This window comes from Deltaproteobacteria bacterium (genome assembly GCA_040223695.1).
Taxonomy (GTDB): domain Bacteria; phylum Desulfobacterota_D; class UBA1144; order Nemesobacterales; family UBA2774; genus JAVKFU01.
Map to the genome: position 1 here is coordinate 1 of JAVKFU010000020.1, position 57,671 is coordinate 57,671.

At 47.8% G+C, this 57,671-nt stretch carries 58 protein-coding genes, 4 tRNA genes and 1 pseudogene (1 of these 63 running past the window's edge); 30 read left to right on the forward strand and 33 right to left on the reverse strand.

The annotated features are described in order from the left end of the window. The 13 genes from RIG61_13020 to RIG61_13080 all read right to left on the reverse strand — a co-directional run. Positions 1-121: GTP-binding protein (locus RIG61_13020; GenBank protein MEQ9620080.1), on the reverse strand; the 121-nt coding region annotated here is incomplete at its 3' end. Positions 122-173: 52 nt separating this feature from the next. Further along, a tRNA-Thr gene (locus RIG61_13025) sits at positions 174-249 on the reverse strand. 13 nt (positions 250-262) lie between these two features. Continuing rightward, positions 263-336, reverse strand: a tRNA-Gly gene (locus tag RIG61_13030). Positions 337-415: 79 nt separating this feature from the next. Further along, a tRNA-Tyr gene (locus RIG61_13035) sits at positions 416-498 on the reverse strand. Between the two features lie 47 nt (positions 499-545). After that, a tRNA-Thr gene (locus RIG61_13040) sits at positions 546-620 on the reverse strand. Between the two features lie 133 nt (positions 621-753). After that, positions 754-1,191, reverse strand: coding sequence for a 3-hydroxyacyl-ACP dehydratase FabZ (gene fabZ / locus RIG61_13045; protein ID MEQ9620081.1), 438 nt, complete (start codon positions 1,189-1,191; stop codon positions 754-756). Positions 1,192-1,232: 41 nt separating this feature from the next. Next, complete coding sequence (locus RIG61_13050; protein ID MEQ9620082.1) at positions 1,233-1,739, reverse strand: OmpH family outer membrane protein; 507 nt, start codon at positions 1,737-1,739, stop codon at positions 1,233-1,235. A gap of 16 nt (positions 1,740-1,755) precedes the next feature. Then, a complete protein-coding gene (gene bamA, locus RIG61_13055) occupies positions 1,756-4,152 on the reverse strand; it encodes an outer membrane protein assembly factor BamA (GenBank protein MEQ9620083.1) in 2,397 nt (798 codons plus the stop codon). Further along, entirely contained in the window at positions 4,142-4,816 is a 675-nt protein-coding gene (locus RIG61_13060) for an ABC transporter ATP-binding protein (protein MEQ9620084.1), read from the reverse strand. The genes bamA and RIG61_13060 overlap by 11 nt, the downstream gene beginning before the upstream one ends. Positions 4,817-4,819: 3 nt before the next feature. Beyond that, on the reverse strand, positions 4,820-6,127 hold the full coding sequence (locus RIG61_13065; GenBank protein MEQ9620085.1) for an ABC transporter permease: 1,308 nt from the start codon (positions 6,125-6,127) through the stop codon (positions 4,820-4,822). Beyond that, on the reverse strand, positions 6,124-7,587 hold the full coding sequence (gene lysS / locus RIG61_13070; GenBank protein MEQ9620086.1) for a lysine--tRNA ligase: 1,464 nt from the start codon (positions 7,585-7,587) through the stop codon (positions 6,124-6,126). Before lysS ends, RIG61_13065 begins: the two co-directional genes overlap by 4 nt. A gap of 91 nt (positions 7,588-7,678) precedes the next feature. Beyond that, entirely contained in the window at positions 7,679-8,071 is a 393-nt protein-coding gene (locus tag RIG61_13075; GenBank protein MEQ9620087.1) for a PaaI family thioesterase, read from the reverse strand. A 74-nt stretch (positions 8,072-8,145) separates the two neighbouring features. Further along, on the reverse strand, positions 8,146-9,357 hold the full coding sequence (locus tag RIG61_13080; GenBank protein ID MEQ9620088.1) for an MFS transporter: 1,212 nt from the start codon (positions 9,355-9,357) through the stop codon (positions 8,146-8,148). A gap of 124 nt (positions 9,358-9,481) precedes the next feature. Between RIG61_13080 and RIG61_13085 the strand changes: the two genes are divergently transcribed. Further along, positions 9,482-9,979 carry a hypothetical protein gene (locus RIG61_13085; protein ID MEQ9620089.1) on the forward strand — a complete coding sequence of 166 codons (498 nt, stop codon included), beginning with the start codon at positions 9,482-9,484 and terminating at the stop codon, positions 9,977-9,979. Positions 9,980-9,997: 18 nt separating this feature from the next. Here RIG61_13085 and RIG61_13090 read toward each other — a convergent pair whose 3' ends face one another. The 8 genes from RIG61_13090 to RIG61_13125 form a co-directional block, all read right to left on the reverse strand. Continuing rightward, the gene (locus RIG61_13090) at positions 9,998-11,281 is read right to left on the reverse strand and encodes a dihydroorotase (protein MEQ9620090.1); all 1,284 of its coding nucleotides are present in this window, start codon (positions 11,279-11,281) and stop codon (positions 9,998-10,000) included. Continuing rightward, entirely contained in the window at positions 11,278-12,207 is a 930-nt protein-coding gene (locus RIG61_13095; GenBank protein MEQ9620091.1) for an aspartate carbamoyltransferase catalytic subunit, read from the reverse strand. The genes RIG61_13090 and RIG61_13095 overlap by 4 nt, the downstream gene beginning before the upstream one ends. A gap of 2 nt (positions 12,208-12,209) precedes the next feature. Next, positions 12,210-12,743 carry a bifunctional pyr operon transcriptional regulator/uracil phosphoribosyltransferase PyrR gene (gene pyrR / locus RIG61_13100; GenBank protein MEQ9620092.1) on the reverse strand — a complete coding sequence of 178 codons (534 nt, stop codon included), beginning with the start codon at positions 12,741-12,743 and terminating at the stop codon, positions 12,210-12,212. Positions 12,744-12,752: 9 nt separating this feature from the next. After that, positions 12,753-13,106, reverse strand: a complete 354-nt coding sequence (locus tag RIG61_13105) for a hypothetical protein (GenBank protein MEQ9620093.1) — start codon at positions 13,104-13,106, stop codon at positions 12,753-12,755. 47 nt (positions 13,107-13,153) lie between these two features. Beyond that, positions 13,154-14,089, reverse strand: a complete 936-nt coding sequence (gene lepB, locus RIG61_13110; GenBank protein ID MEQ9620094.1) for a signal peptidase I — start codon at positions 14,087-14,089, stop codon at positions 13,154-13,156. 100 nt (positions 14,090-14,189) lie between these two features. Further along, positions 14,190-16,352: a bifunctional (p)ppGpp synthetase/guanosine-3',5'-bis(diphosphate) 3'-pyrophosphohydrolase gene (locus RIG61_13115; GenBank protein MEQ9620095.1), complete on the reverse strand. Its 2,163-nt coding sequence runs from the start codon at positions 16,350-16,352 to the stop codon at positions 14,190-14,192. Positions 16,353-16,358: 6 nt separating this feature from the next. Next, positions 16,359-16,964 (reverse strand): guanylate kinase, encoded by a 606-nt coding sequence (gene gmk, locus RIG61_13120; protein ID MEQ9620096.1) that lies wholly within the window; start codon positions 16,962-16,964, stop codon positions 16,359-16,361. A 78-nt stretch (positions 16,965-17,042) separates the two neighbouring features. Beyond that, positions 17,043-18,146 carry a mannose-1-phosphate guanylyltransferase gene (locus RIG61_13125; GenBank protein ID MEQ9620097.1) on the reverse strand — a complete coding sequence of 368 codons (1,104 nt, stop codon included), beginning with the start codon at positions 18,144-18,146 and terminating at the stop codon, positions 17,043-17,045. A 115-nt stretch (positions 18,147-18,261) separates the two neighbouring features. Here RIG61_13125 and RIG61_13130 point away from each other — a divergent pair, with 115 nt between their 5' ends. Then, positions 18,262-18,975: a restriction endonuclease gene (locus RIG61_13130; protein ID MEQ9620098.1), complete on the forward strand. Its 714-nt coding sequence runs from the start codon at positions 18,262-18,264 to the stop codon at positions 18,973-18,975. An 11-nt stretch (positions 18,976-18,986) separates the two neighbouring features. Here RIG61_13130 and RIG61_13135 read toward each other — a convergent pair whose 3' ends face one another. Beyond that, positions 18,987-19,667: an HAD family phosphatase gene (locus RIG61_13135; GenBank protein ID MEQ9620099.1), complete on the reverse strand. Its 681-nt coding sequence runs from the start codon at positions 19,665-19,667 to the stop codon at positions 18,987-18,989. 221 nt (positions 19,668-19,888) lie between these two features. Between RIG61_13135 and RIG61_13140 the strand changes: the two genes are divergently transcribed. The 17 genes and pseudogenes from RIG61_13140 (at position 19,889) to RIG61_13220 (ending at position 33,295) form a co-directional block, all read left to right on the forward strand. Next, positions 19,889-20,212: a metalloregulator ArsR/SmtB family transcription factor gene (locus RIG61_13140; protein ID MEQ9620100.1), complete on the forward strand. Its 324-nt coding sequence runs from the start codon at positions 19,889-19,891 to the stop codon at positions 20,210-20,212. Positions 20,213-20,329: 117 nt separating this feature from the next. Beyond that, on the forward strand, positions 20,330-21,292 hold the full coding sequence (locus RIG61_13145) for a methyltransferase domain-containing protein (GenBank protein MEQ9620101.1): 963 nt from the start codon (positions 20,330-20,332) through the stop codon (positions 21,290-21,292). A 33-nt stretch (positions 21,293-21,325) separates the two neighbouring features. Then, a complete protein-coding gene (locus RIG61_13150; protein ID MEQ9620102.1) occupies positions 21,326-21,661 on the forward strand; it encodes an arsenosugar biosynthesis-associated peroxidase-like protein in 336 nt (111 codons plus the stop codon). A gap of 44 nt (positions 21,662-21,705) precedes the next feature. Then, positions 21,706-22,743, forward strand: a complete 1,038-nt coding sequence (gene arsS / locus RIG61_13155; GenBank protein MEQ9620103.1) for an arsenosugar biosynthesis radical SAM protein ArsS — start codon at positions 21,706-21,708, stop codon at positions 22,741-22,743. A 23-nt stretch (positions 22,744-22,766) separates the two neighbouring features. Next, entirely contained in the window at positions 22,767-23,402 is a 636-nt protein-coding gene (locus RIG61_13160; GenBank protein ID MEQ9620104.1) for a TIGR04282 family arsenosugar biosynthesis glycosyltransferase, read from the forward strand. 86 nt (positions 23,403-23,488) lie between these two features. Continuing rightward, on the forward strand, positions 23,489-24,265 hold the full coding sequence (locus tag RIG61_13165) for a phosphate ABC transporter substrate-binding protein (protein MEQ9620105.1): 777 nt from the start codon (positions 23,489-23,491) through the stop codon (positions 24,263-24,265). Further along, on the forward strand, positions 24,246-25,106 hold the full coding sequence (pstC, locus tag RIG61_13170; protein MEQ9620106.1) for a phosphate ABC transporter permease subunit PstC: 861 nt from the start codon (positions 24,246-24,248) through the stop codon (positions 25,104-25,106). Before RIG61_13165 ends, pstC begins: the two co-directional genes overlap by 20 nt. Then, entirely contained in the window at positions 25,093-25,980 is an 888-nt protein-coding gene (pstA, locus tag RIG61_13175; GenBank protein MEQ9620107.1) for a phosphate ABC transporter permease PstA, read from the forward strand. Before pstC ends, pstA begins: the two co-directional genes overlap by 14 nt. Positions 25,981-25,985: 5 nt before the next feature. Next, the gene (locus tag RIG61_13180; protein ID MEQ9620108.1) at positions 25,986-26,825 is read left to right on the forward strand and encodes a phosphate ABC transporter ATP-binding protein; all 840 of its coding nucleotides are present in this window, start codon (positions 25,986-25,988) and stop codon (positions 26,823-26,825) included. A 170-nt stretch (positions 26,826-26,995) separates the two neighbouring features. Then, a complete protein-coding gene (locus RIG61_13185) occupies positions 26,996-27,517 on the forward strand; it encodes a TlpA disulfide reductase family protein (protein MEQ9620109.1) in 522 nt (173 codons plus the stop codon). Beyond that, positions 27,514-28,269 carry a cytochrome c biogenesis protein CcdA gene (locus RIG61_13190; protein ID MEQ9620110.1) on the forward strand — a complete coding sequence of 252 codons (756 nt, stop codon included), beginning with the start codon at positions 27,514-27,516 and terminating at the stop codon, positions 28,267-28,269. The genes RIG61_13185 and RIG61_13190 overlap by 4 nt, the downstream gene beginning before the upstream one ends. Positions 28,270-28,407: 138 nt before the next feature. Continuing rightward, positions 28,408-29,157 (forward strand): 4'-phosphopantetheinyl transferase superfamily protein, encoded by a 750-nt coding sequence (locus tag RIG61_13195; GenBank protein MEQ9620111.1) that lies wholly within the window; start codon positions 28,408-28,410, stop codon positions 29,155-29,157. Between the two features lie 179 nt (positions 29,158-29,336). After that, a complete protein-coding gene (locus RIG61_13200; protein MEQ9620112.1) occupies positions 29,337-29,561 on the forward strand; it encodes a zinc ribbon domain-containing protein in 225 nt (74 codons plus the stop codon). 100 nt (positions 29,562-29,661) lie between these two features. Next, positions 29,662-30,915, forward strand: a pseudogene (locus RIG61_13205) (malic enzyme-like NAD(P)-binding protein). 121 nt (positions 30,916-31,036) lie between these two features. Beyond that, positions 31,037-31,936, forward strand: coding sequence for a cation diffusion facilitator family transporter (locus RIG61_13210; protein ID MEQ9620113.1), 900 nt, complete (start codon positions 31,037-31,039; stop codon positions 31,934-31,936). Positions 31,937-32,167: 231 nt separating this feature from the next. Then, positions 32,168-32,431 carry a hypothetical protein gene (locus RIG61_13215; GenBank protein ID MEQ9620114.1) on the forward strand — a complete coding sequence of 88 codons (264 nt, stop codon included), beginning with the start codon at positions 32,168-32,170 and terminating at the stop codon, positions 32,429-32,431. A 213-nt stretch (positions 32,432-32,644) separates the two neighbouring features. Further along, positions 32,645-33,295: an HAD family phosphatase gene (locus RIG61_13220; protein MEQ9620115.1), complete on the forward strand. Its 651-nt coding sequence runs from the start codon at positions 32,645-32,647 to the stop codon at positions 33,293-33,295. A 13-nt stretch (positions 33,296-33,308) separates the two neighbouring features. Here the strand turns inward: RIG61_13220 and RIG61_13225 are convergent, their stop codons facing one another. From RIG61_13225 to RIG61_13235, 3 genes are all read right to left on the reverse strand, one after another. After that, entirely contained in the window at positions 33,309-33,635 is a 327-nt protein-coding gene (locus tag RIG61_13225) for a DUF5684 domain-containing protein (protein MEQ9620116.1), read from the reverse strand. Between the two features lie 84 nt (positions 33,636-33,719). Further along, positions 33,720-34,715, reverse strand: coding sequence for an aldo/keto reductase (locus RIG61_13230; protein ID MEQ9620117.1), 996 nt, complete (start codon positions 34,713-34,715; stop codon positions 33,720-33,722). A gap of 35 nt (positions 34,716-34,750) precedes the next feature. Then, complete coding sequence (locus RIG61_13235; protein ID MEQ9620118.1) at positions 34,751-36,937, reverse strand: bifunctional alpha,alpha-trehalose-phosphate synthase (UDP-forming)/trehalose-phosphatase; 2,187 nt, start codon at positions 36,935-36,937, stop codon at positions 34,751-34,753. Positions 36,938-37,058: 121 nt separating this feature from the next. Here RIG61_13235 and RIG61_13240 point away from each other — a divergent pair, with 121 nt between their 5' ends. The 9 genes from RIG61_13240 to RIG61_13280 all read left to right on the forward strand — a co-directional run bounded on the left by RIG61_13240 (position 37,059) and on the right by RIG61_13280 (position 48,836). Beyond that, positions 37,059-37,445, forward strand: coding sequence for a hypothetical protein (locus RIG61_13240; GenBank protein ID MEQ9620119.1), 387 nt, complete (start codon positions 37,059-37,061; stop codon positions 37,443-37,445). 130 nt (positions 37,446-37,575) lie between these two features. Next, positions 37,576-38,847 (forward strand): TolC family protein, encoded by a 1,272-nt coding sequence (locus RIG61_13245; protein MEQ9620120.1) that lies wholly within the window; start codon positions 37,576-37,578, stop codon positions 38,845-38,847. 2 nt (positions 38,848-38,849) lie between these two features. Next, complete coding sequence (locus RIG61_13250; GenBank protein MEQ9620121.1) at positions 38,850-40,346, forward strand: efflux RND transporter periplasmic adaptor subunit; 1,497 nt, start codon at positions 38,850-38,852, stop codon at positions 40,344-40,346. A gap of 68 nt (positions 40,347-40,414) precedes the next feature. After that, complete coding sequence (locus RIG61_13255) at positions 40,415-43,552, forward strand: efflux RND transporter permease subunit (protein ID MEQ9620122.1); 3,138 nt, start codon at positions 40,415-40,417, stop codon at positions 43,550-43,552. Between the two features lie 65 nt (positions 43,553-43,617). Beyond that, on the forward strand, positions 43,618-45,402 hold the full coding sequence (locus RIG61_13260; protein ID MEQ9620123.1) for a copper resistance system multicopper oxidase: 1,785 nt from the start codon (positions 43,618-43,620) through the stop codon (positions 45,400-45,402). Beyond that, positions 45,402-46,199, forward strand: coding sequence for a copper resistance protein B (locus tag RIG61_13265; protein MEQ9620124.1), 798 nt, complete (start codon positions 45,402-45,404; stop codon positions 46,197-46,199). Before RIG61_13260 ends, RIG61_13265 begins: the two co-directional genes overlap by 1 nt. A 79-nt stretch (positions 46,200-46,278) precedes the next feature. Next, entirely contained in the window at positions 46,279-47,571 is a 1,293-nt protein-coding gene (locus RIG61_13270; protein MEQ9620125.1) for an APC family permease, read from the forward strand. A gap of 131 nt (positions 47,572-47,702) precedes the next feature. Then, positions 47,703-48,341 carry a cytochrome c gene (locus RIG61_13275; protein ID MEQ9620126.1) on the forward strand — a complete coding sequence of 213 codons (639 nt, stop codon included), beginning with the start codon at positions 47,703-47,705 and terminating at the stop codon, positions 48,339-48,341. An 84-nt stretch (positions 48,342-48,425) separates the two neighbouring features. Further along, entirely contained in the window at positions 48,426-48,836 is a 411-nt protein-coding gene (locus RIG61_13280; GenBank protein MEQ9620127.1) for a hypothetical protein, read from the forward strand. Positions 48,837-48,879: 43 nt separating this feature from the next. Here RIG61_13280 and RIG61_13285 read toward each other — a convergent pair whose 3' ends face one another. Continuing rightward, positions 48,880-50,634, reverse strand: a complete 1,755-nt coding sequence (locus RIG61_13285) for a diguanylate cyclase (GenBank protein ID MEQ9620128.1) — start codon at positions 50,632-50,634, stop codon at positions 48,880-48,882. Positions 50,635-50,802: 168 nt separating this feature from the next. On the opposite strand from RIG61_13285, the gene RIG61_13290 reads away from it, so the two are divergent. Together RIG61_13290 and RIG61_13295 are read left to right on the forward strand one after the other, a co-directional pair. Continuing rightward, positions 50,803-51,351 (forward strand): TlpA disulfide reductase family protein, encoded by a 549-nt coding sequence (locus RIG61_13290; protein MEQ9620129.1) that lies wholly within the window; start codon positions 50,803-50,805, stop codon positions 51,349-51,351. Positions 51,352-51,380: 29 nt separating this feature from the next. Further along, the gene (locus tag RIG61_13295) at positions 51,381-51,875 is read left to right on the forward strand and encodes a cytochrome c-type biogenesis protein CcmH (protein MEQ9620130.1); all 495 of its coding nucleotides are present in this window, start codon (positions 51,381-51,383) and stop codon (positions 51,873-51,875) included. Positions 51,876-51,887: 12 nt separating this feature from the next. Here the strand turns inward: RIG61_13295 and miaA are convergent, their stop codons facing one another. The 7 genes from miaA to RIG61_13330 all read right to left on the reverse strand — a co-directional run. Further along, positions 51,888-52,835, reverse strand: a complete 948-nt coding sequence (gene miaA / locus RIG61_13300) for a tRNA (adenosine(37)-N6)-dimethylallyltransferase MiaA (GenBank protein ID MEQ9620131.1) — start codon at positions 52,833-52,835, stop codon at positions 51,888-51,890. 68 nt (positions 52,836-52,903) lie between these two features. Next, a complete protein-coding gene (pnp, locus tag RIG61_13305; protein ID MEQ9620132.1) occupies positions 52,904-55,018 on the reverse strand; it encodes a polyribonucleotide nucleotidyltransferase in 2,115 nt (704 codons plus the stop codon). Between the two features lie 24 nt (positions 55,019-55,042). Continuing rightward, positions 55,043-55,312, reverse strand: a complete 270-nt coding sequence (rpsO, locus tag RIG61_13310) for a 30S ribosomal protein S15 (protein ID MEQ9620133.1) — start codon at positions 55,310-55,312, stop codon at positions 55,043-55,045. A gap of 46 nt (positions 55,313-55,358) precedes the next feature. Beyond that, positions 55,359-56,270 carry a tRNA pseudouridine(55) synthase TruB gene (truB, locus tag RIG61_13315; protein MEQ9620134.1) on the reverse strand — a complete coding sequence of 304 codons (912 nt, stop codon included), beginning with the start codon at positions 56,268-56,270 and terminating at the stop codon, positions 55,359-55,361. Then, entirely contained in the window at positions 56,267-57,253 is a 987-nt protein-coding gene (locus tag RIG61_13320) for a bifunctional oligoribonuclease/PAP phosphatase NrnA (protein ID MEQ9620135.1), read from the reverse strand. Before RIG61_13320 ends, truB begins: the two co-directional genes overlap by 4 nt. Beyond that, complete coding sequence (gene rbfA, locus RIG61_13325; GenBank protein ID MEQ9620136.1) at positions 57,243-57,593, reverse strand: 30S ribosome-binding factor RbfA; 351 nt, start codon at positions 57,591-57,593, stop codon at positions 57,243-57,245. The genes RIG61_13320 and rbfA overlap by 11 nt, the downstream gene beginning before the upstream one ends. Before the next feature lie 17 nt (positions 57,594-57,610). Beyond that, a protein-coding gene (locus RIG61_13330; protein MEQ9620137.1) for a DUF503 domain-containing protein crosses the window boundary here: on the reverse strand, positions 57,611-57,671 show its 3' end. Its footprint extends 230 nt past the window's final position; only the last 61 of its 291 coding nucleotides appear in the window; its start codon lies off the right edge, out of view — the gene reads right to left on this strand; its stop codon occupies positions 57,611-57,613.

Consider the following 57,671-nt stretch of genomic DNA (forward strand, 5'->3'; position numbering starts at 1 on the left):
CTCCGGCCTTGTCCAATACCTTCGTTATCGCCGCCGTGAGCGTCGTCTTACCATGGTCTACGTGACCTATAGTCCCTATGTTTAAGTGCGGCTTCCCCCGCGCAAATCTCTCCTTAGACATCTTATCTCTCTACCTCCTTAGATGATTAAAGACCAGGCAAACAGACTGCCTGTGGAGCCCACGAGCGGACTTGAACCGCTGACCTCATCCTTACCAAGGATGTGCTCTGCCGACTGAGCTACGTGGGCAAAGCTATTAATGAGCGGGAGACGGGATTCGAACCCGCGACCCTCAGCTTGGAAGGCTGATGCTCTAGCCAACTGAGCTACTCCCGCCTTCACAGCATATAAGCTGCATAAAACTCTTATTCTGAAGTAATAAAGCAAAGTCATAATATTTCCTTTCGTAATGCTCTGGGGAGGGCAGGATTCGAACCTACGTAGGCTTGCACCGGCAGATTTACAGTCTGCTGCTTTTGACCACTCAGCCACCTCCCCCCGAAAACAATTCTCCGTAAGTCTTTGTAATTGCGACATTTTTCCGATGGAGCTGGCGAAGGGATTTGAACCCCCGGCCTGCTGATTACAAATCAGCTGCTCTACCACTGAGCTACGCCAGCCGCTTAATATTTCTTAGTTTTCTACGGATTCTCCATTAAAATGAAATTAGATAGAACTCGCCCGTGTATATAAAATCATGTATATTAACATGATTAAGGCGATATTGTCAAGATTCGGAATAGATTTGACCGATCAATAAAGAGACACCATTATCTCCGCTTCGGCGACTTTTGACTCACCGACACTGGCCTCACCCTCAAATATGAAAACCCTGGACCGCTTTTTCTTCATCCTTACTTCCATTCTCACAATGTCATCGGGAAGAACCGCTTTTCTGAACCTTACACGCTCCAGCCCCGCGAGGTAAGCTCCCGTATGCCCCTTCTCACTGAGCTCATCAGTGAACGAGGCGTATATTAAAACCCCCCCGGTCTGAGCGAGCGCTTCCACGATTATAACGCCCGGGACAATTGGGTTTCCGGGGAAATGCCCTCTAAAAAAGTCCTCTTCCGGGCCGAATCTCTTCTCCGCCAATATCCTTGATCCGGTCTCAACCTCGAGCACCCGGTCGACAAACAAAAAAGGGTCCCGGTGCGGTATATACCCCTTGATGGTTTCGGTATCAATCAATTTTTGTATCGGGCTCCCGTTTGTTTGCAATCCGACCTTTACTATCTTGCATCATAAGCCTTTATAACTTTCTGGGTTATATCGATGGTAGGATTCGCGAAAATCACACCGCCCTCGGTCTTTTCTATTATGAGAGTATAACCCTCCGATTTGCCGATAGACTGAAGTATGCCATCTAAATCCTTTAATATTTTTTCCAAAAGTTCAAAGTCCTTTTTCTGTAATTCGTCCCTGAAATCGGCTCTGGACCTCTGTAGCTCCTTATCGAGCTGCTCGATTTGATCCGCTTTCTGTTTACGCGTTGTCTCGTTCATAACGGGACCGTTCTGAATGAACTCATTTTTCATCCTTTCGAGCTGAGCCCTTTTACTTTCTATAATCTGTTGTTTCTGCTTGAACTCGCTCTCGAACTGAGTTTTAGCGGCTTTACCCGCCCTCGAAGTGGCTATGACCTGCTGTAAATCTATTACCCCTATCTTGTTTTCCTGGGAGTAAGAAAAAACAGGCATCAACAGCAATAAACCTAAAGCAATAATAAGTAATCTCATCTAATACCTCCTCATTCTAGAATAATGTACCTACGGTAAACTGTATTTCAAAACTGTCCTCATCCGGCAATCTGTCCCCTATCGGGAATCCCACTTCCAACCTCAGAGGCCCCAGCGGGGACACCCACCTAATCCCGAATCCCACGTCTTTCCTCAAATCGTTCGGATTTATCGTCAGGTCCTCACCGTCATTGAAGGCGTTGCCCATATCGAAGAATAAAACTCCTCTGAGCCCAACCTGAGGGATAACCGGAAACACAAAATCAGCCGAAAATAAAAGCTCCTGAACACCGCCTATTATTACGAAATCACCATCAGCAGTCGGAACCCTGGGCCCCACTCTTCTGAATCCGAAACCCCTCAACGAGTTCGGCCCGCCCAAAAAGAACCTCTCGCCAACTACCAGATCGTTGCCATTATTCATAAGATTTATGATGCCGTAGCGTCCTCTCACCGTAAAAACCGTTCCGAACCAGAGAGGAAACCACTGCCTGGTGGATATAGTATATTTGATAAAATCCGTATCTCCACCTATGCCCGCAAACTCAACGTTGGTGCTGCTCAAATTTCCCGCGCTCGGATCGAGGAGATTGTTTCTCGAGTCCCAAATAAATCCAAGACCCAAACTGCTAATGGTCCTGTTAGAGTTAGTTAGAATTAGTCTGGCATCGTTGTCGATATCGCCTATTTTGAGATTTTCGAGCCTGTAGGTGACGTTCCCGCTTAAATATCTCCATATACGTCTTCCCACTGTCAGGCTGCCCCCCCATGATTTTCTATCGAAGTCTCTGAATTGCCTGTCCGTTCTGAAGACAAGCGCATCCAGCGTCCAGTCGGAGTCCAGGAAATGGGGATCCTGATAGTTCACGAAAAACAGCTGTGTCACGCCGCCTATCTGCGCATTGAGTGAAATCCTCTTGCCGTAACCGAAAAGATTGGCTTCCTGAATCTGGCCGGCAAAAATAAACGTTTCGATTGAGCTGAACCCACCGGCCACGCTGAAGAATCCGGTAGGTTTTTCCTCCACCTTTACCTTCAGGTCAAGCTGGTCCTCGGTACCCGGCACACGCTCGGAGGCAACCTCTACATTCTCTTCAAAGAACCCGAGTCTCGTAACTCTGGACTTTATAGCCTGAACCTCGCTTGCGTTAAAGAGCTGATCCTCCTCAATGGGTATCTCCCTTCTGATCACCTTGTCTCTGGTTCGTGTGTTGCCGACTATGTCAATATACCTTACATATACTTCGGGTCCTTTTTCTATCTTGAACTGAACATCCACAGTTAAATTCTGCCGGTCGAGTTTGAACCCGGGCTCGACGTTGGCAAACGCGTAGCCCTTGTCTCCGTAGAAAGTCGTGAGTCCGGCAATGTCTTCGGCAAGCAAACTCCCCCTGAATATCTCGCCGGATTTAAGCTTTAACAAACTACCGAGCTCTTCTTCGGTAGTTATCAAATCCCCGGCAAACGTCAGCTCATCGACTTTGTACTGATTACCCTCATCGACTTTAAAAGTTACGATATAACCTTTCTCGTCTTCGCTGTACTGTACCTCGGGCTTACTCACCTTTACGTCCAGGAAACCGTTGTCAATATAGGTTGACCTCAGTCTCTCGGAATCGTTGTCAATTTCCTGCGGATTATACAACCCTTTCTTTGAAATAAAAGAGAACATCCCCTTGGGTTTTGAGTAGAGTCCCTTTTTAATCACCTTTGTCTTTAATTTTTCGTTCCCTATAAAAACAACCTTTTTTATATATGCCTTTTTACCCTCTTTAATATCGTAGGTTACGCTTACCGTGCCTTCCCCCTCGGGCTCAATGTTGTAATCAACCACCGTGCCTACCAGGCCGTTTTGTGCGTATAACTCTTTGATAGCCTCCTGGCTCTTCTTGACTTTATTCAGGTCAATAATACGGCCTTCCTTTACGTCGATTACCTCAAGAATCTTATCGCTTTTAATGTCTTTATTTCCCCTTATCCTGAGATCGGCAACGACGGGTTTTTCCTTTACCTTGAAAATCAATACGACTCCCGTAGGCGTCTTCTCCGTTTCTGCCCGGACATCCTCGAATGAGCCCAATTGATAAATCTTTTTTATATCCTCTCTGACGGTCTTTGAGGAAACGGGTTCACCGACCTTTGAGGAAACATTGAGACCTATAAGCTCCTTTTCAACCCTCTTATTGCCCTCTACCTTTATCTCAACTATCCTTCGGGGCTGTTGATCCTCTGCCTCCCGACCCTCCTCCACCGACTCCCCGCTTTCCGTATCGACCCCTTCAGCAGGTTTCTCGACCGCAGTATCATTTTCAGTCGTCTGCGCGGTAGCAGCCGGGACAATTGGAAGAGCCGAAACAAGCATCAACAGGATTGCCGCGCACAGCACTGTATCGAGTCCACGTTTAATTTGCATCCACAATTTTCCCATCAGAGAGTCTTATTCTCCTGTTCATCCGCCTTGCGATTTCCTGATTGTGCGTTACTAATACTGAAGTAATTCCATACTCCCCGTTCAGTTTTAAAAACAAATCCAGTATTGACACCCCTGTGTCCAGATCCAGATTCCCGGTCGGTTCATCCGCTAAAATAACCTTGGGCTTCAAAACTACGGCGCGGGCTATTGCAACCCTTTGCTGCTCACCCCCCGAAAGCTCGCCCGGGCGGTGTTCAAGCCTTTGCTCGAGGCCGACCTTTGTCAGAACATCGGCAGCCATTTCCTTAGCCTTCTCCCAATCCATTCCGTTAATCAAACACGGCATCATGACATTCTCAAGCGCGCTGAATTCCGGAAGCAGGTAATGAAACTGGAACACAAATCCTATTTCGCGATTTCTGAAAGAGTCAAGCCCTCCGTCGTTTTGCTCAAAAACGTTAGTGTCCCCGTAGTAGACATTTCCTTCGGTCGGACGTTCCAGTGTGCCTATAATATGCAGCAGGGTGCTTTTCCCCGATCCCGAAACACCGACAACAGCAACCGTTTCCCCGCTTAATATGTCAAGATCAATTCCCCGTAGAGCCTCTACTTTGCCTCCCCTGGTCTCAAACACCTTCCATAAATCTCGTACGCGAATCTCCATTTCTTACTCATACCTTAGTGCCTCAATCGGATCTTTTCGAGACGCCTGAAATGATGGATACAAAGTTGCCACAAAACAGATTAATATGCTGAAAAAAGCAACCGTTATAAAATAAATCGGTTCAATTTTAACTGGAAACTCGGAAATAGGATAGACATTATTATCAAATGGAATAAGTTTCCTTATTATTTCACTGGTTTTTAGCAAGTAACAGATACCGAAACCCGCCAAACTTCCGAGCAGAGTACCCACAACGCCGATAATCATTCCGTCGGTTATAAATATCTTTAAAATACCGCTCTTAGTAGCGCCCATAGCCCGGAGTATGGCTATGTCCCTCCCCTTTTCCATCACTACCATCGTAAGGGTGCTCACTATGTCGAGCGCCGCCACAAGCACTATAAAACCGAGGAATATTGCGATCGCAATTCTTTCCAGACGAAGAGCCTTAAAGAGACTCTTGTTCACCTCTTCCCAATTCCGGGTGTAATAAGGAAACCCCAGGGTTGCGGTGATTTCCTTACCTATTTTTTTTGCTGCGTAGATATCTTTTACCTTTATCTCTACGCCCGAGACTTCCCCTTCCATATCGAAAAAGTCCATCGCGTCCTTGAGATCCACATAGGAAATAGAGGAATCGTATTCAATCATGCCGTAATCAAATATGCCTATTATTTCAAATTTCTTGACCTTTGCGGTTGCCCCGAACGGACCCATCTTGCCGAAAGGAGAGACCAGACTTACAAGGTCGCCTTCGATGACGCCCAGCGTATTAGCAAGCTCCTTACCTATCAGAATCGGCGGTCTTCCCGATTCCGTCACAGTATCAAGCTTTCCAAGAACTTCTTTCCCTATTTCCCTGGCCTGCTCATCAGCTATTTTGTCCTTTCCGTCATTCTTCCCCAGCATCCCCCGCCCTATCGCCTGCTCGATATTCGTAACGGTCCCGGCGGTTTCAGGATCTATCCCCCTCACTACCGAGCCCGAAACGTTTCTTTCACTTGCTATCATTCCCTGCCCGTAAATAAACGGACTAGCGCCTACAACACTTGTGAAATCGAGTGCTTCATCCTTAATTTCGGTGTAATCCTTCATAGGGCCGTCGTAGCTCAGGACCACGAGGTGAGAGCTAACCCCCAGTATTCTCTCTCTGAGCTCCTCCTCAAAGCCGCCCATGACGCCAAGCACTACGTTCAGAGCCATGACCCCTATAATTACTCCAAGAATAGAAATAATTCCGATAATGGAAGTAAACTTCTGCTTCCGCCTCGAACTGAGGTATCTGAGTCCTATAAAAAATTCGTATTTCATTCGGGCCTTAGATGTGGAAAGAAAATTACCTCCCTGATTGAGGGAGAATTTGTAAAAAGCATAACGAGACGGTCAATACCGATACCGGCTCCGGCGGTGGGGGGCATACCGTGTTCAAGAGCGGTAACGAAATCAAGATCCATTTCATGCGCCTCTTCCTCGCCCCTTGTTTTTAAATCAAGCTGCTTTGTGAATCTTTCCTTCTGGTCTATAGGATCGTTGAGCTCGGAAAAAGCGTTTGCAATCTCGCGGCCGAAAATGTATAGCTCGAAGCGGTCCGTAATGTCCGGATTGGCTTCGTTTTTTCTTGCCAGCGGGGAGACTTCGAGAGGAAAACCGTAAACAAAGGTAGGGTCTACGAGCTCGTCCCCCGTAAGGGTTTCAAATATTTCGACTATGGCCTTACCCTTTATTCCCCTGTGATCTACTCCCAGGGAGTCGGCCTTTTCAAAAAGCTTCGATTCACTGGACAGAGTCTCCTTTCCCAGAGACCGCTCAAGGGACTCGATTATATTAATCCTCTTCCAGGGCCGGCTCATATCTATCTCGGCGTCCCCGTATTCAAACTTCAGCGATCCCTTAATTTCCTGAGATAACATGCAAACAAGCTCTTCTATCAAATCCATAAGATCCTCGTATGTCGCATAGGCCTGATAGAGCTCTATCATTGTAAACTCAGGATTGTGCTGTGTGGATACTCCTTCATTCCTGAAGGTCCTCCCTATTTCGTAAACCCTTTCAATCCCGCCTATAACGAGCCTTTTAAGGTAGAGCTCGGGGGCAATTCTGAGATATAATTCCATGTCCAGGGCATTGTGGTGAGTTTCAAAGGGCCTGGCAGCGGCTCCCCCCGGTATAGGATGAAGTATCGGTGTTTCAACCTCGGTAAAATCCCTCTCATCCAGGAACTTTCTCATTAATTTTATTATTCTGCTTCTGGTAAGGAATATTTCCTTTATGTCAGGATTCGAAATCAGGTCCAGATAACGCTGTCTGTATCTGGCTTCAACATCCTTGAGACCGTGCCATTTCTCGGGCAGGGGATGAAGCGTCTTGGTCAGCAGTTTGAACTCTTTCACGTTGACCGTGAGTTCACCCGTTCTGGTCTTAAACAAATTTCCCCGAATCCCTATGAAATCCCCCAGATCGACAAACTTTTTAAAGAACTTGAGGTCTTCCTCGCCTATAACATCCTTTTTCATATAGCCCTGGATTCTTCCCGCCCTGTCTGCGATATGAAAAAAGAGGCTTTTCCCGAAATCCCTCAGGGCAACGACCCTGCCGGCAAGGGAAAATTCATCCGTCAGCCTTTCAAGCTCATCTCCTGTCTTATCTCCGTACAAAGACAAGAGCCCGGAAGTAACATGATCAGGCTTGTATCCGTTGGCAAACGGATTTACACCTAACCTTCTTAATTCATTAAGCTTTTCTTTTCGCTGTTCAAACTGTTCGTTTTCCATGGTTAAAGCTAAAGGTTCTACCCCAAAAGGATGGCAACGTCAAGCAAATATCCTTATCGTATTTAAGTGGAGATTTTGGCAAAAGTTATAATTATTCCTTCTTTTCGTCCAGAATAATATACGTTGCGATTGCCTTGGCAACAAGTTTATTTTCATTGTAGATATCCACCTCGGCGGGGACCACCCTTCCCTCACGGAGAACTCTGGCTTCAGCTTCTATAATTCCGTCGGCTACGGGGGCCAGATAGTTGATCTTCATCTCGATAGTTACGAATCGTTTACCATCGGCATCCGTAATACCGGCAATCGCGACAGCCGCCGCGGAATCAGCCAGTGTCGATAACACGCCGCCGTGTGTATATCCGTAGGGATTAGTCAGCCTCTCTTCCGTACGCATGGTCAGTTTGCCGTAGCCGGGCCGCATTTCGGCGATTTCAATTCCGAGAAAATCCCAGAATGGAACTACGGGAAACTTCTTTTTCATGTCACTATCCGCCAAATTTGATTCCTCCTTATGAGTCTGAATTTAAACTGGATTAGAGAAAGGCTTTAAGCCTTTTACGGGCTTCCGCCGCTCTCGTTCCGTGTTTCTTTACCCGCCAGGGCAAATATGAGAAAACCTGTTAAACACACAATTCCCGCAACCTCAAACATTAACTGAAAACCCCGCAGTTCCGCCAGCACACCGTAAATAAAGACCCCGAGCATGCCGCCGAAGGTAAAACCCACGCTGCAAATGGATACCGCCTTCCCTCTATCGGCCTCAGACGACAGATCGATAACCAGGGCATAGATAGCCGGATAGAATAGCCCGTGTCCCAGACCGAAAAATATCCCCGCCACAATGAGTTCCCAAGAGTCGGACGCAAAACCCAGACCCATAATACCGAGCGAAAAAATCAAAAATGCCGGGATTGAAGACCTCTTTTTCCCGAATTTATCCGGAATCCAGCCACCAAAAACCCTGACAGTCAGTATTGAGACGGTGTACGTGATAAAAAAGAGTTCAAATGACTCAACGCCGATGCGTCTCGCGAATACAGGAATAAAAGTGATTACGGAAACAAAACCCGTCCCGGCTATCATTAACGCAAAGGCAGCAACAAAAACGCCTCTCCTGAAAAGGGCTTTCATGAAACTGTTTCCTTTCGATCCTCCGCTCGCGCTTCTCTCGGGTTCTTTTATAAAGAGCGCCGCTATAAATGAGAAAAAACCGAAGATGAAATTGATTATGAAGAAGTCACCAAAACCGTAGGCCTCAATTATTGTCTTTCCTATAAAAGGCGCAAGCGCAAAATTCATGACGCTGAACATACCGAATACTCCGATTGCCTGGCTTCTCCTGGAGGGGGAGGAAACATCCGCCACCAGGGTGCCCGCCGATACAAAACAGAGGGAAAGAGCCGCTCCGTGGAGCAATCTCAAAAGCGGAAACAGGAAATTTAACGTATCCAGATACGCAAAAGGGAGCGTAGTAAACGACATCAGTAGCCCGCCTGAGACCAGAAACCACTTTTTCCCCCACCGGTCTATTAATATTCCCACAGACGGGGTAGTAAGAATCGTTGCCATCGAGGCCGCTCCCATAATAAACCCTATCGCGGACTCGCCGCCGCCGAGCTCCTCGATCCGGAGGGGCAACAGAATAAACGAATGATAGTTGAAGAAGAAAATGAACGAGGAGACCGTGATCAGAATAAAATCCCTGTTGAAAAGCGGTCTTCCGAACTGGACGTCTTTTTCCGCAGTGGTATTTAAATGCTGAGCCATAGCAACATCAACCGGAAGTGTTAACTTACATCACAAAATAGAGAAGAAAAATCTACGTTCCTCAGGTTATACTTATAACAGGAACCACGATTTAGAGCCTCGATAATATTGAAAAGAGGGGATAATGATAAAAAATCTTGCAATAATCGTGCTTGCGATCCTTTTGGCAGTTTCCTCCTACCTGCTCTATTACAACAAGAATATTACCATAGAACTGGGACAGAGCGCGTATAAAAAGACGGGTGTCAGGGTTGAGACCGGTGAAGCAGAACCAGCGGATTTATTCGAAGCGGAATTAGAGGGGACGGTCCGGGAAAAGGAGCTTTCGGTGGAAGGCGGCGGAGAACAGGTTGAAATCGTGGATTCGGAATTTGAACCCGAAATCCACCTCGATCCCACTCTGGGAATGACGATCAGCCCGGAGCAGCAAATCGTCTCGAGCTATAAAATTATCGGCCCCAGAAAATTCGCGCTTCTGACCGATAACGATGTTACTATGGTAGAGATCAATCTGGATACGGGGGATGTGAAGATAAATCCTGACTACGATCTTAATGAGGCTTCGACACAGTTCTGGAAATCGATAGGGAAAAAATATCCCGAAGTCTGTTTTACGGAATAAACGAAACGTTGCTTAAAGTCAGCAAGAGTAAACTACTCTGCCGTTTACAATCGTGCAAATAACCGCTCCCGATAATTCCCAGCCGTGAAAGGGCGTATTTTTGCTCTTGGAATGGAATTTGTCCCTGTCAACCGTGTACCTTCTTTCGGCGTCAAAAATTACGACATCGGCGGGGGCTCCCGGATTTAAAGTGCCCCTTTCGATATTCACGATTTTTGACGGAATATAAGTCATTTTAGCGATCATATCGTGAAGACTTATCACACCCTGCTCCACGAGCCTGAGTGAAAGCGGAAGCGCTGTTTCAAGCCCGACGATTCCGAAAGGCGCGAGATCGAACTCGACTTTCTTTTCGTCCTCGCTGTGAGGGGCATGGTCGGTTGCTATGACGTCTATAGTCCCGTCCCGGAGGCCTTCCCTTACAGCCTCCATGTCGGATTCGCCTCTCAGGGGTGGATTCATTTTGGAGTTAGTGTCGTACTCCCCGACCGCTTTATCCGTGAGCGTAAAGTGGTGAGGAGCGGCTTCGGCGGTTACGTTTACGCCTCTTGCCTTGGCATCCCTTATCAGCCTTACGGAGCCCGCTGTCGAGACATGACATATATGAAGGTGCGTGCCGGTGAGCTCGGCGAGCGTAATGTCACGGGAAACCATGACGTCTTCAGAAGCCGCCGGAATTCCTTTGAGACCTAAAAGAGTGGACATATCTCCCTCATTCATCACCCCGCTTGCGGATAGATTCCTGTCTTCCGCATGCGATATCACAGGAATCCCGAACGCCTTAACGTACTCCATAGCATGACGCATTACCTTTGAGTTCATGACAGGCATACCGTCGTCCGATACCCCTACGCATCCCGCCTCATACATCTCGCCTATCTGGGCGAGGGTTTCTCCCTTTTCCCCTTTGGTGATCGCGCCGATAGGGAAAACGTTTACTATCCCCTCTGTTCGTGCTTTAAGCATTATGTATTCGGTAACAGAAGCGTTGTCGTTTATCGGGTTCGTGTTCGGCATGCACACGATCGACGTAAACCCGCCGGCCGCGGCTGACTCGCACCCGCTTCGGATAGTCTCTTTGTACTCATAGCCGGGCTCCCTCAAGTGAACGTGGATGTCAACGAATCCGGGCGAGACTATCTTCCTCCCGGCATCGATTACTTTATACTTCGAGTTGTTTTCGAACTCTTTCGCATCTTTAGGGAATGATTTTATTTTGCCCTTCTCTATGAGTATATTCCCGATTTTGTCGAAATTTCGGGAGGGATCGATGATTCTGCCCCCCTTTATGAGTATGCTCACCCGTTTCTCCTCGCAGAGGCCACGAGATAAAACATCGCCATCCTTACCGCGATCCCGTTTGATACCTGCTCTAGTATTACCGATCCCGGCCCGTCTGCCATATCGGAGGACAGCTCGACACCCCTGTTAATCGGACCGGGGTGCATAACGGTAACATTCTCGTGCGCCCTTTTTATTTTTTCGCGCGTAAGCCCGTAAAATCTCGAATACTCCCTGAGTGAAGGAAAGAACTCGAAATCCTGTCTCTCTTTTTGAATCCTCAGCATAATTATTACGTCCGCATCCACTACCGCCTCACTCAGATTATAGAACGTCCTGACATCGATTTTTTCGATGTACTTCGGTATCAGGGTCGGGGGACCGACAACCCGGACTTCGGCTCCGAGCTTCAGGAACCCCCAAATGTTCGATCTTGCCACACGGCTGTGAAGTATGTCGCCTACGATAACGATTTTGAGCCCCTCTATCCCCCCCTTCATACGTCTTATTGTAAACAGATCGAGAAGCGCCTGACTGGGATGTTCATGGGAGCCGTCACCGGCATTTATAATTGAGGAATTGAGCTCCTTCGCCAGGAGCCATGGCGCGCCCGACATCGGATGCCTGATTACAATCATGCTGGCTCCCATCGCCTCGAGATTTCTCGCGGTATCCAGAAGGCTTTCGCCCTTGACTACGCTGCTCTGGGAAGTGGTGAAATTTAAAACATCGGCGCTAAGTCTTTTTTCGGCGATTTCGAACGATGACCGGGTTCTGGTGCTCGGCTCGAAAAACAGATTGCAGACAGTCATCCCCCTGAGCGCCGGAACCTTTTTAACATCACGCTCCGAAACCTCTTTCATCGACTCCGCCGTATCGAGAACAAGGGTTATCTCTTCCGCGTTTAACTCTTCAAGCCCCAGGATGTGTTTGCGCTCAAATTCCATTTCTAATCTTGCACCAATAGGACCTCGTCTTTCCCGTCTGTCTCCTTTAAAAGCACCCTCACCTCCTGGGTCCTCGCAGTTTCTATTTTATGACCGATGTAATCCGGCTGTATGGGTAGTTCTCTGTGCCCCCTGTCTATAAGGGCGGCGAGCTGTATCGCAGAGGGCCTTCCGAAGTCCATAATAGCCTCGATGGCCGCCCTCGTCGTGCGCCCCGTGTACAGCACGTCATCCACAAGGATCACTTTCTTGTCTTCGACCGAGAACGGTATCTCGGTTCTCTTTACTTTGGGCCACTCGGTCTTTTGTCTGAGATCGTCTCTGTAGAGCGTTATATCGAGAGTGCCCAAAGGGGGCCTTATACCCTCGAGCTTCTCTATCGCGCTTGCGATTCTCTCGGCAATATGAACGCCCCTGGTCCTGACCCCTATAATAACAATATCGCTTGCACCGTTATTTCTCTCCAGAATCTCATTCACGATACGCAGGATAGTGCGTTTCACAGAGGCAGAGTTCATTGCTGTTTTATCCGTCATTTCAGAATCCTATTGATGTACGCTTCTGAGGACTCCCTCGCATTCGTATTCAAACTCGAATTCCCTCGTATACCTCTCGAAGAAAGTCGCGCTGTCGTGGTAATAAACCCGGATCACTATAGAATCGGATGACCGGGAAATTTTTACTTCTCTCTTGTTCGGTGGTATCCCCATGCTGTCGAGCTGCTCTGACATGCCGGTCCGTATGTAGTCGCCTCCGTATTTATGATACACGTCGGCATTTTGCTTACATACCCCTCTGATCCCTAAAATCCCCTTATAATAAATGGGAACGACTTTGAATCCTACATAGAAAATGAGGGCGAGGACAATGAACCAGAAAATAGAGGATAAGCTTTTCATTTTATCACCTCTCCATTACCGCCCTTTTTAGATATTCCGCAGCTTATTTAATTAATTCCCGATAAAATTCTTCCCCACCTCACCTTGTTCTGGATATCCGGGTTATCAAAATCCCACGACCAGTGAATCAGGAACGCTTTACCCGCTATGTTTTCTATCGGGACAAAACCCCAGAATCTGCTGTCCTGACTGTTGTCTCTGTTATCCCCCATTACGAATACCTCACCCTCGGGGACTTTTGTAACGGGAATATAGTTGCCCCTGTTTGTCTGCTGGCTGCCTTTTCGGAAAATAACAGGGTGTTCGTCGCCGAACAGATCCTCATCGTACTCATCGAACTGCTCACCGTTTCTCTCGTCAACGTATGACCCCAGAAATTCAAGCGGTACCTTCTCTCCGTTAATATATAGTTCCCTGCCGTCTATATCAATACTGTCTCCGGGAAGACCCACCACTCGTTTTATATAATAAACGCCTTTTTTTGATGGATCGTGTTCCGAGTTGGGATAGGTAAAGACTATAACGTCGCCCCTCTCTATCTCCTCTAACGGAAATATAATCTTGTCGGTAAGAGGGATTTTCGTTCCGTAAATGAATTTATTCACCAGCAGGTGGTCTCCCACAAGAAGGGTGGGAATCATAGACCCCGAGGGAATTTTAAAGGGCTGGAAAATAAAGGTTCTTATGATAAGCGCAAGCGCAATTGCGAATATGAGGGCTTCAACATTCTGTCTCAGCTTGGACTTCGTAAAACCGGAGAGATAATCCCTCGAAGCTACTTCGAGCTCATCAGTTTTAATTTTAATCTCCTCGGTGTTTCCACCGGAGATAGCGCCCTCAAGCGCGCTTATTCTTTTGTTTATTATCTCCCGAGCTTTGGGCTTTAATTTTGAGCTGTTGTTATTTAAAAGGGATTTTGTCTCGGAAAGAATCTTCTTGGCTCTGTTCTTTACTTTCTTGTCCCTTGACCATAAACCGACCATAATTGAGGTTTGATTATATATGGGGAATCAGGTTGTTTCAATATTGGCCGTAAGCCGGAATACAAATTAGAGGACAACCGTTTGCTTACACCTCAATCAATTACGGCCCTTCCCATTCGAGCATTCTCTGGACCGACTTTACTCCCTCAACCCTCTGGATGGCTTTCATGACATTTTCCAGCTGCTCAAGATCATTGACCACCACATCAAAAGTTCCCACGGCGGTATCCACATCGGTCGAGTGAATCTCGGCTTTTGAGATATTTACATCGGAGCTTGAGAACGAGCTCGTTATATTCGATAAAATTCCGGGACGGTCTATGCACATGACCTCGATTCTTGCGGGTCTCTGTCCTTTGAAGTTTCTGTCCCACTCCACTTCGATTCTCCTTGCGTGATCGACATCGAGCAAACGGGGACAGTCATTTTTGTGTATCGTTATACCCTTCCCCCTCGTTATGTACCCGGTAATTTGCTCGCCGGGCAGAGGGGAACAGCAATTTGCGAACCTGATCATAACATCGTTGTATCCGCTGATGAGCACCCCGCCCTCTCTTGAGCGGGTAATGGTGCGTATGATCTTCTCGATTCTCGACTCTTTTTCAGGGGCTGCATGAATTTTATCCGTAGGAAGCACTTTCTTAAGTACGTCCGTGGCGGATATCTTCCCGAAACCCACCGCTAAATACAGCTCTTTCTCATCTTTGAAGTTAAGCTCGGAAAGCGCTTCCTCAAGCTCGCCTTTTTTAAGAATGGACTGGAAGTCGAGTCCGTGTTGTTTAAACTTCCTCTCGCATATCGATTTCCCGACTATCTCCGACTGAGACCTTTCCTCATTTCTGAGCCATGAGCGGATTTTTGTCTTTGCGCGTGAGGTTACTACGAATTTGAGCCAGTCCCTGTTAGGGTGTTTGTCGTGTGAAGTCACTATTTCAACCGTATCCCCGGTTTTTAACTGGTGGCTCAATGGAACAAGCTTTCCGTTTACCATAGCCCTCGTACAGCTGTTTCCCACCTCCGTATGGACGGCGTAGGCAAAATCCACAGGAGTAGCGCCGCTCGGCAGCTCCATAAGATCACCCTGGGGCGTGAACACATAAACAACATTCGATATAAGCTCGCCTTTGATAGCCTCCATATACTCCGTCGGGTCTTTTATATCCTTCCACTCAAGGAGCTGTCTCAGGGTCGAATAAATCTCGTACTTTCCGCTTCCGTCCATCCCGCCTTCTTTATATTGCCAGTGTGACGCAACCCCGTACTCGGCAACCTCATGCATAGCCCGTGTCCTGATTTGTATTTCCATACGCTCCCCGAAAGGCCCGATAACGGTTGTATGAAGGGACTGATAACCGTTACCTTTCGGAAGCGCGATGTAATCCTTAAAACGACCGGGGACAGGCTTCCACGACGAGTGCACCGCCCCCAGCGACTCGTAACACTCTCTCAGAGAGTTGGTAATAATTCTAAAGGCTATAACGTCGTAAACGCTTTCGAACTCTATATTCTGAGACAGCATTTTTCTGTAAATTCCGTAGACGTGCTTGAATCTGCCGGTGACCTCCGCGTTTATATCGAATTCGAGCAGCTTCTTCCCGATAATATTTTTAATTTCATCGACATGAACCTCCCATTCTTTCCTCTTGTCCGAAATCCGTTTCGACAGGCTCTGGTATTCATCCGGATTCAGAAATTTAAAGGAAAGATCCTCTAGCTCGTTCGTGACCCAGTTCATTCCGAGCCTGTGGGCCAGCGGAGCATAAATATCGAATGTTTCCTTGGCTATTCTCTTCCGGCGGTCAGGCTCGAGGTGCTCGAGCGTCCGCATATTGTGGAGCCTGTCGGCAAGCTTTACCAAAACCACCCTGATGTCTTTGGCCGTCGCCAGTATAAGTTTCCTGAAACCCTCCGCCTGGCGTTCAATGTTCGTGGTATAAGGCAGGCGGCTGATCTTTGTAACGCCGTCCACGAGAAATGCCGTTTCACTCCCGAACAGCGTTTCAATCTCCTCCGGAGTCGCCAGAGTATCCTCAACCGTGTCATGGAGGAGTCCGGTGATAATTGAAGGCACATCCAGCTTCATTTCCACAAGTATGCCGCTTACTTCGAGGGGATGGCTGAGATAAGGCTCACCGGAACTGCGGATCTGCCCCGCATGGACCTTCGCGGAATAGACGTAGGCCTTCTTTATAAGCTCAACATCGGAGTCGCTAAGGTAGAGGTAGGAATTAACCCTCTCTATTATGTCGTTCAGCCTTATCATCTTAGTTTAAGAAAAATAATCCTTATCAATTCTCACCAAAACCTTCTCGTTCTCGCACCTGGCGGCGGTTATAACAGAGGCCAGACAATTGACAGCCTCGTCAAGAGAATCATTAATTATAATATAATCATAGTAATCGATGTCTTCCATCTCCTTCCTTGCTTCGGAAAGACGTCTTTCCGCTTCAGAAACGTTTTCGCTAGCCCTTTTTGACAGTCTCTCCTTTAAAATCCTGAAAGAGGAAGGCAAGACAAAACAGTACACGCCCGAATCATATTTATTCCTTATCTGACTCGCCCCCTGAACGTCTATGTCGAGTATCAGGTCAATCCCTTTCGACGTCGCCTCTTCCAGTAAATCGACCGGGGTACCGTACAGTTGATCGTGCACCTCCGCATATTCGACAAACTTGCCTTCGCCGATCATTTTTCGGAATTCTTTCTCGGAAACGAATTTGTAATCTTTTCCATCGACTTCTCCTCCTCTGGGCTTCCGTGTCGTATAGGAAACTGAAAACATCAAATTTTCCGATGATTCGAGTACTTTTTTTACAAGCGTGGTCTTCCCGCCTCCGGAAGGCCCTGAAATTATGAATATGATACCTTCTCGCATTGATCTATTCCGTAACTTTACTCTCTCGGGTTATGATTATTTAGTATTGTAGGACAATTAACAACAAATATCAATTAATTACAGCGGGTTGTCTGTCTTAAGCTTACCCTTTTTATTAAGCTCTTCTATCACCTTTTTTACATCTTGGGAATTTTCTTTATTCAATACCAGCACCCCGTTGTCGGAATCAACCACCACCAAATCCTTGACGCCGACAAGGGCTACAGCCTTGCGGTCGCCGTATATCAGACATCCGGACGAATCGACTGATACACCCCTGCCGAAAATTATGTTGTCCTCCCCGTCAGTTCTGAGGAATTCATCGAGGGCCTTCCAGCTTCCAACATCGCTCCAGGGGAAATTTACCGGAATTACAACCGTATTCGGGGACTTTTCAAGTATTAACTTATCAATTGATCCCGGTTCTATATTTTTATAGAAAGACTGAATTACCTCGGGGCCCGATGTTTTGTCCATCGTTTCTAAAATTCGATCGAACTGACTGTGCCAGTCCGGAAGAATGCGTGAAAACTCGGATATAACTGAAGAGCCCTTCCAGATAAATACACCGCTGTTCCAGTAATATCCTCCCTCATCGAGAAAACGGAGGGCTGTTTCCAAATCCGGCTTCTCTGTAAATCTTTTAACCTCAAGAGCACGGTAATCATCCGAGGAGAGTACCACATTATCTGTCTGCTTAATGTACCCGTATCCCGTCTCGGGTGATGAGGGCCTCACGCCAAGCGTAATCAGCGGAAATTGTCCGTTATCAGTCTTCACGTCTGCTGCATCGGCTGCAAACCGGAGCGTATCCCTGAACGCCTCGTCGTCCCCTATCGCATGGTCGGCCGGAATTACCGCGATTAGAGGCTCCTCAGCTTGTGCACAAATCCTGAGGGTACCGTACGCAATACAGGGAGCCGTATTCTTCCCCTCGGGCTCCAATATCAAATTCGCCAATGGAAGCTCGGGTATATGTTTCAGAGTTTCTTCCGCGTAACGGTCAACGGTGACAATAAAGATGTCTCCAATCGGAATCAGAGGAAGGAGTCTGTCCACCGTCTGCCTTATCAGCGATTCTCCCCCGATAAGGGAAAGGAACTGCTTGGGCCTTTCCCTGCTGCTGAGAGGCCAGAATCTTTTACCTTCACCGCCCGCCATTATTAACGCGTACATTTTCATGCCTTAATACTAATGGGAGTTGGGGGATTTCTCAATCCTGAGGCGAGAATTAAGCCGAGCTGACCGGAATTTCAATTATGACACATCTTCATCGGGTCCTATAATTATCGATGAAATGGGATATAAGCTCATTTTAATCGTATTGATTTTCGTATACGCAAGCACCAGCCCCGCACTCGGCGGAGAGATCTACCGCTGGACAGATGAAGAAGGCGTAATCCATCTGGTAGATGACCCCGGCAAGGTCCCGCCCGAATACAGGGAATCGGCAAAAACAATCGACACCGAAGACGGAGATTTGACGGCTCAGGCGAAAAAACTCCTGATTGTAATTACAAGGAACAGTCTTACCGTCTTGACGCTCCTTACAATAGTTATTCTCCTCCTAATTCTTATTAAATCTACAAGCCACTTCAAGGGGAGGAGAAAAAAGCGGAAATGGGACAAAATTTTCGAATTCTACGAGCATTCGGGTGTTGAGAGGATGGATACTGCGGACTTTAAAAGCTTTGCAGCCGAGCTCCTCAAGCATAGGGGGTACGAGATTGACAATCTCCCCGACTGCGTTAATCCTGTCACCGACTTCATAGCGAAAAAGGGTGACTTAAAATACGCCGTTCACATCAACACAAATGCAAACAACGTATCAAGAATGATAGTAAATGAGATTGACAGGGAGAAAGCACGTTTTGACTGTGACCGGTCAATCGTAATCACAAGACAATTTTGCGAGGATCAGGCCCGGAAACTCGGCCGGGCTGTCGGATGCACTCTGGTTGACAGGGATACACTCGCACGCTGGATATATGATTTACGGCATAAATCCTGAAAAGCTTTATATTAAAACAAATCCTCTATTTCCTTTAACTTTAATTCGTTCAAGCTATCTCTAACCAGATGAGCCCCGGATAACTCTTGAGCCGAACATGAATTAGTGACGGCAAGGCATTTCATCCCGGCTGAGATTGCGGCCCTCACGCCGGAGACGGAATCCTCCACCACTAAACACTCGGAGGATGTAATAGTCTCAGAATGAGACCTCTTAGTGTTAAGCCTCCTCAATGCCTCTAGAAAGACATCCGGCGCGGGTTTGCATTGTTGAACGTCCTCGGCGCTTACAATCACATCAAAATAGTCATCGATTCCGGCGAACTGCAGAATATGCAATATCTCACCCCTGAGCGCCCCCGACCCTATAGCAAGGCTGTATTTAGCTGCGACATTTCTTATAAAGTCCCCGGCGCCCGGCAATATTTTGATATTACCCTTTATTAAAGCCTCATAATGGTCCGATTTCCTATCCATCAAATCACTTATGAGAATTTCATCGTGGGTATGCTCCCCTTCCTCAAGCACTGTCCTGAATAAGGTTTTGTCGTCATAGGCCAGGTATTTTTCGTAATAATCCTTACGCGTGAGCGAGATCCCCTTTTCGTCAAGGGCGAGCTGAAAGGCTCGCATGTGTACGGGCTCTGTATCGGCAATTATGCCGTCAAAATCAAAAATCACTGCTTTTAACATGGTCTCTTTAACCTATGATTGTGTGGTACCTGCATCCAGCCGACATCCTTTAATATAATAATATAAACCGGCATGAAAAAAATACCCGATTCGCTCTCGATATAAACACATTATATATATCTACTATAAATAAGGAATAATATCCGGCTGTATTGGCGGGCCGGCAAAACTCTATGAATCTTTTACCGAAAAGGACCATCTAATATTCTTTAGGAGTAGGTATGGATTCAATAAATTGCGCCAGGGTTCTGAAGGCGCTTGCCGACGACACGAGGCTTAAGATACTGGAATTGCTCTTCACGGGAGAATTTTCCGTATCGGAAATAGCCGAACACACCGGGGTTGAGTACTCTCAGGCTTCCCACCATCTGGGGGTGCTGAGGAACGCAGGTCTCGTCCTAGACAATAAGGAGGGAAAGTTCGTAATGTATAAATTACACCCGGTTTGTTACCAAAACGGTCGCGAGAAAAAGAACATACTTGACTTTCACTGCTGCAGCATAGAATTCGGCAAGACTAATTTTATTCAAAATAAAAATACTTAGTTTTAAATTATATTCCGACAATCTTACTAACGTCGGAGCGATTAAAAAGTTTTAAATACAAAAAGACGGACATTTCTTATTAAGCATAATATAATCGCTCAGGAGGCTCTTTTTAAAATGCGAAATGACAACGATACCAGGGATTTTGTAAAGGATTTTTACGGCAGCGCTGCGCGAGACCCCGAGGAAAGTCTTTGCTGCCCCACCACCTACCCGTCTGAAGACACAGATCATATACCCAAAGATGTTATCGACAGGTTTTACGGGTGCGGAAGCCCTGTCAGCATAGCGGGAATAGTCCCAGGGGAGACCGTTCTCGATCTGGGCTCGGGCGCCGGCATTGATTGTTTCATCGCGGCAAGAAAAACGGGTCCCGGCGGAAGGGTCATCGGCGTGGACATGACGGATGATATGCTAAAAGTGGCCGGAGAAAGCAAAATCACCGTTTCCGAGAATCTCGGATATGAAAATGTGGAATTCAGGAAAGGGTTTCTTGAGGAAATCCCGGTAGAGAACGGATCTGCCGACCTGGTTACCTCGAATTGCGTCATTAACCTGTCTCCCGACAAGAGGAAGGTATTCTCGGAAATCCGGAGAGTCCTCAGGGATCACGGAAGATTAGTTATCTCGGACATAGTATCAGGGAGCGATATGCCCGATCACATTAAAAACGATAAACAGCTGCTTGGGGAATGTATAGCAGGGTCGCTGACCGAGAACCGGCTCCTTTCACAAATCGAGCAGGCGGGTTTCTACGGGCTCGAGGTGCTTAACAAGACCTATTGGAAAACAATCGAGAATATTGATTTCTATTCGGTCACGATACGGGGATACAAATATGAGAAGACTTCCGGCTGCGTCTACAAAGGTCAGTATGCGGCTTACAGGGGACCCTTCAAAGTGATAATAGACGAAGAAGGCCACGTCTTTCCACGAAATCAGCCGGTCGAGGTATGCACCGATACTGCTCAAAAACTTTCCCGGCCTCCGTATTCCGGTATGTTTACGATAACGGAGCCTGACGGCAGCGCGCAGGAAAGCCCCGGCTGTTCACCCAACGGCGGCGGCGCCTGCTGCTGAGCAACCGGCTATCAACATTAACGGAGGAATAAAATGGATTATTACGATCCCAAGGATTTAAAGCGCTTTTCCGAAGTCGGGAAATTCAGCGAAGAGCTTATGAAGAAGTTCTTCGATTATTACAACGCGGCCACAGGTGAGGACGGGGCTCTGACAAAAAGAGAAAAAGCCCTGATAGCGCTGGCCGTGTCCCACGTAAAAAAATGCCCCTACTGCATCGATGCCTATACCACGCAGTGCCTTGAGAGCGGCGCAGACCCCGAGCAGATGACAGAGGCGATACATGTAGCGGCCTCATTGGAAGCGGGGATTACGCTCATTCACGGAATCCAGATGCATAACGTGCTTGAAAGAAACGGTGCGCTGTAATTATACGTATATAGATATATCATAGATCCGGTAAGGAGTTTCAGATGTCTTTTGTCACCGTGCTCAAACGGAAGGAAAATATGGACTCTTCGGAGTACGACGAAAAATACAACTTTTACAAAACCCTCGAAGAAAACAAACTTGCGTTGCGGCCTCTTGCTATCGACACCCTTCAGGTAAACGTCACCAAGCTGTGTAATCAGGCCTGTGTTCACTGCCACGTCGATGCCTCTCCGAAACGAACCGAGCAGATGGACCTGAGGTCGGTTGACCGCTGTCTAGAAATACTCTCCGAACATCGTGCTATAAAGAATCTCGACATTACAGGGGGCGCACCCGAATTAAACCCGCATTTCGATTACTTTGTGTCTCAAGCCACAAACCTGGGGAAACATGTAATGGTAAGACACAACCTCACCGTAACTCTTGACGGAAATCCGGTCACAGGCGAGAGTAAGAGCTACCTCCCCGGTTTTTATGCCTACCACGGAGTAGAAGTTATATCGTCCCTGCCCTACTATCAGGAATATTTCACCGACAGGCAGAGGGGAAAGGGGGTTTTCGAGAAAAGCATTGAGTCAATACTGCTTCTCAATAAAGAGGGGTACGGCAAGGACGACACAGGTCTAATACTTAATTTCGTATATAATCCGGCAGGGGCCTTTCTCCCCGGTTCACAGAAGAGCCTCGAATCGGATTTCAAGCGTGAGTTATACAAGAAATACGGCATTATGTTCAACCGCCTATACGCCATTACAAACATGCCCATCAACCGGTTCAAACAGCAGCTCAAGCGCCTGGGCGCTTACGACGATTACATGAACAAGCTCGTAAACGCATTCAACCCCGCGGCGGCCGAGGGAGTTATGTGCCGGTCGCTTTTAAGTGTGAGCCATGACGGTCGAATCTATGACTGCGACTTCAACCAGATGCTTAATATGGAGATAAGCAACGAGAGAGGACCGATGACTATCTTCGATTTTGATTACGATGCAATGATAAACCGCAAGATAATGTTCGCCTCCCACTGTTACGGATGCACAGCAGGCTCGGGGAGCGGTTGTGGAGGAGCCACCGCGTAGTCGAGACAAAAGAGAATAGATAGATGCACGACGTAAGTTCCAGGAATACATTAATAGTTTTCGCAAAATATCCCGAGCCCGGAAAGGTGAAGACACGCCTCGCAGAGGATTTAGGAGCCGAAAGAGCGGCAGCAATATACTCTTACATGGCCGAGACTGTAATAAATAACGTTTGCAATACCGCCAATTACTGGACCGAGATTTTCTTCGACCCGCCTGAAAAAGATAAGGAGATCAGAAGCTGGCTCGGAAACACTCCCGATTCATACCTTCCACAGCAGGGACATACACTGGGAGAGAAGATTTCAAACGCCTTCCGGACGGTTTTTTCAGGCGTGAGCGACAGGGCTGTAATTATAGGGACAGACTGCGTCGATGTCTCGGCGGATACGGTTGCATACGCGTTTGAGTGCCTTCGACATCACGACTTAGTCGTCGGGCCCGCGGACGACGGAGGTTATTATCTCTTGGGGTTAAAGAGCTATGAACCGGAAATCTTCCGGAACATCGACTGGAGTACCGATCAGGTGCTCAAACAAACAATAGAGCGAATAAAAGAAAGAGGATTGAGTTTTTTCATGCTTGAGACTCTGATGGATATCGATACGGTTTTCGATCTCGGTCCCGAATTCTCAACAAAGGCTCAGGGAGGTATTTAATCTCCGTGAACACGAATTTCAATATAATCCTTGCCTCGATAGTGTTTATATTCACTCTGGTCTGTCTTAATTCCTGCTCAGACGATATCGACGATTATAAAACAAATCCCGGGGGTCTAAGCGGCAGGCTTGTTTTAACAGGCTCCAGCACGGTTGCTCCGCTTGCGTCCGAGATCGGAAAAAGGTTCGAGTCCTCACATCCCCGGGTCCGCGTGGACGTGCAAACAGGGGGAACATCGAGAGGCATCTCGGACACTCGTCAGGGAATCGCGGATATTGGAATGATATCCCGCGCCCTGCATAGCGAAGAGAGCGATCTTCTTGCGTTTCCCGTGGCGAGGGACGGGATATCCGTAATAGTGCACAAAGACAACCCCGTTACCCAATTAAGCGACCTGCAAATAAAGGGAATTTACACCGGGGAAATTACCGACTGGAGCGAGATAGGAGGGGAAAAAGCACCGATCACCGTGGTCAACAAAGCGGAGGGCCGCGCGACACTCGAGCTTTTTCTAAAATACTTCGGTCTTAAAAATTCCGATATTAAAGCCCGGGTAATAATCGGCGATAACGAACAGGGAATAAAAACGGTAGCCGGAAACCCCTCATCTATCGGATATGTGTCGATCGGCACCGCCGAGTATGACGAAAGCATAGGTGTACCGATCAAGCTCCTGCCGGTCGGAGGAACCGAGGCAACCCTTGAAAACGTACAAAACGGGAGCTTCCCTCTTTCCCGTCCTTTAAATTTCATTACGAAATCAAAACCCCGGGGCCTGTCCGGACAGTTCATCGAATTCGCCCGGTCGGAAGCGGTACACGATATTATAAAGGAGCAGTACTTTGTCCCGTTACAGAACTGATTTACCCGCACTTTTAATATTTCGGCTGTCAGCACTTCTTTCCGGAATGATAGTTCTTCTGATTGCCGCGTTTCTTGTAGCGGAGTCCGTACCGGCCCTGAGAGAAATCGGCTTGAGCCGATTCTTTACCGACCTGTCATGGAACCCGGGGGAGGACAAATTCGGCATGGCGCCGATGCTCTGGGGGACAATACTTGTTACGGCAGGCTCTGTAATACTCGCAACGCCGCTCGGCATCATTTCAGCGGTCTTCTCCAACTATTACGCCCCTCCCGGCATTTCCGGAATATACCGCCGGCTTATCGAGCTCCTGGCGGGAATACCGTCGGTTGTTTACGGCTTCTGGGGACTGGTTGTGCTTGCCCCTCTGATAGGGATGATTGAGCCTCCGGGACAAAGCCTCTTGGCCGGCATTCTGATCCTGACTCTGATGATTCTGCCCACAGTTGCGCTCATTACGGACGCAAGCTTCAGGAACGTGCCCGACGAGTATATCCGGGGCGCGGCGGCGCTCGGACTCTCGCGCATCACAACAGTAACAAATGTAGTTCTTCCGGCCTCCAAATCCGGTGTATTCACCGGAGTGATTCTTTCAATAGGCCGCGCTGCAGGAGAGACAATGGCTGTCCTTATGGTCTGCGGGAATATAGTGCAGGTGCCCGACAGCTTATTCGAGCCGGTGAGGACACTGACGGCCAATATCGCGCTTGAGATGTCCTACGCCACAGGCCTGCACAGCTCCGCGCTATTCGTAAGCGGACTAATACTGGCGGCATTGATAATAACCCTGATCGCTCTTGCGGAGAAGGTGAGCAGAGGGAGGATCTATGGAGAATCATAGAGATTTGCCCGGCCCCGCCGCGGGCAGAACGCACCGGAACACCCGGGCGGACCGCGACTCGATCTACACTGTTATCATCTGGGGAGCCGCTCTTCTCATAAGCGCCGTCTTTCTCATCATAATCGGAAATTTAATATGGAACGGAGCTGGAAAAATCTCATGGGAATTTCTAACCCAGCCTCCGCTTAACGCGGGGCGCGATGGAGGTATAAGCTCAATACTTGTTTCAACCGCCCTCATACTCGGGGTATCCATTTCTGTCTCACTTCCCATAGGACTCGGAACATCCATATATCTGTCGGAATTCACTTCGGCGGAGAGTAAATCGGGGAGATTTGTGAGAAGAAGCCTTGATATCCTTGCGGGGATACCCTCAATCGTATTCGGTTTGTTCGGGTTCGCCCTTTTCACAAAAATTCTGGGTCTGGGCTTCTCTATTTTATCGGGCGGGCTTACGCTCGCTTGCATGGTTCTTCCGATGTTGATCAGGTCGACCGAGGAAGGATTCAGATCGGTACCCGCGGAATACAGACTCGGCGCAGCGGCGCTCGGCCTTTCAAGGATAACCACTATCTTCCGCATCCTTCTCCCCGTCGCGATTCCGGGATTAATCGCAGGCGTGGTTCTCGGCACCGGAAGGGCGATAGCAGAAACCGCAGCGCTCCTATTCACGAGCGGTTATGTGGACAGAATGCCGACGTCCCTTCTCGATTCGGGGAGGGCCCTTTCCGTTCATATATTCGATCTGTCCTTGAACGTTCCGGGTGGAAACCAGAACGCATACGCATCCGCTCTGGTACTCATCACCATATTTCTATTCATAAACATAACGGCGGCTCTGATCGGCAAATACTGGATAAAAGGAAGGACGTAGAATTTATGAGAAAGAAACAATACTCCCACTTGAGTATGGCGGTTGACAATACGAAACTTCCAATCGAGATCGCCAACAACGACCCTTTCATCAGAGCTGAAGACCTGAGCGTGTTTTACAATGGCAAGAGCGCGGTTAAGAACGTATCGCTTCCCGTTATGGCAAATTCAATCACGGCATTGATAGGACCTTCAGGGTCCGGCAAATCGAGCTTTCTTCACGCGCTCAACCGCATGACGGACCTCTTTCAAGGGTGCCGTGTTACGGGAAGCATATATTTCGGTGATTCGGATATACTGAGTCCCGCTACCGACGTAACATGGCTCCGCAAAAAAATAGGCCTTATTTTTCAAAGACCCAATCCCTTTCCGCTGTCCATCCGGGAAAATATCGCGCTTCCCTTAAAGGAGCACGGAGTAAAGGATAAATATCATGTAGATCATATCATTGAAAAGGTCCTGAATGACGCGGGTCTGTGGGGTGAGGTAAAAGACAGGCTCAAGAGTCCCGCGCTTTCCCTCTCGGGAGGGCAGCAACAGAGGCTCTGTATAGCCAGGGCGCTTTCTCTCGAGCCGGACGCTTTACTGCTGGACGAGCCCTGCAGCTCTCTTGACCCGATCTCGGGAGGTATGGTAGAGGACCTCATAAAAGATTTTCGCAGCCGCTACTCCGTTTTGATCGTGACTCACAATTTAGCTCAGGCCCGGAGAATCTCGGATTTCACCGCCCTGTTCTGGTTGACAGGAGGTTCGGGAAGACTTATTGAATACGCGGGAACCGGAGAATTATTCACGTCTCCGAAGAACGAGCTAACCGCCTCCTATCTGGAAGGAATAAGGGGATGACCTCAGTGCCGGGCTGTTACCGGTTCGGACCGGAAATAAATTATTACGAATTAATGAAACCATAGTTAGATAACCGAATCTTATATTAAATACTCACTCACATAAATTTATTGGATGGTATATTATTTAAGACCTGTCGTTCATATATTAATACGCTCTAAGGAGATACTATGAAAAACATATACCTATTTACAATCCCTCTTCTGCTTACGCTGCTTCTGATTTCGTGCGACCAGGAGAAAGCGCAATCGGGAACCCAATCAGAGCTGCCGGCGGCTAAAGATTTCACACTGGAATCGGTCGACGGGGAAAAGAAAGTCAGTCTTGAGGATTTCAGGGGGAAACCTGCGGTAATTAATTTCTGGGCGAGCTGGTGCGGACCGTGCAAAGAGGAAATGCCGCTTTTCGAACAGACATGGAAGAAATATAAAGACAAGGATGTTGTATTCGTGGGCATAGATGTAATGGACGACAGGAATAACGCAGAGGAATTCTTAAAAAATGAAGGTATAACTTATACCAATCTTTACGATTCTTCAGGAGAAGTTTCAAACAAATACGGGGTCATAGCCTTACCGGCCACTTTTTTCCTGGACAAAAAAGGTAATATAGTCGTGAAAAACTACGGGCCGTTCATTGGTGAAGACGGCAGGAAGAAATTCAAATCCTACCTCAAGGAGATTATCGAATGAATCCCGCTGAAATTCAGGTAAGCTGGATCATCGCATTTTTGGCAGGGGTAATATCTTTTCTTTCCCCGTGCGTCCTTCCCCTGATACCCGGCTACGTCTCCATGGTATCAAAAATGTCTTTTGAAGAGCTGACCGGAGAAACCACAGAGGGCAGAACAGGTAAAATTCTGGTTCCGAGCCTGCTGTTCGTCCTGGGGTTTTCGTTCGTTTTCGTGACATTAGGGGCATCCGCCTCGTTTTTAGGAACTTTTATACATGAGAACAAGGTGCTCCTTCTGAGAATCTCGGGAGTAATAATTATTTTGTTCGGGCTTTTTTCCATGGATATAATCAAAATTCCGCACCTCTACAGAGAACGGCGGCTCAATATCGGCGAAGGCAACCTGGGATTGGTCGGCATATTCCTCCTCGGCATAGCCTTCGGATTCGGCTGGACACCGTGCGTGGGGCCTATACTGGCGTCCATACTGCTCTACGCGAGCACAGCCGAGGGAGCAGGGAAAGGCGCAGCCCTGCTTTTCGTATACTCGATCGGCCTCGGTCTGCCCTTCATTATAACCGGACTCGCCCTGTCAAAGGCGCTCACAGCCTTCGGCTGGATCAAGCGTCACTACGGAATCTATAAAATCGTGGTCGGAGGGACGCTTGTAATAGTCGGTTTATTGATGATCACGAACAGTCTCTTCTATTTGAATATATACGGACAGAAAGTACTTGACTGGGCGGGCATAGACTTCTGGAAAACCTTTTAGGCATTAAGTCGCGGCTGTCGCGGCCTGTATAACCCCCTACAAGAGCTCCGGCAGATATCCACCCTCTTCTGCAGAGAAACCCCTTGAAGACAGTATTCTGTATTGAGAAACCCGCAGCTGTTGTAGTATTATTTTCATATGAGCTTCAAAGGAGAAACCCGGAAGAACCACCCGGCTCATTTCATATCGGACGAGACGGAGGTTCATTTATGGATATGCCGCTTCCAGAGTGAGGCCAATGCAACAGAAGAGTGTTATGAAGAGATAATATCGGCAGATGAGAGAAAGAGGGCCGACCGTTTCAGGTTTAACGAAGAAAGGAGCAAATTCATTCAGGCGCGCGGGGTTCTGAGAACCGTATTGGGCAAATATTTAAACCTTCGTCCGAACGAGCTGGTTTTTGATTACAACAAATACGGAAAACCCGGATTACAGGCCCGAATCAACCCCCGAAATGTGAAATTTAACCTCTCCCATTCCCGCAGTCTGGCCATTTACGCAGTGACGAAAGACAGAGAAGTAGGAGTGGACGTCGAATACCTAAGGGACGTTAAAAGGGCCGATAAAATAATAGAACGATTTTTTTCTCAGCACGAAAGGGAATTTTACGGATCCCGCCCTTCCGCCATTAAAAAGCTCGCCTTTTTTCAACTCTGGACGCGCAAAGAGGCGTATACGAAAGCTATGGGCGCGGGTATATCCCTTCCGCGGGATGATTATACCCTTTCCCTCATTCCCGGGGACTCCTCATACCGGAATAACAGAAGCCCCGTGACCGGTAATAACCGAAAATGGTCGTTATATGATATAGAGATAGATGAGAACTATAAAGCCGCTTTAGCGGTTGAGGGCGAGGGACACGACATAAGATATTTCAGTTTAATCTAGACTAAGCTGTTGACGCGCAAACAGCCTGCTTAACACAGCTAAATCTTCCGGTTATAATAGTAAATTTCCAGATTAGAATAGAGGTCTTTCCTTGATTTCATGGATAATACCGCATTGACTACTTTTTATATAAATTTATAATAGTTGCCATTCATTTATGAATCGGAGGGCTGACAAGGTTGCCGATATTCGAATACACGTGTCTCGATTGCGATGAAAAATTCGAGACCCTGGTTCTGAACCCAAAAGACGATATTTCATGCTTTTCATGTAAAAGCAAGAATATAGAGAAGCAATTCTCCCCTTTCGGAATAAAATCTGAGAGCGAATTCCTCCCGTCCGGCTCTGCCGGTGCAGGTTGCGGATGTACTCCGGCAACCTGCGGATGCGGGGTGAGAAACTAAAGATACAGATTCAACATGCACATCCTGAAATATTTTTGCACTGGATCAATAAACGGAGGATTATAACCACATGTCGAATTCGGCTGAAAAAGAGAAGGATATGAAGAAAGCCGCTCTTGAATACCACAGTATTGGCCGAAAAGGGAAAATAGAAGTCGTTCCTACAAAGCCTTGCCTGACCCAATGGGACCTTTCTCTCGCTTACTCACCCGGTGTGGCGGAACCGTGCATGGAGATACACAGGGATCCCGATCTGGCCTATGAATACACTAATAAGGGAAACCTGGTCGGGGTCATTTCAAACGGAACCGCCGTCCTGGGACTGGGAAAAATCGGCGCCCTGGCCGGAAAGCCGGTAATGGAGGGGAAAAGCGTACTGTTTAAGAGATTTGCCGGAATAGACGCATTTGACATCGAGATTAACAGCGAGGACCCTGAGGAAATAATAAAGACCGTAAAGTATCTTGAACCCACTTTCGGGGGGATTAATCTTGAGGATATCAAGGCGCCCGAGTGCTTCTACATAGAGGATGAGCTCAGAAGGCAGACGGATATCCCTGTATTTCACGACGATCAGCACGGAACCGCGATAATATCAGGCGCCGGTTTATTAAACGCCTGCGAGCTGGTGAACAAGGACATCGGCGGACTTAAAATGACTTTTAACGGCGCCGGGGCGTCAGCGATCGCGTGCGCCAGGTTTTTTATCCAGCTCGGAGCAAAGAAAGAAAATATCATAATGTGCGACAGCAGGGGAGTTATATACAAGGGAAGAGAGGAGAATATGAATCCCCAGAAGGAAATGTTCGCCGCGGATACAAAATCAAGAACACTTGAAAAAGCTATAAAAGGGGCTGACGTTTTCGTCGGTTTATCTTCGGGCGGCGCCGTCACTCAGAAAATGGTGAAGAGCATGGCGGACAAGCCGATAATCTTCGCGATGGCCAATCCCGACCCGGAGATTTCATATCCCGAGGCCAAGGCCGCAAGAAAAGACGTAATAATGGCAACCGGAAGGTCCGACTATCCGAACCAGGTAAACAATGTGCTCGGATTCCCCTTCATTTTCAGAGGCGCGCTCGACGTTCGGGCAATGGCGATCAATGAACAGATGAAAGTAGCCGCCGCATACTCACTGGCGGGTCTCGCGAAAAAGGGAGCGGACGAGAACGTGGCAAAGGCCTACGGGGAGAAACATTTCAAGTTCGGACCGGAATACATAGTTCCCAAGCCCTTTGACCCGAGGGTTCTTATTTGGGAATCGGTTGCCGTCGCGGAAGCCGCCATGAAAACGGGCGCGTCAAGGATAAAGATAGACATCGATGAATACAGAGAAAGTCTTGAGAGAAAAGTCGAGGAAAAATTAAAGAGATGGAGTGTGTAATAATTTCCATCCGGTTTGCCCTCGAAAATTAATCTTTTTATTTGAGAATATACGGGGTAAGTAAAATCAATTCTTCATTAGACTCAGTCCCTTGTCGTTAAACAGCCGAGATCAAAATAAGAAGAAAAAACTAAAGACGGCTATCCTGTCAATAAGCGTATCTCTGATACTCATTGTTTTTAAGCTCATATTCGGGTTCCTCACCAACTCTATCAGCATACTGGCTTCGGCAGTGGATTCATTTCTCGATGTTGCCTCCTCCTCCGCAAATTACTTCTCCATCCATAAATCGGAAAAGCCTGCCGACAGCGATCATAAATTCGGACACGGAAAGGCGGAAGGACTGGCCGGACTGTTTCAGACTTTTATAATAGGGGCTTCTTCTCTTTACCTGATATACCTCTCTATTGTCAGGCTCTATGAAAGCGAGGACCTGGTGTCTATAGATTCGGGAATAGCCGTGATAGCGGTATCAATAATTGTAAGCCTGCTACTCGCGAGGCATATAAAAAATGTGGCGCGTGAAACCGACAGCGTTGTTCTAAACGCGGACAGTCTTCACTACAGCTTCGACGTCTATACAAACGCGGGAATAATCGCGGGGCTGATAATAATAAAATATACGGGGTTAAACATCATTGACCCGGTTATTTCGATAATAGTGGCGGCGCTTATACTCTGGTCCTCAAAGGATATAGTAATAGAATCTGTTGACATACTGATGGACAAGGAGCTTCCGGAGGAAACGGTCTCGGAGGTCGAAAAGGTAATAATGAAATACAGACCCAGCGTAAAGAGCTACCACAAGATGCGTACAAGGAACGCGGGATCAGTAAAATTCATCGAGTTCCATGTAGTGATGGATCATACCCTCAGTTTCGTTAGGTCGCATGAAATAGCAGAAGAAATAATTAAAGAAATAGAGAATGATATTCCCGGCTCCGAAGTTACGGTACACGTTGACCCCGATAAACATCCGGATTATTCATAAAATCCTTAAAGAACTCCCTGTGTAAAAATATTTGTTGCTTTGGTTCCGCCCGCCGGAGATAGTTTTTAATTAAAGACCCGGGAGCAATATTCTGAAACCTTTATCGGGGAATCCGGGTTTATATCTACAAAAGGCCTAATTAAAAGGAGACGGACATGAAAAGAATATTAATTCCTTTATTGATAATCATCGCTTTTGTCTTTGCCGCCCCCGCTTCGAGCCTGGCAAGAAATGGACACGGGCACAACAGAGGTCATGGACAGGGTCATCATTTCAAAGGGGGACATCACTACTCCGGAGGACATCACTATCGCGGGGGACGTCACCATTACAGGGGACATCGCTATAGAGGGCATTACGGAGGAAATTACTACAGACACAACTACTACAGACCCTATGCGTACTATCCAAGATCCTACGTATACTACGCGCCTCCCGTTTACTACGGACCGCCTGCGTATTACGGGCCATCGGGGCACCTGTCCTTCGGAATAAACATATATTAATTAGAATTATGAAAACACAGGGAAATATGACCGTATAATAAATTGAGGCATATAAACGCGGCGCCGCGGATTGATCCTGAGAAATCGGGATATCCGCCCGATATTCGGCATTTTGTGACTATCTCAATTTGTCGGGTAACTTTAGTACCTCATCCGGAAGCGATTCCGGCGTCGCAATAATAAGGAAATGCCTTAATACTCAATGATAAAAGCGGTCATATTCGATATGGACGGTGTCATGATCGACAGCGAGCCACTCTGGGAAAAGACGGAGAGGGTGCTGCTGGCAAGAAGGAATATAGATTACAGCCCCGAATACAGAGACCAGATAGTGGGGTTGAACCAAAACGACTCCGGAAAGCTGCTCGTGGAAACATTTAATCTGAAGGAGTCGATCACTGAAATAATCTCGGAAAGGGTGGAAATACTGACGGCGATATACGAAGAGGAGTTAGAGCTTGTGCCGGGCCTGATTCCGCTCCTAAACGAGCTGCGCGCAAATAATTACCCTCTGGCCGTAGCCTCGAGCTCACCTCTCCGCGTAGTTAATTTCGTTCTCGACATGTTTTCCCTCCGTGACTACTTCTCCGAAGTGGTGTACGGGGAGTGTACGGAAAACGGAAAGCCCCACCCGGACATTTATCTTCATACCGCGGGCAGGCTTGGTGTGGAGCCTTCAGAGTGTATAGCTATCGAGGACTCGATTAACGGTGTAAAATCTGCAAAAGCTGCCGGGATGTTCTGTATTGCAGTCCCTGACAAACGCCTAAGCCCGGAACAGTTCCGAACCGCCGACTTAACTATTGACAGCCTGGATAAATTCAGCCCGGGTGCGATTAAGGATTTTAATTAAATCCGTGGGCTGCTCAGTCTGAAAAAGCCAGGTATCCCGGTATTATTAATCCGACAACCGGTAATATCCAGAGTATTCCCACCCAGCCCGGCTTGCCTCTAAGCTCGGCTATTTTCATTAACACTATTATGCCAATAACTATATTTACAATAGGAATTAAGAATAATATAAGCCACCAACCCGGCTTACCCGCTATTTTACACATAAGGTAGATATTGGCTATCGGTATCCAGGCAAGCCATGAATTTTCAGTGTTGGTTTTATCGGCTATTACTTGAAGGCTATATGCCAGATATGCATATATGACCAAGAAGACGATAATACCGAATAAATTGTCCATATGAATCTTCCTCCTTTGTATAACCTCCTATATAGATTGAATTATCTCATCACAAAGAGAGGATTGTCAACTAATTAATAGAAATTACTTGGATTTTTGTAGAGGGGGAGCCATAAATTCGGGTCCGATATGCTCCATTACGGTTTCATCAAGAATGTTATCAATAGCTCCAAAATCCTCTGGAGCAAGCGACCAGCCCGGTATTTCATGAACCGGCTCAAGCTGATCGGGACGCCTGGCGCCCCAGAGCGCCACATGTGAGGCGGCCTTGTCCAGTATCCAGCGGACAGCCAGATGTATAACTCTCTTCCCGAATTTCTTCTTTGCGTATTCATCGAGCCTTGCGACAGCCTCAAGGTACTGCCCGAACCTCGGCTGCTTGAACTTCGGATCGACCTTGCGTATATCATCACCTTCGAATTTAGTATCGGGCTTCATCCTTCCGCTCAGAAGACCCCGGCAAAGAGCGCCGTACATGAGCATCGTTACGCCGTGTTTATCACAATAGGGGAGAATATCATCTTCAATCCCGCGCTCGAATAAATTGTAAGGGGGCTGAGATGCGTGGAGCGGAGCCGACTCCCGGAAAATATCCATCTGCTCTGTGGAATAATTGCTCACACCGATCGCCCTGATCTTCCCGTCCTTAAAGAGGTCATGCATCGCTCCGGCGGTTTCTTCTATGGGAGTCTCGTAATCGGGCCAGTGTATCTGATATATGTCGATATAGTCCGTCTGAAGACGTTTTAGCGAATCCTCGATCTCCCTTTTTATCCGTGACTCTGTGGAATTACGATAAACCTTGCCGCTTGTCCAGTCGAGTCCGGCTTTTGTGGCTATTATTACCTTGTCCCTGCCGCCGTATTCAGAAAGGGCCTTCCCCACTATCTCTTCGGACCTGCCGAAACCGTAAATAGCGGCGGTGTCTAACAGATTTATTCCCTTACCGAGAGCCGCATGCACTGTATCTATGGATTCGCGCTCATCGCTTCCGCCCCAGAGCCAGCCGCCGATGGCCCAGCAGCCGAGGCCTATCCTGGATACCTCAACCCCGGTCTCTCCGATTTTCACATATTCCATCTTGCCGACCCTCCGTATCTCATTCGCATATCAGGTTAATTTTCAGCTAAATCCTTCAGCAGTCTTCTTACCTCGGAAACGGACGGGAGACTAAACCTCGCTTTCGTGGGGCCGAATCCGACTTTAATCGAATAAGCCCCGCTCGGCATAGCCTCGAATATATCCTCATCCGTCATATCATCCCCTACGGACAATATGAAATCCCACTTCGCTTTGGACATCCAGTGCTTGGCTGCTCTGCCTTTATTGACACTCGTATCCTTCACCTCTATTACCTTGTTGCCCTCGAGCACGCCTACATTGAGGTTGGAAGTAATATGAAGGAGCACATCCTTAAGCTCCCCTACCCTGATAATCGCCAGAGCGGGATCAACCCGGCGGAAGTGCCATACGAGCGAGTAATCCTTTTCCTCGACAAAGGAGCCAGGAGTCCTGTCTACAAATACCTCAAGTATCGGCTTTATCTCCTCTTTCCATTCATCGGATAGTGTATCGATAGTATTCCAGCCGTTTTTTTCCCTTATCCACACTCCGTGCTCCGCCACAAGGCTCCGGGAAACATCGCCCACCCATTTATCCAGAGTATGCCTGTCGCGACCGCTGATTATTACGAGATTAGTCCCCTTCCTGCCGGATAACGACGCCAGTATCTTTTTCAATTCCTTGTCGGGTATTACCCTTTCGGGCCTTTCGTTAAAGTCCATTAATGTGCCGTCGTAATCTATCAGCAGGAGAGATTTCTTGCTTTTCTTAAAATCCCCGATCAGCTTCTTCCTGTTCCCGGAAGATAAACCCTTTGAGACCAGATGGCTCTGAACCGCCTTGATCTGCTTCATTCTCTCCATGAAATCGTGCGCCCATCTTTTAACATCGTAGCGTTTAAGCCTTACGCGCATGCTCTTCATTCTCCGCCTTTGCTCGCCGACAGGCATCGTGAGCGCGGTATTCAGAGAATCAGCCGTCCCCTCCAGGTCGTTCGGGTTTATAATCACCGCCTCCCCCAGCTCCTTTGCGGTTCCGGCCATCTCACCCAGTATAAGCACCCCGTCTTCATTGGTTCTGGCAGCGACATATTCCTTTGCTACAAGATTCATACCGTCTCTGAGCGGGGTTAGAAAAAGAATATCGGCGATCGAGTACAGCGCGGAAAGGTCGTTGAAATCAAAAGAACGGTACATATACCAGATGGGAACCCAGCCGATCTTTCCGTGCTGCCCGTTTATCTTGCCGGTAAGATTATCGACCTCGCTCTTCAGCTGCTGATAATGCTTCACTTCAGTGCGCGAAGGCACGGCAACAACTATAAAAATGACTTTCCCCGAATACTTGGGGTATTTTTTAAGAAACAAATCGAAAGCGCGCAGACGCTCTGGTATCCCTTTGGTGTAATCAAGCCTGTCTATAGAAAGTATTACTTTGTAATCCTCTTTTATGTCATCCCTGAGTCTGGAGATTATGGCCTGCACCTCCGGGTCCTCGGGCGCGCTTGAGAATTTTTCAAAGTCTATACCCATGGGAAACGTATCAACCCTGACTGCGTGATCGCCGAGGGTAAGCTGTCCGAGCGTATGCTCGTAACCGAGCACGCGCCTCACGCTCTCAAGAAAGTGACGCGCGTAATCGAATGTATGAAATCCGATAAGATCAGCGCCGAGCAATCCCTTGAGAATCTCCCCGCACCAGGGAATGAGACGGAATATCTCAGAAGACGGAAACGGAATATGAAGAAAAAATCCAATTTTAGCCCCCGGGAGACGTTTTCTGATAAGATCAGGCAGCATCATCAGATGGTAGTCGTGAATCCAGATTACATCGTCGTTCCCGGCAACTTCGAGAACGGCGTTGCTAAAAGTTTCGTTCACTTTTCTGTAGCTTTCCCAGAACTTCTTCTCATATATCGCGTACTGAACAAAATAATGGAAGAGAGGCCATATTATTTCATTACAGAACCCGTGATAATAATTCTCAATGTCGTTTTTACTCAACAGTACAGGGTAATAGCTTTCGGCTACGAGCATTTCCCTTAATTTCTTTGTATCGACCTTCGACTTATATCCCGAAAAAGTGATGCCCGGCCAACCCGCCCAAATCTGCTCTTTGCCCATATCGAGGGACCCGATGCCGGTTACAAGTCCGCCCACACTCGGCTGAAATTTGAATTTGCCTCTTGATTTCTTGACGGTGACCGGAAGCCTGTTAGAGACTATTATTAATTTACTCATTGAGTTAAAAACTATACCATCTCACGTTCTTAATGAAATGACTGTTTTTAATTATCATATCAACCAGACAAGTTATTTGACTTCAACATTTTAAGCTATAAAATATGAAGCAAGGAATATTATGAGAGCTTTGAGTCTCTTCCTGATATTTAGTTTGTTAATCTGCTACGGCGGCCTGTGCCGTGACGGACTCGCTTTATTTACGCCTTCCGAAGCCAAGTCGAGTGAGGGATGCCATAATATGAATCAGGACAGCGAGCAAACCCCGACACAAGCACATGATTCCACAATAAACAATCCGGTCATTATCGCTTCATCCTGCTGTTTTGACAGTCTCTTGAACGCGGAGAGTGGCCAGTCCGCGAAGGTTGACCGAATTCTTGTCCACAAAATACGTGTAGCGAATCTTAACACAAGCATTAGTTACCTGAAAAAGTCAAAGGACCTCTCCCAGAGAGAACACGATCCTCCCGACTTACAGATTTCAAACTCCACCTTTCTTCTATAGATATATCCACCCGTTTATTTATCTTGCACGCCGACCGTAAAAAGTCCGGCGCAGCGGGGAAAATTTGTCCCCGAAACACAATTATTGCAGAATCAATTTTAGTTTTTAACCCCCTCAAGAGGAGGTAAGCATGAAAATATTAATGGGCGCTTTGTTATTGATAGTATTATTCGGAGCCCGCTCATCGGCGGAAGATATAGAAACCCTGGATTCCCTCGTCCGGGAAGCGCGCCTAAACAACCCGGAGATAAAAGCCGCAAAGTGGAAATGGGAAGCCTCTACCAAGCGTCCTTCTCAGGAAGGGACACTGCCTGACCCCTTGATAGGGCTCAGCTGGCAGAATGTCAGTTTCGACAGGATTACGCTTGACGAAGACCCCGACAGCATGGTCAGGTTTTCATTCTCCCAGGAAATCCCGTTCCCCGGAAAGCTCTCACTGAAAGAAAAAATAGCAACTAAATTCTCGGAAGCCGAAGGGGAATCTTATCAGGCAACGGAGAGAGGGGTTATTGCAGGTCTTAAAGCCGCATATTACGACTGGTATTTCGTTAAAAAAGCTATCGAGATCACAGAAAGGAATAAGGACCTACTCGGGAAATTCATCGAGATCGCAGAGGTCAAATATGAAGTCGGAAATGGCATTCAGCAGGACGTACTAAAGGCCCAGGTGGAAAACTCGAAGTTCATAGAGCAGCTCGAGATTCTGGAACAGAGAAAGGGGATTATCGAGGCCAAGATAAAAAGCATATTGAACCGCGCGCCTGACTCCTGGCTCGGCGACCCGGAAGACGTAGAGAGGACCCCTTTAACTCTTACATCCGAGGAAATTAACAGGCTCACGGAGGAAAATGCTCCGCTTCTTTCGATGAGAGAGAGTCTGGTGCAGAGGGAGGAAAATGCCCTGGAACTGGCGAGAAAGGAGCTTTATCCGGACTTCTTCCTTGGAGCCTCCCCGGGCGTCATGGGAATGCCGGGCGACGGTATCCAGGGTGTGTGGGAGATATCTCTCGGACTCAGGGTGCCGCTCTATTTCTGGAGAAAGCAAAAGTTCGGCATTGAGGAAGCCGCCTTGCAATTAAAGGGAGCCGAGCAGGATTACAGCAGTACGAATCAGGCACTTCTCTTCAATGTGAGGGAGAATTACCTGACGGCCAGAACATCTGAAAATCTCATGAGCCTGTATAAGAAGGGAATAATCCCGCAGTCGAGGCTTTCGCTCGAATCAGCACTGTCGGGCTATCAGGTGGGCGCCGTCGATTTCCTCACGCTTCTTGACAACCTTGTTACCCTTTTCAATTTTGAGCTTGAGTACCACAGACAGCTCGCGGAATACCAGAAGGCCCTGGCAAGAATAGAGGAACTCTCGGGCGTAGAGCTTGTAAAAATAAGCGAGGTGAACTAAAAATGAAAAGAAGAAAAGGCTTACTCCTGATTACGCTTTTAATTCTATTAGCAGTTATCGCTTTCCCCCTGTATAGATACGGATACAAAATCCCCATACTCAAGGAAATTCCGTTTTTTTCCGGGGGACATGAACACGTTTACAGGCCCGTACTCGATGACGAGGGTGAGATAGAGTATTGGACATGCGCTATGCACCCGACCGTAAGATTAAAAGAGCCCGGGCAATGCCCTATCTGCGGAATGGATACTACTCCGGTGTTGAAAAAAGACAATTCTCAGGCAGAACCCGCCTCACAGACAAAAATGGAGGAAAAAGATAGCACGGGAAACGGAGAAGACATGTCCGGCACGCAAGGTCATGACCATAGCAAAATGGGTGTTCCTGCAAAGAAGGATAAAGGCGGAGAGTCAAAATCCACATTCACCGTCAGTTCCGAGAGACAGCAGATAATCGGGGTCAAAACACAACCCGCAGAGATCCGACAGATGGATAAAACGATCCGGACAGTGGGAATAGTTAAACTGGACGAGACCAAAATAGAGCACATCCATATAAAATTCAGCGGGTGGATAGAAAGGGTATTCGCTGACTATACATGGCAGCATGTGAAGGCTGGAGACCCGCTCTTTTCCATTTACAGCCCTGAGCTCGTATCGACGCAGGAGGAATATCTCCTCGCCCTTCGCTCAAACGAGATACTGTCCAACAGTGAATTTCCCGAGATATCCGGGGGTGCGAAATCACTGCTGGGCGCGACAAGAAGAAGGCTCCGCCTGTGGGACATCTCCGAGAGCCAGATAAGAGAGATCGCGCAGACGAGAAGGGTAAAAGACAGTCTTGTAATTTATTCACCCGTTACGGGTCACATAGTCGAGAAAAACGCCTTCGAAAATATGTTCGTCGAACCGAACACAACCTTATATACGATCGCCGACCATTCGAGCGCCTGGGTCGAGGTGGACATATACGAGAATGAAATCCCCCTTGTAAAACTGGGAGATAACGCGGTAATGACTCTGGCCTCTTATCCGGGTGAAAAATTCGAAGGAAAAATCACGTTTATTACACCCCACCTGGACATGAAAACAAGGACGATAAAAGTGCGTCTCGAATTCCCGAACCCGGATTTGATACTTCTCCCTCAAATGTACGGCGACGTAACTCTCGAAGTTCCTCTTGGCGATAAACTCACTATCCCCGTTTCGGCAGTGCTCAGAACGGGAAAGCAGGACATTGTGTTCGTGGACAAGGGGGACGGCGACATAGAGATAAGGAAAGTCGAGATCGGACGTAAGGCGGAGGGGTATTACGAGGTACTGAGAGGACTCGCAGAGGGGGATAGAGTGGTTTCAAGGGCTAACTTCCTTATCGATTCAGAGAGCAAGATACAGGCTGCCGTTGCCTCTTGGGGGGAGAATAATGACGGCGATGATACGGATTCCACAACCCCCTCTGAGCATCAGGAAGGAAGCGGGAAAAACCCCGATGCACAATAGAGAATTTAACGGTCAAGCTTCGTTGGACAGGGCAATTCTGCGGAGACGCATTAAAGGAGAGATGTTGAATGATTGATAAGCTCATTGAATATTCGGCAAGAAATACTTTCTTTACAATCACGCTCGTCGCTTTTCTCGCAATATGGGGTTTCTGGGCGATGAAAAATACCCCGCTTGACGCAATACCCGATCTCTCGGACGTACAGGTAATCGTTTTTACGGACTGGGAAGGGAGAAGCCCCGACCTGATAGAAGATCAGATTACCTACCCGATTGTTACAACTATGATAGCTGCGCCGCAGGTTAAGTTCGTAAGGGGACAGTCGATGTTCGGCACCTCCTTCGTTTACATCATATTCGAGGACGGCACCGACATCTACTGGGCGAGGAGCAGGGTGCTCGAGTACCTGAACGAAGTGACGGGACAGCTTCCGGAAGGCGTAACGCCGACACTGGGTCCAGACGCGACGGGCGTGGGATGGGTATATCAGTACGCCCTTGTTGATGAGACGGGAAAACACGACCTCGCGGAGCTCCGCACATTTCAGGACTGGTATCTGAGGTACTGGCTTGAGTCCGTCCCGGGCGTGGCGGAGGTTGCGAGCGTGGGCGGCTTCGTGAAGCAGTATCAGGTGCAGATAGACCCGAATAAATTATCCGCGTACGGGATTACGGTCGATAAGATTATCGATGCCGTCAGGGAGAGCAACAATGACGTGGGGGGCAGGGTGGTCGAGCTTGCGGCGACCGAGTATTTCGTAAGGGGCAGGGGCTACATCGAATCCGTGGAGGATATAGAGAATATCACGGTGGGCACGAACGGAGACGGGACACCCGTATATATCCGTGACTTGGCGAATGTGGAGCTTGGCCCCGACATCAGGAGAGGGCTTGCCGAGCTTGACGGCAAGGGGGAAACCGTGGGCGGAATCGTGGTCATGCGCTACGGGGAGAACGCCCTTCAGGTCATTGAGCACGTAAAGGAAAAGCTTGAAGATATTAAGCCGTCTCTTCCCGAAGGGGTCGAGATAGTTACAGCCTACGACCGGTCCGACCTCATCGAGAGAGCAATAAGGACTCTTAAAACCACCCTGATTGAAGAAATGATTATCGTCAGTTTGATAATAGTCATTTTTCTGCTCCACTTCAGAAGCGCGATAATTCCGATCGTAACGATCCCGATAGGGGTTTTAATGGCGTTCATCCCAATGCACTATATGGGGCTCAACTCGAACATAATGTCTCTCGGCGGAATAGCGATCGCTATAGGGGCTATGGTGGATGCTTCAATAGTAATTATAGAAAATGTCCATAAAAAGCTCGAAAAATGGCAGGCCGAGGGCGAGAAAGGGCAGAGATTCGACGCAGTTCTCGAGGGAATGAAAGGAGTCGGCAGACCTGTCTTCTTTTCCCTTCTGGTAATAACGGTGTCGTTTCTTCCTGTTTTCACTCTCGAATACCAGGAAGGAAGGCTCTTTAAACCGCTCGCGTTCACAAAAACGTTCTCGATGTTTTTCGCCTCGCTGCTGGCAATCACAATCACCCCCGCATTAATAGCGCTTTTGATAAAGGGCAGAGTCAAGCCTGAAGAAAAAAATCCCATAAGCAGATTCCTTATCAGGCTCTATAATCCGGTCGTAACCTTCATTCTCCGCTTCAAAAAGACGGTACTGGTATCTTCGATAGTTGTATTCATTCTGACCGTCTTCCCGTTCATCAAGCTGGGCTCCGAATTCATGCCGCCGCTGAACGAGGGGACCATACTCTACATGCCTACCGCCGTCCCCGGCATGTCGATAACGGAAGCCGCAAAAATTTTACAGATACAGGACAGAATGCTCATGAAGTTCCCGGAGGTCGAAAGGGTATTCGGAAAGATAGGCCGCTCCGAATCCCCGACCGACCCTGCTCCCCTGAGCATGGTGGAGACAGTGGTAACGCTCAAGCCCGAAAGCGAATGGCGCGCCGGGATGACGTGGGACAAGCTCATATCGGAGATGAACCAGACCGTGAAATTCCCGGGTATGGCGAATATATTCTGGATGCCTATACAGACCCGCACCGAAATGCTTACCTCGGGTTTCAGGAGCAACCTGGGCATAAAGATATTCGGCCCGGACCTTAAGACCATAGAAAAAATAGGCATCGATATTGAAACCGCCCTGTCGGGAACACCTGGAACAAGGAGCGTTTTTGCCGAGAGAATCACAGGCGGGTACTTCCTCGATTTCGACATAAAACGGGAGATGATAGCCAGGTACGGTCTCACGGTGGGGGACGTGGAAGACGTTATAGAAACGGCGATCGGAGGCAAAAACATATCCCAGACTGTAGAGGGGCAGGAGAGATATCCGATAAATGTCAGATACGACAGAGAGTTGAGAGACGATATGGATTCAATCGAAAGGGTGCTTGTTGCAACCCCTTCGGGAGCGCAGATTCCCATAGGCCTGCTGGCCGATATTAATTTCAGCTCGGGGCCGCCGGAGATAAGAAACGAGAACGGGCAGAAAGTAGGGTATGTATTCGTCGATGTAGAGGGGAAGGACTACGAAGGATACGTCAAAGAGGCGAAAAAGGTGGTCAGCGAGGAAATCAACCTGCCCCCCGGATATTACCTGGAGTGGGCCGGACAGTATCAATACTTGCTCAGAGTAAAGGAAAGACTCAAATATATTCTGCCCGTTACGGTGTTCATCATATTCCTTCTCCTGTACATGAACTTCAGGTCCGTAACCGAGACCATGATAGTTCTGTTCTCCGTACCGTTCTCCCTCGTGGGAAGCATATGGCTCCTCTACTTGCTCGGTTACAACATGAGCGTTGCGGTATGGGTCGGTATAATCGCCCTTGCGGGACTCGCAGCGGAGACGGGTGTCGTGATGATCATCTACCTGGACGAGGCATATGAAAGGAGAAAAGAGGAAAACAGCATGAACACGGTCGCAGATTTGAACAGCGCTATAACAGAGGGGGCTGTACAGAGGGTAAGACCCAAGATGATGACCGTAGTCACCACGATATTAGCGCTGCTTCCGCTCATGTGGAGCACGGGGACGGGGGCCGACATGATAAAGAGAATAGCTGCGCCGATGGTAGGCGGGCTTATTACCTCCACGATTCTCACCCTGCTGATCATTCCCGTGATCTACGCCATGTGGAAGGGGTCAGTTTTACCGAAAAGATTGAATGAAGAATTGGATTAGCACAGAGGAGATCAGGCTTAAGAACAGCAAAACGACATTGAGTATTAGGGAAAGGAGAGATCACCATGAGTATCGAGAATAAATCTATTACAAGACGCCGTTTCCTGCAATACGCAGGCACTTTTAGCATGATGGCGGGTTTTGTAGGAATCGCTCCGGCATACGCTTTACAGCAAAACGGCATAAAAACCAACAAGCACGTGGAAACCATCCCGGAAATTAACCTTTTGATTCGTAAGGAAACTATAGACATTGGAGGGCGGGACGGCACGGCCATTACGCTTAACGGATCAATACCCGGCCCCATAGTGCGTCTGAAAGAGGGGAAGGAGGCGGTAATTCATGTCACGAACGAGTTAGATGAAGATACGTCCATTCACTGGCACGGGATTCTATTACCTAACGATATGGATGGAGTGCCCGGCGTCACATTTCCGGGAATCAAGCCGGGAGAGACCTTCACCTATCGTTATCCGGTGAAGCAGAGCGGCACCTACTGGTACCACAGCCACTCGGGTGTTCAGGAGCAATCGGGCCACTACGGACCCTTGATCATAGACCCGGCTGAGCCTGAACCCTTCGAGTACGACAAAGAGTACGTCGTGATGCTAACGGACTGGACTTTCGAGGATCCCAAAAAGGTTTTTGCAAAGCTAAAGAAAATGAGCGACTACTACAACTTCCAGAAACGTACTGTCGGGGATTTTTTCCGCGATATATCCCAAAAGGGATTCGGGGCTACAATGTCGGACCGGCTTGCGTGGGGCCGCATGCGGATGAGTCCTACCGACATTGCCGATGTAACCGGACATACCTACACCTACCTTGCCAACGGTCTTCCTCCGAGTGCGAACTGGACAGGGCTATTCAAGCCCGGAGAGCGTATACGCCTGCGATTTATAAACGGATCGGCAATGTCGTATTTCAACGTCAGGATACCGGGGCTCAAGATGACGGTGGTTCAGGCTGACGGGCAGAATGTAAAGCCTGTGAAAGTGGATGAATTCCAGATTGCCGTAGCCGAAACATTTGATGTTATCGTCAATCCCGAGGGAGACCGTGCTTACACAATTTTTGCCGAGTCCCTGGATCGAAGCGGTTATGCACTCGGCACTCTGGCTACACAGCCGGGTATGAGCGCGCCGGTTCCGGCGCTCCGCGAGCGGCCGCTCCGAACCATGATCGACATGGGAATGCCCATGGAGAATATGGACAACATGAAAGGAATGGAGATGGACGATAGGGATACAGAAACTAAAACTACTCACAACCATCACAGCTCAATGAATATGAAAGCAGGAGAAATAGTCGGGAGACATGGCCCTGATCATCATGGACCTGGAAACACCTCGGTCGCGATGGTGCAGAGAGACCGGCTTGGTGAACCCGGAACCGGTCTTGAAGACGTCGATCACCGTGTCCTGGTTTACACCGATCTGCGCAGCCTCGATCAAAAATACGATAAGAAAAAGCCTGATCGGGAGATCGAGCTGCATTTAACCGGCAATATGGAGCATTACATGTGGTCATTCGACGGCGAGAAGTTCTCGGAGGTCAAGGGGCCTATTCCTTTCAAATACGGGGAACGGGTCAGACTCACCATGGTAAACGACACAATGATGGAGCACCCCATTCACCTTCATGGTATGTGGATGGTGCTGGACAACGGCAATGGAGAATACAATCCGCGTAAGCACACAATAAGCGTAAAACCCGCCGAGAGACTATCGGTAGAGATTGACGCCGATGCCCCGGGGAACTGGGCTTTTCACTGTCACCTGCTCTACCACATGGAGGCCGGGATGTTTCGCGTAGTGAACGTATCTCCCCGGAAGGAGGGGATAGGATAATGGTATTTAAGAATTTTAAAGACTTTCCCAGTCTGGTTTTAACATTACTCATGACCATATATCTCGGCGTAACACTACCCGCAGTCGCTCAGCAGGACGTCGATGTGGTTCCACCTCCGCCCGAGGAATGGCCTGAGCCAATTAAAGACGATCAGCCCTTCTGGTTCCTTCTCTTCGATCGACTGGAATATGGTGTTAACGAAGGTCCGGATACGATACTCTGGGATGTGCAGGGATGGCTCGGGAACGACTATAACAAGCTCTGGATAAAGACAGAGGGGGAGCAAAAAGTGTCGGCTGACAATGGCGGAGAGGGAGAAGTTCAGGCGCTCTATAGCCGTCTTATAGCTCCATTCTGGTATTTCCAGATAGGCGGACGCTACGACAAGCTCTACGGCAAGGGATCGGATCCCTCACGCGGCTTCGGTGTTATAGGCTTCGAAGGCCTGGCGCCATACTGGTATGACGTCGAGACAGCGCTCTTTGTAAGCGAGGACGGTGACGTCTCCGCGCGCCTGGAAGCGGAATATGAACTGCTGTTCACACAGCGCCTTATAGCGCAGCCGCGTTTTGAGACCAATATTGCGATACAGGAGGTAGAAAAGTTCGGCGTAGGGGAGGGTTTCAACGACGTAGAGATCGGACTGCGATTGCGTTATGAAATCAGACGGGAATTTGCACCGTATGTCGGCATATCCTGGACACGATTACTCGGAGACACGGCTGACATCGCGCGGAGCGAAGGTGAAGAGGTTTCCAACCTTGCTTTTGTAGCCGGTGTGCGTATGTGGTTTTAAAGTAGCGCAAATTCCGCGTGTAAAGGGCAATGATAAAGATTGTAAACAAAGAAAATAGTACCCTGGCATAGGAAGAAAAATGGCGGATTATAAATCAAACAGCTTGTCGCTCATCGGCGCTATATCCATGGGCACGGGAGTAATGATCGGCGCCGGTATATTCGCTTTGACCGGACAGGTTGCCGAACTGGCAGGCTCCCTATTCCCGTGGGCTTTTCTCGCGGCAGCGGTAGTTACAGCCTTCAGCGCTTACACGTATGTAAAAATGTCAAACGCCTACCCATCAGCTGGCGGCATAGCGATGTTTCTGGAAAAAGCCTACGGCAGGCGGACGATAACCGCTTTTTGCGCGCTGCTCATGTATTTCTCCATGGTTATCAACGAAAGCCTGGTTGCGCGCACATTCGGCACATATACCCTCCAGGTTTTTGACGTCGGAAAGAATACGTGGCTTATCCCTGCGTTAGGAGTCGGTCTTTTAGCCTTTGCCTTTGCTGTGAATATTATGGGTAACCGCCTGATCGGGTCCTTCTCCTCAGTTATGGCTATAATCAAGATTGGCGGGATAGCACTATTCGCCATAGTGGGGATTTGGGTAGCAGGGTTGTCTTTCGAGAGTGCTCCCTTGGATACCAAAGGCGCTTCTGCAGACGGGTTTCTTGCAGCGGTAGCGCTGGCTATTCTTGCCTATAAAGGATTTACGACGATTACAAACAGCGGATCAGAGATAGTTGACCCCCACCGCAATGTAGGCCGGGCGATAATCATTTCAATCGGCATATGCGTAATTCTGTATTTGATGGTCACGCTGGCCGTGGCAGGCAATCTCAGCTTGAATGAAATCATAAAAGCAAAAGACTACGCCCTGGCACAGGCAGCAAGACCGGCTCTGGGCAATTACGGCTTGTGGTTCACCGTTGCGCTTGCAATAGTAGCAACAATTTCCGGGGTTATAGCAAGCGTCTTTGCCGTATCCCGCATGCTGGCTATGCTGACCGACATGAATCTCGTTCCGCATCGGCACTTCGGCATGCCCGGCGATATTCAGAAGCACACCCTTGTCTACACGATTGTGATTGCCATGGCTTTGACGATTTTCTTTGATTTGAGCAGGATTGCATCTCTCGGAGCGATTTTCTATATTGTGATGGATATTGCTATTCATTGGGGAGTTTTCCGCCACCTACGCAATGAGGTCAACGCCAATGCCTTTATCCTTATTGCGGCGATTATCCTTGATGTAGTGGTTCTGGGCGCGTTTTTAGTCATAAAAGCCTCTTCAGACATGGTGGTTATATACGTATCCATCGCGGGAATGGCGTTTATCTACATAGGAGAAAAAATATTCATACGTTATAATTCAACGAATTAGACGAGTATCAATTTTAAGAGTTAGCGGCTGAGTGCACCAAATAAGAGTAGAACGCAATCAAAGTTCAAAATCTTCTTTTGAGCTTTAAATAATTTGAATGTGGAAAATATAAACGATAAAGGAGAACAAAGATGAGAACGATATTAGTTTTAGTAATCCTGTTTATTGCAGCCTTTTTTGTCTATATATATTCCGGCACCTACAACATTGCGGCCACGGTACCGCACAGTGAAGCCGCAAAATGGGTATTTAACACCATGAAAATCTACTCCGTTAAAAAACACGCAGAGGATATTGAGCCGCCCAAACTCGATGACGAAAAACTCGTTAAAACAGGTTTCAGTCACTACGACGACATGTGTGCCGGATGTCATGGAGCGCCGGGCAGCGAGCCTGCCGAAAGTTTCAATCCCGCCCCGCCCGCTCTCGCTGAAAGAGTCTCGGAATTCAGCCCTGCCGAGCTCTTCTGGATTATCAAAAACGGCATAAAAATGACAGCGATGCCGGAATTCGGTTCTACACACAGTGAGGATGAGCTCTGGGGGATAGTAGCTTTCACTGTGAAACTACCTGACATCTCTCCAGATGAATATAAAGGAATGCAGGAAGAATCCGAACATACGCAACATGAGCACAATCACCAAAGAGAACATGAATCGGAAACCGATATGGGAAATCACAAAGAGGACTCAAAGACGAGCACGGATACAAAGAATGAGGGGGATACTCATATCCACACGGACGGCAAGGATCATCGCATTGATTTATAAATTAGGGATTTAAAAATGCCGGGTGTCATTTATACTTAATACGGTCAAGCAGTAAAAACAAAAGAATTAAAGGAGTGTACCTCAATGAAAACGAGAGCTTCAGCGGCTAACGCTTTGATGATTTTAGGCCTGTTCGTACTGGCTGCCTTGATTCTTATCATTCCTGAATCCAGAGCCCAGAATACTGAGGCCGGTCAAGTCACCGAGGATAAAGTATCGGTCATTAACCGAGTTGAACCCCAATACGTCTGTATGGTCAACAACCAGACGTTCGCCAAAGAGCAAATCCCCGTAGTAATAGATGAAAAAACTTATTACGGGTGCTGTGAGATGTGCGAAGGCAGGTTAAAAGCGGACCCGGAGAGCCGTCACGCTACAGATCCCGTAAGCGGAAATAAGGTTGATAAAGCCACAGCTATAATCGGAGCTGCGCCCGACGGGAAGGTGTACTATTTCGAGAATCTGGAGAACCTTGAAACCTACAGTATAAATTGAATTAATTACGGATATGTGTAATAGCGGGCGGTACAGGGATTTATCAGGGAACTACTATTCTGTTCCGCCCGAGGGATTTAGCTTGGTAGAGAGCCTTATCAGCAGATTCCAAAAGGAGTTCGGCAGAATTGCCGTGTTCGGAAAATACGGCCACTCCCATTGATACCTTCACAGAATCGATGTAATTTCCCTTGTGATGAACCCTGACTCTTTTAATGTCCTCCTGCAGCTGCTCGGCCCTTCTCAGAGTATTCTCCAATGATGAGCCGGGAAGTATGAGAACGAATTCTTCTCCCCCGTATCTGCAGGCGACATCCTCTCGACGTATGTGCTCTTTGAAAAAATCCCCGATGTTTTTAAGCAGCATATCACCCGCTGCGTGCCCGTAGGTATCATTGAAATTTTTAAAATGATCGATGTCTATCATAATCAGTCCGAGGGGGTTCTTGCTACGAGCCACCCTGCTGATCTCACGTTTCAGAGTCTCTTCCATATAACGTCTGTTGAATAAGCCGGTGAGGGAATCATAAATAGCATAGTTTTTCAATGTTTCCTTGTGCTTGATATTAGCGAGCGCGAAGCCCGATAATTTAGCCATAGTTGAAACAATATGCTGTTTGTAGAGTTTTTCCTGTTCTGTATTAATATCGCCGTCGGTTTGTTCAGTCCCGGACTGTAGATGCAGGAGCCCTGTTACATTGCCTCTCGATAACAGAGGGGCGCAAAAATAATTGTAATTGAGATCCTCCGGCATCCTTACATGTCCACAATAAAGCTCACTGGATATACGATCCGTAAAATGCAGCTTCCCGAGTCTGAGGGCCCAGCATTTCTCGGAAAGGAACTCATGCTCGCTTTTTAAATTCTCTCCCCAGGAAGAAACGCATTCCATAAGGTTAATCGTATCGTTAAATACGTAGAGAGCGCCGCTATCTTCCGGAAACAAGTTCTTGCTATATTTGGAAATTATCGTATGTACCTCTTCCTCATTCGTGGAGGCCTGTAACAATTCATCCATTTCACAAAGCATTATGAGATTTTTATTTTGCTTCTCAAGCCTGCTTATCCAGTCTTTAATCTCGCTTCTGACTTCATCGGAGCTAGTCTCACCTTCAGTCGGTTCGTCTTTTGGTGGCGACTCGTCCATATCAGGCTGTTTAATCCAGAAATTATTGTAATTGTCAGCGCCCGTATGTTTTTTCAATCCGTTTTCAAAATGCGTACTTTCTTCTCTGACTTCAAGTTCCGAGAACGACTCCTTCTGCTGTCTTGGATCCTTCCTCTGCTCAAGCTGCAATACGACCTTTCTGGCAACGGTTTGCAAAAGAGATACCTGTTCGTAACTGAGATTCTTTTCCTTATAACCAAAGACGCACAGAGTGCCTACTTTATAGCCTTTCTGATCTATGAGCGGTGTACCCGCTATGAAGTTTATTTCCGGGTGAGCTTGAAAGAGCGGATTAAGCTTAGTCCGGTCGTCCTCAAGGGGATTAAAAATTGTCAGAAGCTCCTGAGGATGGTTTATTACATAGGTCCCGAATGATCTGTCTCTCGGCACTTCCCTCACGGTCGCATCCAGACCGACGATTGATTTAAACCATTCGCGATTTTCATCCACGAAGCTGATCAAGGCCACAGGGCTTCTGGAAATATATGCAGCCAGAAGAGCAAGCTCGTCAAATTCTTCTTCAGAATCCGTATCCAGTATTTTATAATCTAGGAGAGCCCTGAAGCGCTCGACCTCTTCTTCATGAAGCTTCATGCTGGAATTCCTGATACTGTCATAATCTCTATTCATAATTAGAACGACTAACCCCAAACGCAGACTGAATATTATATCACAACTGACTCGGAAACACCCTATCCTTCCCAAAAATAATATTACAGCGCGAATTATTTAAAACTGTAAAGATCTCCACAATTGGATATAATATCAGTTTAAAATTGTAGAATTCAGCCCAGACCAATGAATATACTCAACACCGGAAGCAAGCTCGTAGTATTATTAATTATATTAACTATTTTAATATTACTTGGATTTGCTCTATTTGGAAACAGAGAAGCGATAAAAGTTTCCCCGCTTGTGGGAAAGAAGGCACCCGAATTTACTCTTAAGCTCTTCGACGGGGAAAAGCTGACACTTTCCGAGCTTGAAGGTAAGACAGTTCTGCTTAATTTTTGGGCCTCCTGGTGCATGCCCTGCAAACAGGAAGCCCTGGCACTTGAGAAATCCTGGCAGAAGTACAAGGATGATAATGTAGTCTTCATAGGCGTTAACGTATGGGACGACACTTCAAACGCGCGCTCTTATATGAAGAAGTATGGCGGTGAATACCCTCACGGTATCGACCCCGCAGAAGAAATTCAGGTTGACTACGGGATCGGAGGTGTGCCCGAAACATTTTTTATCGACGCTTCAGGCAACATAATCGATAAATATAACGGACCCCTTACAACGGAGATCATAGATTACTTTATTCCGAGAGCTATGAACCCGGAGGAACAAACCTCATAAGAAAAATAAGCAGGTATTGCGCAGTTGTTATGAATACTAAAAACTTAGGAATTTCAATTTTTCTTCTAGTATTAACGTCCATGGCTATAGTGCTGACTCAATCACATTATGCCGACGCAGAGAGTCTGGATGACCGTGTGAACGAAGTATCCCACTCCCTTATGTGCCCGGTGTGTCAGGGCCAAAGCGTGGCGGAATCTAATTCGAACCTTGCGCAGGACATGCGGCAGATCATAAGAAAGAAACTTCAGGAGGGAGAGTCTAAAGAACAAATAATCGCCTATTTCGTTAACCGTTACGGAGAAACCATTCTCGCCGCGCCACCGGCAAAGGGGATGAACTGGCTTCTCTGGATTTTACCGGCGCTCGCGGTTGTTGCAGGCGGATTAGGTATCGGACTCTTTCTTTACAAATCAGGGTCCGGGAAACAAGCAAACAAAAGTAATCCTGATGAAATAACAAAAGTAACGGACAGTGACTACATGAAACAAATAGACGAAGAGCTTACCAGACACGAGTCCTGAGCGTAGCCGGCTCTATCGGCCGAAGAACCGTGCGGCAGCGTCCGTAACTCTCATGTAATCCCCGGGAGTTTCAAGCCACTTAATCTCTTTATCTCTTCTGAGCCAGGTCATCTGGCGTTTTGCAAATCTTTTCGTATCCCGCTTTATAAGCTCTATAGCTCTCTCAAGCGATATCTCCCCTTCAAGGTAACGGTTAATCTCCTTATACCCTATCGACTGCATCGGTTTCAGCTCCCTCCCATAGCCCATTTTCCCCAAATTCTGAACCTCATCCACAAGGCCCTTTTTAATCATATCGTCAACCCGAGCGTCGATACGGTCCCTCAGCGGTTGACGCTCTCGATATATACCGATTTTTAAATACTCATAGTCCCTGTCGTCGAATTTGTGTTGAGACCGGATTTTCGAGACTTTCTGACCCGTGAGATAACACACTTCAAGCGCCCTCTCGATTCTTATGTAATCGTTTGGATGGATTTTTGACGCTGCCTCGGGATCGAGCGACATGAGTTTATCGTAAACGTAGTCGACGCCCCGTTCTGACCTCAGCTTCCTGAGCCCGCCCCTGATCTCTTCATCTGCGGGAAGGTCCTCGATTAGCCCTGAAAGCAGTACCCTGACGTACAGGTAGGTGCCGCCGATCAGGATGGTTTTAGTGGAGGATTTGTGCAGGCTCTCAATAACGGAGTTTGCTGTCTCCCTGAATTTCCCGGCATTGAAATCCTGATCGGGATATACGATATCGATTAGATGATGCCTGACCTCCGTACGCTCTTCCGGGGTCGGCTTCGCGGTTCCTATGTCGAAATATTTATAGACCTGAAGAGAGTCGGCACTGATAATCTCCGCTTCCAGAGAACGCGCTATATCAATGCCGAACCGGGTTTTTCCTGCCGCTGTAGGGCCGAGAATGACGAGTAGCTTGGGTTTTTCTCCTTTCACCTCAGGTTTTGGAACCATAGATCGGAAACGAAAACATCACCCTCGGACTCCAAATCAGCGATATGCTTATAAGCCGTAATATTCTTCTACAGTACGTTGCTAGTGTAATTTTCTATATTTTCTTCAAGCGCCTGCTTTCTGCTAAGCCTGACTTTTCCGTCATGTTCCTTGCCTATGCATTTTACAAGCACTTCATCTTTTTCCTGAAGAATATCGGTTACATTCTTGACCCTTTCGTTCGCAAGCTCGGATATATGAACCAGCCCGTCCTTCCCGCCTCCCAGCTCAACTATGGCTCCGAAATCAAGAATTCTCTTTACCGTTCCGCGGTATACTTTCCCGACTTCGATCTCCTCGACGATGCTCTCTATAATTTTTATCGCCTTATCGCAGGCTTCCCTGTCTGCGGAGGCTATATTCACGGTCCCTGAATCATCAATATCAATTTGCACGCCTGTAAGCTCAACGATTTTCTTTATCGTCTTGCCGCCTGAACCTATAACATCCTTAATCTTGTCCTGGCTTACCTGCATTGTAAGAATTCTGGGCGCGTACTGGGATATGTCCTCTCTCGGTCCGGAAATTATCTCCTGCATTCTTCCGAGTACCACCATTCTCGCGTCTCTGGCCTGCTGAAGCGCTTTTGACAGTATCTCTCTTGTCACACCTGTGACTTTAATATCCATTTGAAGAGCAGTTACTCCCGCGGTCGTACCGGCGACTTTAAAATCCATATCGCCCAAATGATCCTCATCCCCGAGTATATCGGTCAGAATAACGAATTCGTCTTCCTCCTTGATGAGACCCATTGCGATACCGCCAACGGGAGCGCTTATCGGAACGCCCGCGTCCTGGAGCGAAAGAGAAGCTCCGCAAACGGTAGCCATTGAAGACGAGCCGTTTGATTCAAGAACGTCCGATACCACCCGAATGGTGTATGGGAATTTCTCCTTTTCCGGGAGCACAGGAATAATGGACCTTTCGGCGAGAGCGCCGTGCCCTATTTCCCTCCGGCCGGGACCGAGTCTGTGTCCGACTTCCCCGACGCTGTAGGGTGGGAAATTATAATGGAGCATGAAAGCCTTTTTCACGTCCCCGTCCAGGGCATCGATTCTCTGCTCGTCATAAGTGGTACCGAGAGTCGCGGTTACGGCCGCCTGAGTCTCACCCCTTGTAAAGAGAGAAGAACCGTGCGCTCTGGGCAAGAATCCGACTTCCCCGGTGATATGTCTTACATCCTCATAACCGCGTCCGTCGAGTCTCTTTTTGTCTTTTACTATAATATCCCTGACCAGGTCTTTTAATACGTTCTCGAATGCCTTGGAGATGTTTATCTCTGTATCGGGAAACTGGGAGACTACATACTCCTCCGTTTCAGAGTAAATGTTCTTAATTGTCTCTTTTCTTTCGGCTTTGGACGTCGACACTATCGCTTCTTTTAGTTTCTGACCCGCAAAAGACAAGACCTTCTCGGCAATCGGATCATCTTCTGAAACCTCATCGAGCACCCTTTTAGGAATATCGAATCCGGAGATCAATTCTTCCTGTTGTTTTATTAATTCCTGAATACTTTCATGGGCGAACATGAGAGCGCTTACAATATCCTCTTCCGGAATCTCCCTGGCCCCCCCTTCGACCATTACGATCGCCTCTTTTGTGCCGGCGACAACTATATCCATGTCGCTTTCTTCGAGCTGGCCCTTCTTGGGATTAGATACAAACTCCCCGCCGATCCTGCCCACCCTTACAGCCGCGAGGGGACCGTCGAAAGGAACGTCCGATACCATAAGCGCGGCTGAGGCCGCGGTAACCGACAGCACATCGGGGTCATTGTCCGCATCGGCGGAAAAAACAGTGATAATGATTTGAGTCTGATAGGTAAAACCTTTGGGAATAAGCGGTCTTATCGGCCTGTCGATCAGCCTTGAAGTAAGAACCTCTTTCTCGCTCGGTCTTCCCTCTCTTTTAAAATATCCGCCGGGAATTTTACCCGCTGCCGATGACCGTTCCTGATAATTAATAGTTAACGGGAGAAAATCCTCCCCCTCCGTCTTTTCATCCGCGGCGACAACTGTGGCCAATACCGCGGTGTCCTCATATCGAGCAAATACAGCTCCGTTTGCCTGTTTGGCTAGTGATCCGGTTTCAAGCTCAAGACGTCTACCGAAAACCTGAGCTTCAACCTTCTTGGGTTGATTAATCAATACTTTCCCTCCTTGAAAACCCTACTTTCTCAGTCCGAGTTTCTGAATTAGATCCGGATAAGTCTCCGGTTTATTTCTTTTGATATAGTTTAATAACCTTCTTCTCCTCGCAACCAGCGATACAAGCCCCTTTCGGGAATGAAAGTCCTTTGGCGCTTTCTGCATATGCTCGGAAAGATCCTTTATACGGCGAGAGAGTACGGCAACCTGTACCTCGGGCGATCCCACATCTTTCTGATGCAGCGCGTATTCGCTGATTATCTGAGATTTTTCTTCCCTGTCAAGTGACATTTAATGCCCTCCTTACATAATAATTTCAGCTACTTATGATTATAATTCAATTAAACACTCTAAGTAATTTTAAAACTATAGCGCTGTCATCCAGGCTATTGATATCCGAGGAATCGATCATCGCCTCGGCAATCGATACAAGATTCGCGTCCTCATAAGTTCTTAACCTGTCGCCCTTATTAAAAGCGGGCATGCAATCCGGCTTCAAACTCTTCTTAATTATCTGTTTCCCGTCCTTTATCTTCTTCGCAAGCTCAGCCGAAACATTCAGTTGCCCCATATGAGAAAGCGCATCTCCCAGGGAGGTCAACTCTACGGTTCCCTTTTTAATTTCCTCAATAGTGACGGCATCCTCTATCTTGAATCCGTCGCTTTCAATTCTTCTCAATTCGGTCAGATGTCCGCCGCAACCGAGTTCATCGGCAATGTCGGAAGCGAGCACCCTTATATATGTGCCACGGGAACATTCTACCATAATTCTTACAAATGGAGGATTCAACTCCAAGAGCCCGAGCTCTTTAATCACAACGCTTCTCGCGGGCCTATCTACTTCGATTCCCTTTCTGGCATATTCATACAATCTGACCCCGTCTTTTTTTAATGCCGAATACATAGGGGGAATCTGGTTAATTTTACCCTTATATTTTGAAAATACATCCAAAAGAGCATTTTCTTTAATGATTCCCACTTCCCCTCGCTCCACAACTTTACCGGTCAAATCAAGCGTATCGGTTTTTATTCCGAGTTTTATGAGTGCTTCATATTTCTTGTAATCATTATTTAAAAAGGGGATGATCTTAGTAGCGTTGTTCACGCATATGGGCAAAACTCCCGTGGCGAACGGGTCCAGTGTCCCGGTATGCCCCGCGCGTTTAGTGCGTAAAATTCTGTTAACTTTGTTTACGGCGGCTTGAGAGGTAATACCTCCGGGCTTATCGAGAACCAGCACCCCGTTCATCCGAGCACCTCATTTATAGAGCTAAATACCTTGTCCCTGACATCACTCAAATTACCCGAAATCGAACAACCCGCAGCCTTCTTATGCCCCCCTCCTCCGAAGGATTCAGCTATTTTCGCGACATCGACCTCGCCTTTGGACCTGAAGCTTATCTTCCAGCTGGTATCGCTGTTACCGTTTTCTTCCCTGAACAGGACCGCGACTTCTACCCCTTTTATGCTGCGGGGAATATTGATAATCCCTTCCGTATCTTCCCTCCTGGTACCCGTCTTCTCAAACATATGTTTATCAATTACTACGGAGGCAATCCGTTTATCCTCCGCCACTTTAAGTGTATTCAGCACAAGTCCGATGAGCTCCAGTTTTCTGAGCGGTTCACTCTCGAACAGGGCTTCTGAGATTTCAGAAGGATCGGCGCCGTATTCGACCAATTCGGCAGCAACCCTGAAAGTCTCGGAGTTGGTATTGGAATATCTGAAAGAGCCCGTATCTCCGACAATTGTTGTGTAGAGATTTTTAGCGATGGAGCTGTCTATATCGACCGATAAGGCCTTTAACAATGAGAATATTATTATGCCGGTCGATGACGAATCGGGGTCAAGCAGATAAAGATCGGCGGAGGAGCTGTTCGTTTGATGATGATCCACTATAATCACGCGGCCGGCCCTTCCCGATTTCACGAATTCCTCGAATTCTTCCCCGGCCCTGCTTACTCCCGTGCAGTCAACCGCAAATGCAATGTCGAAAGTGTCCTCGATTTTTTCAAGCCCGGTATGCACCTTATCACTATGCGGAAGGAATTCCAGAAGCTCCGGGACGCCGTCTCTGTTATATAAAAAAACCTCTTTCCCCATTTTTTCAAGCCCGAGACCGAGACCTATCATGGATCCTATGGCGTCGCCGTCGGGATTTTCATGCGATGTTACCAGAATTCGACTGGATTCCCTTACCAGGGCCAGAACCCTGTCCAGTTCATTTTTCACTCGATATACCTCTCAATATCTCATCTACTTTATAACCTTCCTCAAGAGCTTTATCGAAACTGAATTTTAAGTCGGGGATCTTTTTCATTCTGAGCCTCCGGGAAAGCTTTCCCCTGATAAAGCCCCTGGCGCTTTCAAGTCCCTCACGGGCTTCATTCCTGTCTCCCTGCCCTTCCACTAAGGTAAAAAAGATTTCAGCAACACTGAGATTATCCGAAACCTTAACGCCGGTGATAAAAACCGGGCTTACCCTCGGGTCCTTAATTTCCCCTCTTACAATCATTTCGGACACTTCCTTAGCAATCGAATCCGAAATCCTTTGAGACCTCCTGACGACCAAACCGTTACTACCCCCTCCTAGTAATGTATTATCTCAAATTCCCGGCCGCCCATCTGAACTGCGCCGTTAGATTCTATA

Bases quoted from the DNA above. Each gene is read 5' to 3' on its own strand.
- RIG61_13095 (MEQ9620091.1), bottom strand. From the start codon at position 12,207: ATGGAATTTGAGCGCAAACACATCCTGGGGCTTGAAGAGTTAAACGCG.
- RIG61_13225 (MEQ9620116.1), bottom strand. From the start codon at position 33,635: ATGGACAATTTATTCGGTATTATCGTCTTCTTGGTCATATATGCATAT.
- RIG61_13220 (MEQ9620115.1), top strand. From the start codon at position 32,645: ATGATAAAAGCGGTCATATTCGATATGGACGGTGTCATGATCGACAGC.
- RIG61_13085 (MEQ9620089.1), top strand. From the start codon at position 9,482: ATGATAAAAAATCTTGCAATAATCGTGCTTGCGATCCTTTTGGCAGTT.
- RIG61_13285 (MEQ9620128.1), bottom strand. From the start codon at position 50,634: ATGAATAGAGATTATGACAGTATCAGGAATTCCAGCATGAAGCTTCAT.
- RIG61_13295 (MEQ9620130.1), top strand. From the start codon at position 51,381: ATGAATACTAAAAACTTAGGAATTTCAATTTTTCTTCTAGTATTAACG.
- RIG61_13050 (MEQ9620082.1), bottom strand. From the start codon at position 1,739: ATGAGATTACTTATTATTGCTTTAGGTTTATTGCTGTTGATGCCTGTT.
- RIG61_13125 (MEQ9620097.1), bottom strand. From the start codon at position 18,146: ATGAAAATGTACGCGTTAATAATGGCGGGCGGTGAAGGTAAAAGATTC.
- RIG61_13190 (MEQ9620110.1), top strand. From the start codon at position 27,514: ATGAATCCCGCTGAAATTCAGGTAAGCTGGATCATCGCATTTTTGGCA.
- RIG61_13180 (MEQ9620108.1), top strand. From the start codon at position 25,986: ATGAGAAAGAAACAATACTCCCACTTGAGTATGGCGGTTGACAATACG.
- RIG61_13255 (MEQ9620122.1), top strand. From the start codon at position 40,415: ATGATTGATAAGCTCATTGAATATTCGGCAAGAAATACTTTCTTTACA.
- arsS (MEQ9620103.1), top strand. From the start codon at position 21,706: ATGTCTTTTGTCACCGTGCTCAAACGGAAGGAAAATATGGACTCTTCG.
- RIG61_13140 (MEQ9620100.1), top strand. From the start codon at position 19,889: ATGGATTCAATAAATTGCGCCAGGGTTCTGAAGGCGCTTGCCGACGAC.
- RIG61_13185 (MEQ9620109.1), top strand. From the start codon at position 26,996: ATGAAAAACATATACCTATTTACAATCCCTCTTCTGCTTACGCTGCTT.
- RIG61_13290 (MEQ9620129.1), top strand. From the start codon at position 50,803: ATGAATATACTCAACACCGGAAGCAAGCTCGTAGTATTATTAATTATA.
- rpsO (MEQ9620133.1), bottom strand. From the start codon at position 55,312: ATGTCACTTGACAGGGAAGAAAAATCTCAGATAATCAGCGAATACGCG.
- RIG61_13065 (MEQ9620085.1), bottom strand. From the start codon at position 6,127: ATGAAATACGAATTTTTTATAGGACTCAGATACCTCAGTTCGAGGCGG.
- RIG61_13135 (MEQ9620099.1), bottom strand. From the start codon at position 19,667: ATGTTAAAAGCAGTGATTTTTGATTTTGACGGCATAATTGCCGATACA.
- RIG61_13075 (MEQ9620087.1), bottom strand. From the start codon at position 8,071: ATGAAAAAGAAGTTTCCCGTAGTTCCATTCTGGGATTTTCTCGGAATT.
- RIG61_13145 (MEQ9620101.1), top strand. From the start codon at position 20,330: ATGCGAAATGACAACGATACCAGGGATTTTGTAAAGGATTTTTACGGC.
- RIG61_13215 (MEQ9620114.1), top strand. From the start codon at position 32,168: ATGGACACGGGCACAACAGAGGTCATGGACAGGGTCATCATTTCAAAG.
- RIG61_13250 (MEQ9620121.1), top strand. From the start codon at position 38,850: ATGAAAAGAAGAAAAGGCTTACTCCTGATTACGCTTTTAATTCTATTA.
- pyrR (MEQ9620092.1), bottom strand. From the start codon at position 12,743: ATGACGGATAAAACAGCAATGAACTCTGCCTCTGTGAAACGCACTATC.
- RIG61_13245 (MEQ9620120.1), top strand. From the start codon at position 37,576: ATGAAAATATTAATGGGCGCTTTGTTATTGATAGTATTATTCGGAGCC.
- RIG61_13195 (MEQ9620111.1), top strand. From the start codon at position 28,408: ATGAGCTTCAAAGGAGAAACCCGGAAGAACCACCCGGCTCATTTCATA.
- RIG61_13280 (MEQ9620127.1), top strand. From the start codon at position 48,426: ATGAAAACGAGAGCTTCAGCGGCTAACGCTTTGATGATTTTAGGCCTG.
- miaA (MEQ9620131.1), bottom strand. From the start codon at position 52,835: ATGGTTCCAAAACCTGAGGTGAAAGGAGAAAAACCCAAGCTACTCGTC.
- lysS (MEQ9620086.1), bottom strand. From the start codon at position 7,587: ATGGAAAACGAACAGTTTGAACAGCGAAAAGAAAAGCTTAATGAATTA.
- RIG61_13150 (MEQ9620102.1), top strand. From the start codon at position 21,326: ATGGATTATTACGATCCCAAGGATTTAAAGCGCTTTTCCGAAGTCGGG.
- bamA (MEQ9620083.1), bottom strand. From the start codon at position 4,152: ATGCAAATTAAACGTGGACTCGATACAGTGCTGTGCGCGGCAATCCTG.
- RIG61_13105 (MEQ9620093.1), bottom strand. From the start codon at position 13,106: ATGAAAAGCTTATCCTCTATTTTCTGGTTCATTGTCCTCGCCCTCATT.
- RIG61_13270 (MEQ9620125.1), top strand. From the start codon at position 46,279: ATGGCGGATTATAAATCAAACAGCTTGTCGCTCATCGGCGCTATATCC.
- RIG61_13080 (MEQ9620088.1), bottom strand. From the start codon at position 9,357: ATGGCTCAGCATTTAAATACCACTGCGGAAAAAGACGTCCAGTTCGGA.
- RIG61_13240 (MEQ9620119.1), top strand. From the start codon at position 37,059: ATGAGAGCTTTGAGTCTCTTCCTGATATTTAGTTTGTTAATCTGCTAC.
- RIG61_13275 (MEQ9620126.1), top strand. From the start codon at position 47,703: ATGAGAACGATATTAGTTTTAGTAATCCTGTTTATTGCAGCCTTTTTT.
- RIG61_13230 (MEQ9620117.1), bottom strand. From the start codon at position 34,715: ATGGAATATGTGAAAATCGGAGAGACCGGGGTTGAGGTATCCAGGATA.
- RIG61_13260 (MEQ9620123.1), top strand. From the start codon at position 43,618: ATGAGTATCGAGAATAAATCTATTACAAGACGCCGTTTCCTGCAATAC.
- RIG61_13130 (MEQ9620098.1), top strand. From the start codon at position 18,262: ATGGGATATAAGCTCATTTTAATCGTATTGATTTTCGTATACGCAAGC.
- RIG61_13115 (MEQ9620095.1), bottom strand. From the start codon at position 16,352: ATGATAAGGCTGAACGACATAATAGAGAGGGTTAATTCCTACCTCTAC.
- truB (MEQ9620134.1), bottom strand. From the start codon at position 56,270: ATGAACGGGGTGCTGGTTCTCGATAAGCCCGGAGGTATTACCTCTCAA.
- RIG61_13235 (MEQ9620118.1), bottom strand. From the start codon at position 36,937: ATGAGTAAATTAATAATAGTCTCTAACAGGCTTCCGGTCACCGTCAAG.
- lepB (MEQ9620094.1), bottom strand. From the start codon at position 14,089: ATGGTCGGTTTATGGTCAAGGGACAAGAAAGTAAAGAACAGAGCCAAG.
- RIG61_13060 (MEQ9620084.1), bottom strand. From the start codon at position 4,816: ATGGAGATTCGCGTACGAGATTTATGGAAGGTGTTTGAGACCAGGGGA.
- gmk (MEQ9620096.1), bottom strand. From the start codon at position 16,964: ATGCGAGAAGGTATCATATTCATAATTTCAGGGCCTTCCGGAGGCGGG.
- RIG61_13160 (MEQ9620104.1), top strand. From the start codon at position 22,767: ATGCACGACGTAAGTTCCAGGAATACATTAATAGTTTTCGCAAAATAT.
- RIG61_13265 (MEQ9620124.1), top strand. From the start codon at position 45,402: ATGGTATTTAAGAATTTTAAAGACTTTCCCAGTCTGGTTTTAACATTA.
- pstA (MEQ9620107.1), top strand. From the start codon at position 25,093: ATGGAGAATCATAGAGATTTGCCCGGCCCCGCCGCGGGCAGAACGCAC.